At 72.9% G+C, this 46,797-nt stretch carries 41 protein-coding genes; 25 read left to right on the top strand and 16 right to left on the bottom strand.

Features of this window, described 5'->3' with window-relative positions; translation table 11 throughout:
* Window positions 1–1,034: chitinase (locus ACFO3J_RS17105; RefSeq protein WP_386430290.1), on the bottom strand; the 1,034-nt coding region annotated here is incomplete at its 3' end.
* A 227-nt stretch (window positions 1,035–1,261) separates the two neighbouring features.
* Window positions 1,262–2,038 carry an SDR family oxidoreductase gene (locus tag ACFO3J_RS17100; protein WP_386430320.1) on the bottom strand — a complete coding sequence of 259 codons (777 nt, stop codon included), beginning with the start codon at window positions 2,036–2,038 and terminating at the stop codon, window positions 1,262–1,264.
* Window positions 2,039–2,361: 323 nt separating this feature from the next.
* Here ACFO3J_RS17100 and ACFO3J_RS17095 point away from each other — a divergent pair, with 323 nt between their 5' ends.
* Genes ACFO3J_RS17095 through ACFO3J_RS17085 form a run of 3 tightly spaced genes read left to right on the top strand, consistent with a single transcriptional unit; the run spans window position 2,362 to window position 5,884 of the window.
* Window positions 2,362–4,044 carry an FAD-dependent oxidoreductase gene (locus ACFO3J_RS17095; RefSeq protein WP_386430289.1) on the top strand — a complete coding sequence of 561 codons (1,683 nt, stop codon included), beginning with the start codon at window positions 2,362–2,364 and terminating at the stop codon, window positions 4,042–4,044.
* Window positions 4,041–5,537, top strand: a complete 1,497-nt coding sequence (locus tag ACFO3J_RS17090; RefSeq protein ID WP_386430288.1) for an ATP-binding protein — start codon at window positions 4,041–4,043, stop codon at window positions 5,535–5,537. The genes ACFO3J_RS17095 and ACFO3J_RS17090 overlap by 4 nt, the downstream gene beginning before the upstream one ends.
* Entirely contained in the window at window positions 5,534–5,884 is a 351-nt protein-coding gene (locus ACFO3J_RS17085) for a UBP-type zinc finger domain-containing protein (RefSeq protein ID WP_386430287.1), read from the top strand. Before ACFO3J_RS17090 ends, ACFO3J_RS17085 begins: the two co-directional genes overlap by 4 nt.
* Window positions 5,885–6,031: 147 nt before the next feature.
* On the opposite strand, the gene ACFO3J_RS17080 is transcribed toward ACFO3J_RS17085, so the two are convergent.
* A complete protein-coding gene (locus tag ACFO3J_RS17080; RefSeq protein WP_386430286.1) occupies window positions 6,032–6,604 on the bottom strand; it encodes a hemerythrin domain-containing protein in 573 nt (190 codons plus the stop codon).
* A gap of 203 nt (window positions 6,605–6,807) precedes the next feature.
* On the opposite strand from ACFO3J_RS17080, the gene ACFO3J_RS17075 reads away from it, so the two are divergent.
* Window positions 6,808–8,178, top strand: a complete 1,371-nt coding sequence (locus tag ACFO3J_RS17075; RefSeq protein WP_386430285.1) for a condensation domain-containing protein — start codon at window positions 6,808–6,810, stop codon at window positions 8,176–8,178.
* A gap of 7 nt (window positions 8,179–8,185) precedes the next feature.
* Here the strand turns inward: ACFO3J_RS17075 and ACFO3J_RS17070 are convergent, their stop codons facing one another.
* The 4 genes from ACFO3J_RS17070 to ACFO3J_RS17055 form a co-directional block, all read right to left on the bottom strand.
* Entirely contained in the window at window positions 8,186–8,956 is a 771-nt protein-coding gene (locus ACFO3J_RS17070; protein ID WP_386430284.1) for a 4'-phosphopantetheinyl transferase family protein, read from the bottom strand.
* Complete coding sequence (locus tag ACFO3J_RS17065) at window positions 8,953–9,816, bottom strand: hypothetical protein (RefSeq protein ID WP_386430283.1); 864 nt, start codon at window positions 9,814–9,816, stop codon at window positions 8,953–8,955. The genes ACFO3J_RS17070 and ACFO3J_RS17065 overlap by 4 nt, the downstream gene beginning before the upstream one ends.
* 5 nt (window positions 9,817–9,821) lie before the next feature.
* Complete coding sequence (locus tag ACFO3J_RS17060; RefSeq protein WP_386430282.1) at window positions 9,822–10,157, bottom strand: acyl carrier protein; 336 nt, start codon at window positions 10,155–10,157, stop codon at window positions 9,822–9,824.
* A 79-nt stretch (window positions 10,158–10,236) separates the two neighbouring features.
* Entirely contained in the window at window positions 10,237–11,169 is a 933-nt protein-coding gene (locus tag ACFO3J_RS17055) for a 3-oxoacyl-[acyl-carrier-protein] synthase III C-terminal domain-containing protein (RefSeq protein ID WP_386430281.1), read from the bottom strand.
* 179 nt (window positions 11,170–11,348) lie between these two features.
* Here ACFO3J_RS17055 and ACFO3J_RS17050 point away from each other — a divergent pair, with 179 nt between their 5' ends.
* The 3 genes from ACFO3J_RS17050 (at window position 11,349) to ACFO3J_RS17040 (ending at window position 14,710) form a co-directional block, all read left to right on the top strand.
* Window positions 11,349–12,587 (top strand): glycosyltransferase, encoded by a 1,239-nt coding sequence (locus ACFO3J_RS17050; RefSeq protein WP_386430280.1) that lies wholly within the window; start codon window positions 11,349–11,351, stop codon window positions 12,585–12,587.
* Between the two features lie 295 nt (window positions 12,588–12,882).
* A complete protein-coding gene (locus tag ACFO3J_RS17045) occupies window positions 12,883–13,878 on the top strand; it encodes an ABC transporter ATP-binding protein (RefSeq protein ID WP_386430279.1) in 996 nt (331 codons plus the stop codon).
* A gap of 67 nt (window positions 13,879–13,945) precedes the next feature.
* Window positions 13,946–14,710: an ABC transporter permease gene (locus tag ACFO3J_RS17040; protein WP_386430278.1), complete on the top strand. Its 765-nt coding sequence runs from the start codon at window positions 13,946–13,948 to the stop codon at window positions 14,708–14,710.
* Between the two features lie 42 nt (window positions 14,711–14,752).
* Here the strand turns inward: ACFO3J_RS17040 and ACFO3J_RS17035 are convergent, their stop codons facing one another.
* From ACFO3J_RS17035 to ACFO3J_RS17020, 4 genes are all read right to left on the bottom strand, one after another.
* Complete coding sequence (locus ACFO3J_RS17035; RefSeq protein ID WP_386430277.1) at window positions 14,753–16,117, bottom strand: aminotransferase-like domain-containing protein; 1,365 nt, start codon at window positions 16,115–16,117, stop codon at window positions 14,753–14,755.
* Window positions 16,114–17,106, bottom strand: coding sequence for an alpha/beta hydrolase (locus tag ACFO3J_RS17030; protein ID WP_386430276.1), 993 nt, complete (start codon window positions 17,104–17,106; stop codon window positions 16,114–16,116). Before ACFO3J_RS17030 ends, ACFO3J_RS17035 begins: the two co-directional genes overlap by 4 nt.
* Window positions 17,106–18,020 carry a class I SAM-dependent methyltransferase gene (locus ACFO3J_RS17025; RefSeq protein ID WP_386430275.1) on the bottom strand — a complete coding sequence of 305 codons (915 nt, stop codon included), beginning with the start codon at window positions 18,018–18,020 and terminating at the stop codon, window positions 17,106–17,108. Before ACFO3J_RS17025 ends, ACFO3J_RS17030 begins: the two co-directional genes overlap by 1 nt.
* Window positions 18,021–18,129: 109 nt before the next feature.
* Window positions 18,130–19,221, bottom strand: a complete 1,092-nt coding sequence (locus tag ACFO3J_RS17020; RefSeq protein WP_386430274.1) for an alpha-hydroxy acid oxidase — start codon at window positions 19,219–19,221, stop codon at window positions 18,130–18,132.
* Between the two features lie 217 nt (window positions 19,222–19,438).
* On the opposite strand from ACFO3J_RS17020, the gene ACFO3J_RS17015 reads away from it, so the two are divergent.
* The 12 genes from ACFO3J_RS17015 to ACFO3J_RS16960 all read left to right on the top strand — a co-directional run bounded on the left by ACFO3J_RS17015 (window position 19,439) and on the right by ACFO3J_RS16960 (window position 31,217).
* Window positions 19,439–20,800: a class I adenylate-forming enzyme family protein gene (locus tag ACFO3J_RS17015; RefSeq protein WP_386430273.1), complete on the top strand. Its 1,362-nt coding sequence runs from the start codon at window positions 19,439–19,441 to the stop codon at window positions 20,798–20,800.
* Window positions 20,801–21,052: 252 nt separating this feature from the next.
* Complete coding sequence (locus ACFO3J_RS17010; RefSeq protein WP_386430272.1) at window positions 21,053–21,331, top strand: acyl carrier protein; 279 nt, start codon at window positions 21,053–21,055, stop codon at window positions 21,329–21,331.
* Window positions 21,328–21,564 (top strand): acyl carrier protein, encoded by a 237-nt coding sequence (locus ACFO3J_RS17005; protein ID WP_386430271.1) that lies wholly within the window; start codon window positions 21,328–21,330, stop codon window positions 21,562–21,564. Before ACFO3J_RS17010 ends, ACFO3J_RS17005 begins: the two co-directional genes overlap by 4 nt.
* Complete coding sequence (locus ACFO3J_RS17000; protein WP_386430270.1) at window positions 21,561–22,754, top strand: beta-ketoacyl synthase N-terminal-like domain-containing protein; 1,194 nt, start codon at window positions 21,561–21,563, stop codon at window positions 22,752–22,754. The genes ACFO3J_RS17005 and ACFO3J_RS17000 overlap by 4 nt, the downstream gene beginning before the upstream one ends.
* On the top strand, window positions 22,751–23,290 hold the full coding sequence (locus tag ACFO3J_RS16995; RefSeq protein ID WP_386430269.1) for a hypothetical protein: 540 nt from the start codon (window positions 22,751–22,753) through the stop codon (window positions 23,288–23,290). The genes ACFO3J_RS17000 and ACFO3J_RS16995 overlap by 4 nt, the downstream gene beginning before the upstream one ends.
* 121 nt (window positions 23,291–23,411) lie before the next feature.
* The gene (locus ACFO3J_RS16990; protein WP_386430268.1) at window positions 23,412–25,025 is read left to right on the top strand and encodes a class I adenylate-forming enzyme family protein; all 1,614 of its coding nucleotides are present in this window, start codon (window positions 23,412–23,414) and stop codon (window positions 25,023–25,025) included.
* The gene (locus ACFO3J_RS16985; RefSeq protein WP_386430267.1) at window positions 25,022–26,305 is read left to right on the top strand and encodes a beta-ketoacyl-[acyl-carrier-protein] synthase family protein; all 1,284 of its coding nucleotides are present in this window, start codon (window positions 25,022–25,024) and stop codon (window positions 26,303–26,305) included. The genes ACFO3J_RS16990 and ACFO3J_RS16985 overlap by 4 nt, the downstream gene beginning before the upstream one ends.
* Window positions 26,302–27,312: a 4-hydroxyphenylpyruvate dioxygenase gene (gene hppD, locus ACFO3J_RS16980; RefSeq protein WP_386430266.1), complete on the top strand. Its 1,011-nt coding sequence runs from the start codon at window positions 26,302–26,304 to the stop codon at window positions 27,310–27,312. The genes ACFO3J_RS16985 and hppD overlap by 4 nt, the downstream gene beginning before the upstream one ends.
* A 63-nt stretch (window positions 27,313–27,375) precedes the next feature.
* Complete coding sequence (locus tag ACFO3J_RS16975) at window positions 27,376–28,299, top strand: phytanoyl-CoA dioxygenase family protein (protein WP_386430265.1); 924 nt, start codon at window positions 27,376–27,378, stop codon at window positions 28,297–28,299.
* Complete coding sequence (locus ACFO3J_RS16970) at window positions 28,296–29,279, top strand: thiamine pyrophosphate-dependent dehydrogenase E1 component subunit alpha (RefSeq protein ID WP_386430264.1); 984 nt, start codon at window positions 28,296–28,298, stop codon at window positions 29,277–29,279. The genes ACFO3J_RS16975 and ACFO3J_RS16970 overlap by 4 nt, the downstream gene beginning before the upstream one ends.
* The gene (locus ACFO3J_RS16965; protein ID WP_386430263.1) at window positions 29,276–30,238 is read left to right on the top strand and encodes an alpha-ketoacid dehydrogenase subunit beta; all 963 of its coding nucleotides are present in this window, start codon (window positions 29,276–29,278) and stop codon (window positions 30,236–30,238) included. The genes ACFO3J_RS16970 and ACFO3J_RS16965 overlap by 4 nt, the downstream gene beginning before the upstream one ends.
* A gap of 178 nt (window positions 30,239–30,416) precedes the next feature.
* Window positions 30,417–31,217, top strand: a complete 801-nt coding sequence (locus tag ACFO3J_RS16960; protein ID WP_386430262.1) for a DeoR/GlpR family DNA-binding transcription regulator — start codon at window positions 30,417–30,419, stop codon at window positions 31,215–31,217.
* A gap of 94 nt (window positions 31,218–31,311) precedes the next feature.
* Here the strand turns inward: ACFO3J_RS16960 and ACFO3J_RS16955 are convergent, their stop codons facing one another.
* Window positions 31,312–32,499: a DUF5954 family protein gene (locus ACFO3J_RS16955; RefSeq protein ID WP_386430261.1), complete on the bottom strand. Its 1,188-nt coding sequence runs from the start codon at window positions 32,497–32,499 to the stop codon at window positions 31,312–31,314.
* 204 nt (window positions 32,500–32,703) lie between these two features.
* Between ACFO3J_RS16955 and ACFO3J_RS16950 the strand changes: the two genes are divergently transcribed.
* The 3 genes from ACFO3J_RS16950 to pntB all read left to right on the top strand — a co-directional run bounded on the left by ACFO3J_RS16950 (window position 32,704) and on the right by pntB (window position 38,286).
* Window positions 32,704–35,082, top strand: coding sequence for a phosphoketolase family protein (locus tag ACFO3J_RS16950; protein WP_386430260.1), 2,379 nt, complete (start codon window positions 32,704–32,706; stop codon window positions 35,080–35,082).
* Between the two features lie 174 nt (window positions 35,083–35,256).
* Window positions 35,257–36,801 (top strand): Re/Si-specific NAD(P)(+) transhydrogenase subunit alpha, encoded by a 1,545-nt coding sequence (locus ACFO3J_RS16945; RefSeq protein WP_386430259.1) that lies wholly within the window; start codon window positions 35,257–35,259, stop codon window positions 36,799–36,801.
* 9 nt (window positions 36,802–36,810) lie between these two features.
* Window positions 36,811–38,286, top strand: coding sequence for a Re/Si-specific NAD(P)(+) transhydrogenase subunit beta (gene pntB, locus ACFO3J_RS16940; protein WP_386430258.1), 1,476 nt, complete (start codon window positions 36,811–36,813; stop codon window positions 38,284–38,286).
* 52 nt (window positions 38,287–38,338) lie between these two features.
* On the opposite strand, the gene ACFO3J_RS16935 is transcribed toward pntB, so the two are convergent.
* The 3 genes from ACFO3J_RS16935 to ACFO3J_RS16925 form a co-directional block, all read right to left on the bottom strand.
* On the bottom strand, window positions 38,339–38,728 hold the full coding sequence (locus ACFO3J_RS16935; protein WP_386430257.1) for a winged helix-turn-helix transcriptional regulator: 390 nt from the start codon (window positions 38,726–38,728) through the stop codon (window positions 38,339–38,341).
* Window positions 38,729–38,747: 19 nt separating this feature from the next.
* Complete coding sequence (locus tag ACFO3J_RS16930) at window positions 38,748–39,338, bottom strand: NADPH-dependent FMN reductase (RefSeq protein WP_386430256.1); 591 nt, start codon at window positions 39,336–39,338, stop codon at window positions 38,748–38,750.
* A 66-nt stretch (window positions 39,339–39,404) separates the two neighbouring features.
* A complete protein-coding gene (locus tag ACFO3J_RS16925; protein WP_386430255.1) occupies window positions 39,405–39,809 on the bottom strand; it encodes a nuclear transport factor 2 family protein in 405 nt (134 codons plus the stop codon).
* Between the two features lie 238 nt (window positions 39,810–40,047).
* Between ACFO3J_RS16925 and ACFO3J_RS16920 the strand changes: the two genes are divergently transcribed.
* Window positions 40,048–43,095 carry an AfsR/SARP family transcriptional regulator gene (locus ACFO3J_RS16920; RefSeq protein WP_386430254.1) on the top strand — a complete coding sequence of 1,016 codons (3,048 nt, stop codon included), beginning with the start codon at window positions 40,048–40,050 and terminating at the stop codon, window positions 43,093–43,095.
* Window positions 43,096–43,249: 154 nt separating this feature from the next.
* Here ACFO3J_RS16920 and ACFO3J_RS16915 read toward each other — a convergent pair whose 3' ends face one another.
* Window positions 43,250–43,462: a hypothetical protein gene (locus ACFO3J_RS16915; protein WP_386430253.1), complete on the bottom strand. Its 213-nt coding sequence runs from the start codon at window positions 43,460–43,462 to the stop codon at window positions 43,250–43,252.
* Window positions 43,463–43,787: 325 nt separating this feature from the next.
* Here ACFO3J_RS16915 and ACFO3J_RS16910 point away from each other — a divergent pair, with 325 nt between their 5' ends.
* Both ACFO3J_RS16910 and ACFO3J_RS16905 read left to right on the top strand, forming a co-directional pair.
* On the top strand, window positions 43,788–45,254 hold the full coding sequence (locus tag ACFO3J_RS16910) for a helix-turn-helix domain-containing protein (protein WP_386430252.1): 1,467 nt from the start codon (window positions 43,788–43,790) through the stop codon (window positions 45,252–45,254).
* A 121-nt stretch (window positions 45,255–45,375) separates the two neighbouring features.
* On the top strand, window positions 45,376–46,797 hold a 1,422-nt coding region (locus tag ACFO3J_RS16905; RefSeq protein WP_386430251.1), incomplete at its 3' end, for a condensation domain-containing protein.

The following is a 46,797-nucleotide window of genomic DNA, read 5'->3' as shown; positions in this document are numbered from 1 at the left end:
ACGTTGGTGCCGAAGGTCCAGTTCTTCGAGCCGTCCCAGTTGAGCGACCAGGTCATCAGGCCCTTGAGCCCGTTGCTGTACGTCCGCCACGCCTGGGAGACCAGGTCGGTGGACATGTAGCCGCCGCCCGCGCCCGGCTGGGCCGGCAGGCCGGGGACCTGCTTGTCGTAGGGGACCTTGACGGTGGTGCCCTGGACGACCAGGCCCTTGTTGAGGCAGGTGGTCTGGGCGGTGAAGCCGGCCACCGTACCCGCCTGGTAGGAGTCGCCCGAGCAGCCGTACATGCTCCCGTTGTAGTACTGCATGTTGAGCCACCAGAGCCGGCCGTTGTCCGCGTACTTCTTCACGATCGGCAGGTAGGCGCCCCAGATGGAGCCGTAGACGATGCTGCCGCCGGTGACATAGGCGGTCTCGGGCGCCATCGTCAGGCCGAAGCCGACCGGCATCTGGGCGAGCACACCGTCGATGATGCGGATGAGGTTGGCCTGCGAGGTGGACAGGGTGTTGATGCTTCCGCTGCCGACCAGGCCGGTCTCGATGTCGATGTCGATGCCGTCGAAGTTGTACTTCTTCAGGATCGGCACCACGGTGGCCACGAAGCGGTCCGCGACGGCGCTGGAGCTGAGGTCGATACCGGCGGCTGCGCCGCCGATGGACATCAGGATCGTCGAGCCGGCCGCCTTGGCCTGGCACATCTCGGCGGGGGTCGCGACCTTCACGCCCGTGTCCATGCCGTCCTGCCATTCGACCGTGCCGTCGGAGAGGATGACGGGGAAGGCCGCGTTGATCACGTTGTAGCCGTGCGCCGCGATCCGGGAGTCGGTGATGGGGATCCAGCCCAGGCCCGGGTGGACGCCGTTGGCGGCGCCGTCCCAGTTCTCCCAGTAGCCCTGCAGGACCTTGCCCGCGGGTCTCGGCTTCGTGGCGCAGGTGTCGACGTTGGCCGCCGCGTGTGCCGCCGCGGCGACCGGGATCTGTGCGAGGAAGGCCATGGCCAGGCCGACGCCCAGCAGCCGTAACCTCCGACCGATCATGCTGTGCTCCCTTCCCGTCGTGGGCCCAGGGCCACGAGTTGGTAGAAGCCGCCGGACCGGAGCGTAGGAGTGGTCCCGACCGGCCGTCAATAGGTCTGGACCAAGTCGGCCGGTCCCCACCCACGCCGTCCCTTCACCGTAGGACAGCGCGCGGACGGCCCGCCGGCGGCTCCGCGGTCGGCCGGCGCCGGGCGCGCACCGGCCGTCCGCGGAAGGGGAGGAAGCGGTCAGGTGGTGGTGATGAAACCGCCGTCCACGGTGAAGTCGGCGCCGAGGACGTTGGCTGTGCGGTCGCTCGCGAGGAAGACCACGAACTCCGCGACCTCCTGCGGGCGGCTGAACCGGCCGCTGACGATGCCGCCGGCCGCCTGCGCGCGGACCTGGTCGGGGGTCAGGCCGGCCGCCGCGGCGGTGGCGTCGGCGATGCCGCCCGCACCCAGCCACAGGTCGGTCTCCACCGGTCCCGGGCTGATGCTGTTGACCCGCACCCCGCGGCCGCCGAACTCCTTCGACAGCGCCTTGGAGAAGTTGACCAGGGCGGCCTTGCCCGCGCTGTAGTCGATCACGGCCGGGTCGGGGAAGACCGCGTTGACCGAGCCGATGTTGATGACCGACCCGCCGGCTTCGAGCATGGCGGGCAGGATCGCCCTGGTCACCGAGACCGCGACCAGCAGATTGAGGTCCAGGCTCCGGCGCCACTGGTCGTCGGTGATGGACAGGAAGCCGCCGGTCCTGGCCACCGCCGAGCCGACGTTGTTCACCAGGATGTCCACCCGGCTGCCGGCCGCCTCGGCCAGCCTCGCCACGCCCTGCGGGTCGGACAGGTCGGCCGGCACCCACCGCGCGCCGGTCTCCTCGACCAGGGCCTCCAGCCCGGGCGAGCTGGTACGCGAGACGGCCACCACCCGGGCGCCCACCGCGGCCAGCGCCTCGGCCGCCGCCAGTCCGATGCCCTTGCTCGCTCCGGTCACCACGGCCACTCGGTCCTGCAACTCCTGCGCCACCTGGTCCACGTTCCCTTTCCACGGATTCCACGGATTCGCCACAGATCCGCCGGGGCCCGGTACGTCCACCGTGCCGCCCCCGGCATCGGGGGCCCACGGTACGGGGACGTCCCGCATCGTGGATACCCGCGGCGGCGTCCCGCGACTCGGGAGGCGGCGGACCGCGGCGGATCGGGGCGGGATCGGGGCGGGATCGGGGCGCTCACCCCCTCCCACCGGCCCGTCCGCGTCCCCCGGGACTGCGAGGCGGCACCGGCCGTGCCTACGATGGGAACTGCCGTGCCTCGGGCCGGCACCGACACAGCGCGCGAATGGGGGTACGCATGCCGGGGAAAGAACCCGGCGGCGCGACACGGACCGTGATCGTGACCGTTGACGACGACCCTGCCGTTTCCCGGGCAGTGGCCCGTGACCTGCGACGCAGGTACGGCGAGCGGCACCGGATCGTCCGGGCCGAGTCCGGCGAGTCCGCCCTCGGGGCGCTGCGGGAGATGCGGCTGCGCGGCGACCGCGTCGCCGTGATCATGGCCGATTTCCGGATGCCCTCGATGAACGGCATCGAGTTCCTGGAGCAGGCGATGGACGTGTATCCGGCCGCACGGCGGGTGCTGCTCACCGCGTACGCCGACACCACCGCCGCCATCGACGCCATCAACGTGGTCGATCTGGACCACTATCTGCTCAAACCCTGGGATCCGCCGGAGGAGAAGCTGTACCCGGTGGTCGACGACCTGCTGGACGCGTGGCTGGCCACCGATCACCGGCCGGTGTCGGAGACCAAGGTCGTCGGGCACCGCTGGTCGGCGCGCTCCTCGGAGGTGCGGGAGTTCCTGGCCCGCAACCAGGTGCCGTACCGCTGGTACGCCAGCGACGAACCGGAGGGGCAGGGCCTGCTCGCGGCGGCCGAGGAGGACGGGCTGCGCCTGCCGCTGGTGATCACCACCGACGGAAACGTGCTGGTGGAGCCGTCCGACCAGGATCTGGCCAGTGGCGCCGGGCTGGCCACCACCCCGTCGGCCCGGTTCTACGACCTGGTGGTGATCGGCGGCGGTCCGGCCGGTCTGGGCGCGGCCGTCTACGGCGCCTCCGAGGGGCTGCGCACGGTGCTCACCGAGCGTACGGCGACCGGCGGACAGGCCGGGCAGAGCTCGCGGATCGAGAACTACCTCGGCTTCCCCGACGGCGTGTCCGGGGTGCAGCTCACCGACCGCGCGCACCGGCAGGCGAACAAGTTCGGCGCCGAGATCCTGACCGCCTGCGAGGTCACCTCGCTGGAGGTGAGCGGGTCCTCGCGCACCGTGCGGTTCTCGGACGGCTCGGAGGTCTCCGCGCACACGGTGATCCTGGCCACCGGCGTGTCGTACCGGCAGCTCGCCGCGCCGGGCGTGACCGAGCTGACCGGGCGCGGCATCTACTACGGCTCGGCGCTGACCGAGGCGGCCGGCTGCAAGGGCGAGGACGTCTACATCGTCGGCGGCGCCAATTCCGCCGGGCAGGCCGCGGTGTATCTGGCCAGGGGCGCCAAGTCGGTGACGATCCTGGTCCGCGGTTCCTCGCTGACCGCGTCGATGTCGCACTACCTGATCCAGCAGATCGCGGCCACCCCGGGAGTCTCGGTGCGCACCGGTACCGAGGTGGTGTCCGCGCACGGCACCGACCACCTGGAGCAGATCACGCTGCGCGACACCTCGACCGGGGAGACGGAACTGGTCGACGCCCAGTATCTGTTCGTGTTCATCGGGGCCGCGCCGCGCACCGACTGGCTGGACGGGGTGGTGCGGCGCGACGAGCACGGTTTCGTCGTCACCGGGCCCGATCTGGCCGCGGCCGGGCAGCGCCCGGCGGGCTGGCCGCTCGACCGGCCCCCCTACCACCTGGAGAGCAGCGTCCCCGGCGTCTTCGTGGCCGGTGACGCGCGGGCCGAGTCCGCCAAGCGGGTCGCTTCGGCGGTCGGCGAGGGCGCGATGGCGGTCATGCTCGTCCACCGATACCTGGAGCGGCTGTGAGCGTGCAGAAGGGTTCGTGCAGCGCGGCCGAGCTCCGGTCGCTGTTCCTCTTCGAGAAGCTGACCGACGAGCAGCTGGACTGGCTGTGCCGCGAGGGCGGCGTCGAGGAGGTCGAGGCCGGTCCGGTGTACGCCGAGGGCGACCCGGCGACCTGCTTCTACGTGCTCCTGGAGGGCACGGTGGTGATGTCGCGCCGGGTCGGCGCGGACGACGTGGAGGTGACCCGGACATCCCAGAAGGGGGTGTACGCGGGGGCGTTCCAGGCGTATCTGGGCGAGCGGGTGCCGCAGGTTTACAGCCAGTCGCTGCGTACCACGGTCCCCTCGCGGTTCTTCGTGCTGTCGGCCGAGCTGTTCGCCGGGATGATGCAGGACTGGTTCCCGATGGCCGTGCACATGCTGGAGGGGCTGTTCCTCGGCGACCGGAGCACCCGGCAGGCGGTGGACCGGCGCGAGCGGCTGCTCGCCCTGGGCTCGCTGTCGGCCGGCCTGACCCATGAGCTGAACAATCCGGCGGCCGCCGCGCTGCGGGCGACCTCGACACTGCGTGAGCGGGTCGCCGGGATGCGGCACAAGCTGGGCGCGATCGCGGCCGACCCGCACCGGCGGGCCGCCATCGCCTCACTGGTCGAACTGCAGGAGCGCGCGGTGGAGCAGGCCGCCAAGGCCATCAACGCGCCGCCGCTCAGCCCGGTGGAGACCTCGGACCGCGAGGACGCCATCGCCGACTGGCTCGACGACCACGGCGTGGGGGGCGGCTGGGAGCTCGCGGCGACCTTCGTGCAGGCCGGGCTGGACGCCGACTGGCTCGACCAGGTGGCCGAGGCGACCGACGAGGCGACCCTGGACGGAGCGCTGCGGTGGCTCAACTACACCGTGGAGACCGAGCTGCTGATGAACGAGATCCAGGACTCCACCGCCCGGATCTCCTCGCTGGTGGGCGCGGCCCGCCAGTACTCGCAGCTGGACCGGGCGCCCTACCAGGTGGTGGACGTGCACGAACTCCTCGACAGCACCTTGCAGATGCTCGCCGGGAAGATGGGTCCCGGTGTGCACGTCGTCAAGGAGTACGACCGTACGCTGCCCAGCATCCCGGGCTATCCGGGCGAGCTGAACCAGGTCTGGACGAATCTCATCGACAACGCGGTGTCCGCGATGAACAAGGAGGGCACCCTCACGGTGCGCACCGCGGCGGACCGGGATCATCTGCTGGTCGAGTTCCGGGACACCGGCCCGGGTGTGCCCCCCGAGATCAGGGAGCGGGTCTTCGAGCCGTTCTTCACGACCAAGCCGGTCGGCGAGGGCACCGGTCTCGGGCTGGACATCTCCTGGCGCATCATCGTCAACAAGCATCACGGTGACATCCAGTTGGAGTCGGTGCCCGGCGACACCCGGTTCCGGGTACGTCTGCCGCTCACCGCCCCTTCCCGTGAGCAGGAGCCGGAATCCGCGGCATCGGAGACATCAGCACCAGAGGAGGAGGAGTCGGTATGACCACGACCCCAGGAATCGACCCGTCCGTCCCGCCGAGCGGGACCGGCTGCACCGAGTGCGAGGCCAGCGAGGGCTGGTGGCTGCATCTGCGCCGCTGCGCGGAGTGCGGGAACATCGGCTGCTGCGACAGTTCCCCCTCGCAGCACGCGAGCGCGCACGCCGAGAGCACCGGCCACCCGGTCGTCCAGAGCTTCGAACCGGGCGAGGAGTGGTTCTGGAACTACCGGACGGAGAACTACGTCGACGACGGGCCGCAGCTGAGCCCGCCGGTCAGCCACCCGGCCGACCAGACGGTCCCCGGGCCCCAGGCGCGTGTCCCGGCCGACTGGCAGCGGCGGCTGAACTGACCCCGGCGGACCGGACCAGGGGCCCGGGGTGACCGAGTCCGCTCGGTCACCCCGGGCCCCGGCATGAGGGGGCTGCCGCCGCGCTCCGGCGCGGGGTGGCCGCTCGAGCCGTCCGGCCCGGGCGGTCCTGCCCGCGGGGCCGCGCGGTCAGTGGCCGATGGCGTCGCGGGCCTTGTCCATCATCGCGGCGAACGGGCCGGTCAGCTTGAGCGCGGTGGGGTTGCCGGCCGCGATGGGGTGCGGGTGGGTCGGGGCGAGGTGCTCGGCCCTGCGCAGCCGGTCGCCCATGGTGCGCCGCTGCAGGACCGTGCACTGGGCCACGATCGCCGGGAACTCCTCCTGCTCCTCGTGCTCGGCGTGGGCGCTGACCGCCTGCTCGAACTCGGCCATGGTGCGCAGGAATTCGGCGCTGGTGACGTCCATGCCCTCCAGTTGCTTGAGGACCTTGGCCGCCTCCTTCTCCTCCGCGTTGCGGGCCTCGGCCTCGGCCTCGCCGGCCGTCTTCTGGGCCATCGGCCGGACGATCAGCTCCTCGGCCGCCTCGTGCACGGCCAGCAGCGCCCGCAGTTCGTCGAACGCCCGCTTCCTGCCGTCGGGGTCCGCGACGGCGATCTCCGCGAACAGGCCCCGGATCCGCGCGTGCTGCTCCAGCAGCAGCGCGACCACGTCGCCGCTCGGCAGCATCGCGGCGGCCTCACGCTCGGTTTCGGCTGAACTCATCGCTGGCTCCTTCGATCGTCTTGCGCGTCCGTCTCCCTGCGTCGCGTGACCCGGCTCGGCGAATGAAAACCGCCGGAGCGCGGAATTCCGGTTTCGCTAGTACGCGAAACCGGGCCTGCCGGCGCCCGCGGACCGGCATACTTCCGGTCACCGCCGTCGGCGGGCATGAGCGGGAACCGAGGCTTCCAGCTGAGGAGTTGTCGATGAGCGTGCCGGAGTCGGAAGAGCTGTGCCTGGACGTGTCTGGCGGGCGGTCCGGGCAGGGCCCGGCCACCTGGGGCCAGCAGGCGATCTGGGACGCGGTGTCGGTGCTCGGCGACGACGCTCCACGCTACAACGTGTCGGTCGGCTTCGAGCTGCCCGCCGGCCGGCCGCGCGCCGCCGTACTGGAAGCGCTCACCCGGGCCGCGCGGCTGCACGAGTCGCTGCGCACCCGGCTGCTGCCGGACGGGGCAGGCGGGCTGACCCAGGTGCTGGACGCCGCCGGCCGCTTCCCGGTGACCGTACGCGGCTGCGAGCGCGAGGACACCGAGCGGGCGGGCGGGCAACTGCTCGGTGAACTGGCCGCGCTCCCCTTCGACTGCGCCGGCCAGTGGCCGCTGCGGATCGGGCTGGTCGAGGCGGACGGGCTGGTACGGTACTACGCGATGGCCCTGTCGCACACCGCGGCCGACGGCGGTGGGCTGCGCCGGCTCGCCCGGGACGTGGTGATGCTGCTGGACGGTGTGTCGCCGGAGCGGCTGCGGGAGCTCTTCCCGGCGACCCAGCCGCTGGACCAGGCCGCCTACCAGCACTCCGAGCGGGGGCGGAAGCGGGACGCCGCCTCCCGCAAGTACTGGTGCGCCAAGCTCAGCGAGGGGCCGCGCGGCCTCTTCCCGCCGCGCGGCGAGCGGGTGCGCGACGCGCTCTTCCCCAACGCGGTGCTGCACTCCCCCGCGTTGCTGCGGGCGGTGGACCATGTGGCCGCGGTGCGCGGGGTGAGCGGATCGTCGGTGCTGCTGGCGGCGGCGGCCCGGCAGATCAGCCTGCTGGGCCGGGCGCCCGAACAGCTGCTCCAGGTGGTGGTCAACAACCGCTTCCTGCCCGGGATGTCGCAGACGATCACCACACTGGCCCAGGAGGGGCTGTTCCATCTGCGCACGGTGGACGAGGACTTCGGGGATCTGGTGCGACGGGTGCACATGAGCGCGCTGGGCGCCTATCGCTACGCCTCCTACGACAAGCGGCTGCTGGACCGGGACATCGAGGAGCTGCGCGGGCGGCTGCCGGATCTGGCCGACCACTCCTGCTTCTTCAACGACACCCGTGAGCCGGAGCTGTTCCGCCCGCCGGCCGGGGACACCGAGGTGCCGCCGCTGGAGCGGGCGGCTGAACTGACCACGCTGGCCTGGCCGGTGGAGTTCCCGCCGCGCAAGAACCTCAGCTTCGCGATGGATGTGGTGGACGCGCCGGGCGCGCTGGAGCTGGCGATGACCGCCGACAGCGCGCTGATCCCCCGGCAGGACATGGAGTCCTTCCTGCGCGGCATCGAGGACGCGGTGGTCGGCGACGCGCTCGCCACCGGCTGCGTCTGACCGGCCGTCAGCCCGCTGCGGCCGGTTCGTAGGCCCAGGTGCGCGGGCACGGGCGGGGCCGCGACTCCCCGGTGACGGCGACGGCCGCCCGGTAGTCCGGGGCCGGTCCGGGGACGGCGGCGACCCGGCACCGGCCGAGCGGGCCGTCCATCGTCCCGCTCGGGCCGGCCGGGACGGTCACGCCGAGTCCCTGCATCAACTGGCCGCCGAACACTTTGACGTACGCCTCCTTGTACGCCCACAGGCGGGTGTAGACCGCGCCCGGTGAGCTGTCCGCACGGGCGTCGGCGCCGGGTGACTCCACCTGGCGGGCCTCGGCGGCCGGGAAGTAGCGGCGGGCGAGCCCGAGGGCCGCTTCGGTCGGCACCAGGATCTGCACGTCGACGCCGACAGCGACCGGCGTGTCGGGCCGGGAGGGCGACACGCCCGGGCCGGGCGCGGTGGGAAGCAGCGCGAGCAGCGCCCAGTCGCCGCTGGCGCTCAGATTCCAGCCGAGGTCCGCGCCGGGCCCGGCGAGCCCGGGCTTGCCGTTCGGTCCCGCGGTACGGCGCAGTTCGGCGGCCGCGCAGCCGGCCCGTGCGGCCAGGATCCGGCGGACGGCGCCGTGCGCGACACCGTAGCGGGGGTTCCGGGCCGCCCGCCGCCGCTCCTCGGTGTCGAGGTCGTCGAGGAGGGCGGCGATGACCTCGGGCGGCTGGAGCAGCGGTATCGACCAGACCTCGACGTCGCGGATGCCGGTGGCAGCGGGCCCGGGGTGCTCCGTGAACGGCGCCGTCATGGGACGCGCAGGCGCGCGAGGTCGAGATAGCCCAGCAGCGGGTCGTACTCCGCGACGAGCACGCTCCGCCGCTCGGCCCGGACGCGCGGGAGGGTGTCGGCCAGCAGTGACCACAGTCCGGTGTACGGGTTCTCCCGGCGCGCCCGCAGTGTCTCGGCGCCGGGCGGCGCGGCGAAGTCGGCGAGCCCGGGGCCGAGCAGTAGAAGGGGTTCCCGGCGTGTCGCGGGTGTCTCCGCCAGCGCGGCCCCGATCCGCTCGTGGGCTTCCGGGGGGCGCAGGCGCGCGCTCTCGCCGGGCAGCGTCACGGTCAGGTCGGACGCGCGCTCCCACAGCAGGCCGACCGCGCGGGCGCGGTCGGCCACCGGGGTGCCGTCGGGCGGGACGTAGGGCAGGCCGGCCTGCTCCATGACCAGGACCAGGGCGCGTTCGAAGGCGCCGCCGGCCAGATAGGAGCGCACCAGGCGCAGCGCGCTGAAGGCGCCGGCGGTGCCCTGTTCGGTCAGCGCGAAGGCGAAGGGCTGCCCGGGGCAGTGCGAGCCGAGGTGGACCGAGGCGGCGCGGCCGGGCTGGATGTCGGGGGACGCGAAGACCTCGATCAGCAGGTCCACCGGGCGGTCCGGCGTGACCAGTTCGGCGATGACGGCCTCGCCCATCTCGGCGTAGGACTGGCCGCTCCCCGCGGTGATCCGCTCCTCGTCCAGGGGCAGGCCGTAGGGGCGGACGAGGTCGCCGACGAACACCCGCAGATCCGGGTCGAGCGCGGTCGGCGAGTCGGTGCTGAAGCCGAGGCCCACCGCGCCCGCCAGCTGGAGCGGCCCCGGCTCCGGCCGGGGGCCGGGCGCGGTGACGATACGCAGCAAGGGGGTCAGTCCTCGTCCACGACGTGGGTGGCGACGAAGGTGGCGAGAGTGGCGGCGCTGCGCAGGTCGTCGGGGGTGATGTCCTCGACGTCGATCTGGATGTCGAGGTGGTCCTCCAGTTCCAGGATCAGTTCCAGGGTCTTCCCCGAGGTCAGGCCGAGATCCTCCATCAGGGCGGCGTCCACCGGGAGGGGATCGGCGGTCTGCTGGTTGAGGACGCGCGGCAGCAGCAGCGTAATGCCCTGCTCGACCCGCCCGCGCAGGTCCGGCTGCGGGGACCCGTCGCCGCTCGTGGTCGGCGTGTCGTGGTCGGTGGCGACTTCGGTGAAGGCGTCGGTCATGGTCCGTTTCCCGTCTGGGGGACCCGCCGGGGCGCGAGGCCGCGGGCGGGTACGTGGTGAACAGTGATGGGCGGCTGGGTCAGTGCTGGAGCACCATCGCCGCGAAGGTGGCGCCGAGCCCGGCGGCGGCGACCAGATAGCGGTCGCCGGGGCGCAGCAGTCCGCGTGTGGTGGCGGTGTGGTGGTTGAGGAAGAAGTCCGCCGCGAAGCTGTGGCCCACGGACGGGACGTTCTCCAGCACCACCTTGTCCAGCGGGTAGCCGACGGTCCGGCAGATCCGCCGCCAGGAGATCCGGTTGACGTTGTGCGGCAGCAGCAGGGTCAGTGACTCCCAGCTCTCGCCGGCCTGTTCCAGCGCTGCTTCCAGCACGCCGATCAGGGCCTGCGGATAGGCGCGCTGGTAGCGGTCCAGGAGTTCCTGGTCCTCCGCGAGGCGTCCGTCGAACTCCCCGCGCAGGTCAACCGCGTAGGACAGCACCCGGTCCCTGTCACCTTCGGCGCTTACCAGGCAGGCCGCCGCCGCTTCGCCGAACACGGTGGTTTCCGGGACCAGTTGGGCATCTCGGGTGAACGTCTTCTCTCCCGCCAGGATCAGCGCCAGCGCCTCCGGGTCGGGATCTGCCGCCAGCAGCCGGCCGGCCACGTCGACGGCCAGCAGGGAGCCGGCGCAGGCGTGGTGGGTGACGGTGAACGCACGAGCGTGTTCGAGCCCCAGACGGCCGAGCAGTTCGTGCAGCGGGTTGACCGGGTAGGGCACCCCGACCGGCATGCCGCGTGCGTGCAGCACGTAGCGGACCAGGTGTTCGCGACCGCGCAGCTCGGTCAGTGCCTCCGCCGCGTTGGCCAGCAGCTCCGTCAGATCGCCGTCCGGTTCGAAGCGAACCTGGTCGAGGCCGTGGAACCGGCGCAGCAATGTCTTCTGACGGGCCGTCAGCCCCAGTCGCTCGCCGACCTTTTCGATCGGTTCGACAACCGGTGGCAGGTGGACTGCGACTGCCGTGAGTGCGGTCACGCGGGTTAGTATTCCGACACCCCGCGCTTCGCACAAGATTCCCCCCGGGGGCGTCCGCGCCCCCGACCGGTCCGGTGGAACAGCGGCCCCGTCCGGTGCATCCAGTCCCGGCCGTTCGGCCCGTACGGCGAGTCGTCCGCGCGGTCCGGCGGCCCCCGTACGCACCCATGGAGCTCACGGTGACCGTCCCGGTCCGCACCCGCCCGCTGCGCCTGATGTTCGTCCTGCCCCCGCTGACCGGCCATCTCCACCCGGCGCTCGCGCTGGCCGGTGAGCTGGCCCGGCGCGGTCACTCGGTGGCCTGGGCCGGTCCCGAACCGCTGCTGCGGCCGGTGCTCGGGCCGGACGCACTGGTGCTGCCCACGGGAACACGGCTGCTGCGCGAGCAGGCGACCGGCGGCACGGCGGCGATCCGCACGCTCTGGCGGGACTTCATCGTGCCCTACGCGCGGTTCACCTTCCCCGCCGTGCGGCGCGCCGTCGCCGACTGGGAGCCGGACCTGGTGCTGGTGGACCAGCACAGCCCGGCGGGAGCGCTGGCCGCGACCCGGCACGGCGTGCCCTGGGCCGGCTTCGCGCCGTCCTCGATGGAGCTGGGCAGGCCGCCACTGGATGATCCCGAACTGACCTGGTGGCAGGAGGAGTTGCTGCACGGTCTGTGGACCCGGGCCGGCCTGGACGAGGCAGCGTACGTGGACCCGCGGCTCTCGCCGCGGCTGATCCTGGCCTGTACGGCACCGGAACTGCTCGGGGCCCTCCCGGCGGACGCGGCGGGCCCGACACCGCCGGAGGGCGGCTTCGCGCCGATGGTCGCGGGCGAGCCGCTGCCGCCGCAATGCGTCGCCGTGGGGCCGCTGCTGACCGACCGGCCGGGGTCGGCGGACTTTCCGTGGGACCGGCTGCGGGACGACCGCCGCCGGGTCCTGGTGACCCTCGGCACGCTGTCCGCCTCGGTGGCCGAGGACTTCCTGCTGCGGGCCGCCGAGGCGCTGGACACCCTGTCGGACCGGGTGCAGGCGGTGGTGGCCGCGCCGGGACCGGTGCTGGAGAAGTTGCCGGAGGGCGTTGTCGGCCTGCCGGAGGTGCCGGTGCTGGAGCTGCTGCGCCGCGGCGCGGTGGACGCGGTGCTGTGCCACGGCGGCATGAACACGGTGTGCGAGGCGCTGACGTACGGGATCCCGCTGGTGCTGGCCCCGATCCGGCACGATCAGCCGATCACGGCGGCCCGGGTCGCCGCGCTGGGGGCCGGGACCTCGGTGGACTTCGCGACGGCCGGGCCGCGGGAGCTGCGGGAGGCGCTGCTGGCGGTGCTCGACGACCCCGGGCCGCGCGTGGCCGCCCGGGCGGTGGCGGACCGCTTGGCCTCGCTCGGCGGGGTGTCGCGGGCCGCCGATCTGCTGGAGGAGTGCGCCGGCTGATCCGGTGCGGCGGGCGCTGCGCGCAGGCCCGGCCGGCGGCGCCCGGCAAGCGGCAATTCGTGGTCCATACCATTGTCGCGGCGCTAACCGTCCCCTATGGTGTCGCTCGGCAAGCGGGCCGCTGTCCCGCGAAGCTGTGACACGGCGTCAATCATCCCCTTCTGTGCCCGTGTTCGGGGCGACCGGGGTGCGAACGGCCGGGGCCCGGCGATCCGGGTGATCCGCCGGTCGGACCGACGCGTCCACCACCCCACCCACTCGCTCCACCTCCACCCACCACGACCGGGAGACGCGGTTGATCGTCACCAACGGGCTGCGCAAGTCCTTTCCGTCCCGCGGCAAGCGCGGCGAGCCGGTGGACGCCGTCCGCGGCATCGACCTGTCGGTCGGACCGGGGGAGATATTCGGGCTCCTCGGCCCCAACGGCGCCGGCAAGACCACCACACTGCGCATGCTCGCCACACTGGTGCGCCCCGACGGCGGCGAGGCCACCGTCGCGGGCGCCGATCTGCGCTCCGAGGCCGCGGAGGTGCGCCGGCGCATCGGCTATGTGGCGCAGGGCGGCGGCACCACCGACGGCGTGAGCGCCCGGGAGGAACTCGTCCTGCAAGCCAGGATGTACGGCATCGGCAAGGCCGAGGCCACCGTCCGGGCCCAGGAGGGGGTGGACGCCTTCGACCTCGGCACCTTCGCCGACCGGCACTGCCGAACGTACTCCGGCGGCCAGCGCCGCCGGGTCGATCTGGCGCTGGGGGTCATCCACCGGCCCCGGCTGCTCTTCCTCGACGAACCGACGGTGGGACTCGACCCGCAGAGCCGCTCACAGGTCTGGGCGGAGGTGCGCAGGCTGCGCGAGCGGGGCATGACGGTCCTGCTCACCACGCACTACCTGGACGAGGCGGACAGCCTCTGCGACCGGATATGCATCGTGGACCACGGCGAGATCGTCGCCGAGGGCACTCCGGAGGAGCTGAAGAAGGAGATCGCGGGCGACGCGGTGCTGCTCTCCGTCCGGCCGGAGGACAGCGCGGCGGCGCGGCGGGCGCTCGACGCGCTGGAGTGGGTGAGCGGAGTGGAGACGGTGGGCGAGGAGGACACCCCGGGTGAGGCAGCCGGAGGCGGGACGGGTGGCGCGGCGGGCCTGCGGCTCTACGTCGACAGCGCCGCCGCGGCGCTCCCCCGCCTGATGCGGGTCCTCCAGGAGGCGGGTGTCGATCCGCTGCTCGTGCAGCTGCGCAGGCCCAGCCTGGACGACGTCTTCCTGGCCAGGACCGGCCGCCCGCTCGACTGAGCCCTGTCCGGGGCACACCCCGGGCCTTCGATCCCCGTTCGCCCACCGATTGACTGCGAGGCCGACTGTGAAGCTGCTGCGCGACACCTGGCTGGTCTTCCAGCGGCAGGTGCTGCTGATGTTCCGCACCCCGGTGTGGATCGTGGTGGGCATCCTGCAGCCCATCTGCTATCTGCTGCTCTTCGCGCCGCTGCTGAAGGCAGCTCTCGCGTCGTCCGGCGCCCACAGCTACGCCGACGCGTACCGCATCTACGTCCCCGGTCTGCTCAGCGCTCTCGCCCTGATGGGCGGCCTGTTCACCGGCTTCGCGCTGCTCGGCGAGCTGCGGGCGGGGATCGTGGAGCGCTCGCGGGTGACGCCGGTCAGCCGGGTCGCGCTGCTGCTGGGGCGGGCGCTGCGGGAGGTGGTGGCGCTGCTGATCCAGTCGCTGATCGTGACCCTGCTCGCGCTGCCCTTCGGTCTTTCGGTGCGCCCGCTCGACCTGCTGCTGGCCTTCCTGCTGCTGGGGCTGATCGCCCTGATGGCCTCCAGCGTCTCCTACGGCCTCGCGCTGCTGGTCGCCAGCGACGCGGCGCTGGGCCCCGTGGTCAACACCATCGCCCAGCCGCTGGCCCTGCTGTCCGGGACCCTGCTGCCCATCGCGCTCGCCCCGCACTGGCTGCGGGCGGCGGCCGACTGGAACCCGTGCTACTGGGCGGTGGAGGGGACGCGTTCGCTCTTCGCCGGTGACGTCGGCGCCCCGGCGGTCTGGCGCGCCCTGATCCTGATGGCGGCCCTGACCGCTCTCGCGGTGGCCTGGTCGGCCCGGCTGTTCGCCCGGCGCATCCGCTGAGCCCTCCGGTCCGGTCGGGCTCAGGTCTCAGGTCAGCTCAGGTCAGCTCGGGGCGGCCGTCTCCCGGCCGCGCTCGGCCGCGATGAAGGCCGCCAACCGCTCGATGCCGACACGGATCTGATTGGTCGTCAGATAGCTGCACGACAGGCGGAGCAGCCGCTGTCCGCCGCCGGCCGGATAGAAGCCGGCCATCGGGGTCCAGAGCACGCCGTGTTCGCGGGCGCAGCGTTCCATGGCCTGCTCGTCGGCCGTGAAGGGCACGCCGACGACCACGAAGAAGCCGCCCTCCGGGAGGTTCCAGGAGACGCCGTGGGCGTGCTTCCGGTCGGGCGGGAAGGCGCCCGCCAGCTCGGCGAGGACCGTACGGAGGTTGTCGGCGTAGAAGGCGGCCACCGCCTGGTTGGCCGCGCGCAGGCTCAGGTCGCAGCGCAGCAGCATGCCGCCGACCACGGCCTGCCCGAGCGCCGAGGTGTTCACGGTGGTCATGGACTTGAGCTTGGCCAGCTCGTCCGCGAGCAGCCCGGCGCCGGCCGGTCCGGCGACCGCCTGGTCGGCGATGACATAGCCGATGCGGGCGCCGGGGAAGCACGTCTTGGCGTACGAGCCGATGTGGATCACCCGCCCGCCGGTGTCCAGCGCCTTCAGGGTCGGACGCGCCCGGCCGTCGAGGGCGAAGAAACCGTACGGGTCGTCCTCGATGAGCAGCAGCCCGGTCTCGGCGGCGACGTCGAGCAGTCTGCGCCGGGCCGGTACGGAGAGGCTGGCGCCGGACGGGTTGGCGAAGTCGGGCACGAGATAGCAGGCACGGGGTCGGCGTCCGGCGGCCCGCTGGTCGCGTACCGCCTGCGCCAGGGCTTCCGGGTCGAGACCGCCGCCGGGCGCCTCCGGCACCGGGACGACGGCGATGTCGAGCAGCCTGGCGGCGCCGGTGATGCCCACGTAGCAGGGCGAGGCGACCAGCAGGACGTCGTCCGGCCCCGCGCACAGCGCCCGCAGCACCAGCAGCATCGCCTCCTGGGCGCCGGCGGTGACGACGATGGCCTCCGGGTCCACCGAGATGCCTTCGTCGCGCCGGAGCTGGCCGGCGATCAGGTCGTTGATGAAGCCCTTGGTGCGGCCGTACTGGAAGATCCGCTCGCGTACGGCCTCCGGGCCGAGTCCCAGCGTGTCGCCCAGATGGGCGAGGTAGGCGGCGAAGGCGGCCGGCACGTCGTCCGGGTCGAACAGCCCCTCGTAGGGGCGGCCGGGGGCGAAGGAGACGGCGTCCGGATAGCGCAGGGTGACCTCGTTGAGGAAGGTCATCTGGTCCAGCAGCGGGTCGGACAGCGAGCCGTGCAGCTCGTCACGGGACAGTACGGCCCGCGCCGGGGGCGCGGCCGGTCCGGCAGCGGTGGGTGTCGCCGTCAACGGATGTGGCCTTCCTGGGACGGGTGGGGGCCGGCGAAGGCCTCGCGCAGGCGGTCGGCGGCCAGGCTCTGGGCCGCGCGGGCGTCGTCGATGGTGCCGGTCATGGTGAAGAAGCCGTGGGCCATGCCGGGGAAGCGGCGCAGTTCCACCGGGACGCCGGCCTCCCGCAGCCGCTGGGCGTAGGCCTCGCCCTCGTCGCGCAGCGGGTCGTACTCGGCGGTGATCACCGTAGCGGGTGGCAGCCCGGTCAGGTCGTCCGCCCGCAGGGGTGAGGCCAGCGGATCGTCCCCGTCCTGCGGTACGGCCAGGTAGTGCGACCAGTACCAGGCGACGGAGTGGCGGTTGAACAGCAGCGGGTCCTCGGCGGCCGGCGCCGCCGATTCCTCCGGGTCCACCGGCTCCACCGGGTCCGGTCGGTGGTCGGTGTTGGGATAGACCAGCAACTGGTGCCGCAGCGGCGGCCGTTGTTCGGCGCGCCAGAGCAGGGTGACAGCCGCGGCCAGATTGCCGCCCGCGCTGTCGCCGCCCACCGCGAGGCGTTCCGGGTCGAGGTCCAGGGCCGGCGCGTGCTCGTGCAGCCAGCGCAGCGCCGCGTAGGAGTCGTGCACGGCCGCCGGGAAGGGGTGTTCGGGCGCGAGACGGTAGCCGACGGTGGCGACCACGCAGTCGGCGGTGTTGGCCAGGGTGCGGGCCACCGTGTCGGCGGTGTCCAGGCAGCCCAGCGCCCAGCCGCCGCCGTAGAGGTAGAGGAGTACGGGCAGGCCGGGGGCGAGCGAGGGGCGGTGCAGGCGGAGGGTCAGCGGCCCGGCCGGGCCGGGGATGGTGGTCTCGTCCACCCGGGCGACAGCGGCCGGGGCGCCGCCGGCCGCGCGGAGGGCGGCGAGGTCGTCGGCTCGGGCCCGCTCCAGCGAGAGGGTGTAGAGCGGTGGGGTCCCGGCCCGGGCCCGCTGCTCGCGCAGGCGCTGCCACTGGGGGTGGAGCGGCGGCATCAGCGGGCCTCCTGCGGGGGTGTGGCGGTGCGGCCGTCCCCGCCGGCGGGCCGGGGTGTCGGCTCCGGGCCGGGGTCGGCGCTGCTGTCTTCGCCGCCGGCCCCGGTGGCCGGTGCGGCGGCCGCCGCGGGAGCGACCGCTTCCAGGTAGAGGGTCTCGTCGCGCCGGAAGCTGGTGTCGAGGGCGGCCACGTCGGCGCGGGCGCCCTCGCGGTATTCGTGCCGGGTGATCCGCCAGCCGGTGAATCCCGCCGTGGCCAGGGCGTGCCGCAGTTCGGCCTCGTCGTAGATCCAGCGGTGGCCGAAGTGGTAGAAGATCTGGTTGATCATGAAGGCGCGGCGCTCGGGCATCGGCGGACCGACCCGCAGGGTGCGCAGCCGGCGGCGGTGCCTGGCGAAGAAGCCGCCCTGGCCGTCCAGATAGCCCTGGACGTAGCGCTCCAGATCCGGCGTGGTCAGCCGGAGCACACCGCCGGGGCGCAGCACGCGGCGGGCCTCGCGCAGCCAGCCGATCACCGTCCCGAGCGGCACGTGCTCGATGAGGTGCTCGGCGTAGATCCAGTCCACGGCGGCGTCGTCGAAGGGCAGTGGATCACCGATGTCGAGCTGGGTGAAGCGGTGGACGCCGTCGACCAGGTAGACCGGGCCGGGTTCGGTGGCGGCGTCGGGGGTGTGCAGCGCCAGCAGGTCGGTGCCGAGCCCCTCCGGGTGGGGGGTGCGGAAGGAGGCGAACTCGATTCCGGTGAGGCCGAGCTCGCGGAATTCGGCGTGGCTGCGCGGCACCTCTTGGCGCACGGTCTCCAGCGAACGGCAGGCCGCGAGGTTCTCGGTGAAGCGCGCCAGGGTCGCGTCGAGACCCTCGGGGTCCTCCCAGTCCCACCCGGGAAAGGCCGGGTCGGCGGACAGACTGGTCACCGGGTCCTCCTTGTTGAACGGGTACGAGTACGGCTGTACGAGTACGGCTGCGGGCGCGGGCCGGTACCCGCGTCCGCTGGGCGAAAGCGCGGCTGACCGGTTCGTCGGTTCACCGGTGAGCCGCGCGCCGGGTGACGGCTGAGGCGTCCAGCCGGTCCAGGGTCGGGCGGCCGGACAGGATCATGGTGTCGAGCAGTTCGGTGCGCAGCAGTTCCAGCACCCCGGCGGCGCCCTTCGCCCCGTCGCAGGCCAGCCCCCACAGCACCGGGCGGCCGACCAGCACGGCCCGGGCGCCGAGCGCGAGGGCCACCGCGATGTCGGTGCCGGAGCGTATCCCGCCGTCGATGAGCACCGGAAGGTCCGCCGGCACAGCCGCGACGATTTCCGGCAGCGCCTCCAACGCCGTCACCGCCCGGTCGAGTTGGCGCCCGCCGTGATTGGAGACGATCAGCGCGTCGATACCGTGCTCGACGGCGAGCGCCGCGTCCTCCCCGGTGAGGACTCCCTTGAGCACCAGCGGCAGCCGGGTCCTGGCCCGCAGCCAGGCCAGATCGCTCCAGGTGATCGAGGGGTCGAACTGCTCCCGCGCGTGCTCCTCGATCCCGGAGGTCCCGCCGGCCGCGCGGTGGCTGCGTTCGGTGAGGGCGGGGTCGAGGTTGGCCGCGGTGATATCGGCGGGCAGCGTGAAGGAGTTGCGGCGGTCCCGGGGACGCACCGCGACCTTGGGGGCGTCCACGGTGAGCACCAGCGCGCGGTAACCCGCCGCCTCGGCCCGCGCCACGAGCGCGGCCAGCGCTTCCCGCCGGCGCAGCCAGTACAACTGGAGCCACAGCGGGCCGCTCGCCGCCGCCGCGGTCTCCTCCAGGGTGCGGCTGGCGAAGATGCCGGTCACCAGCAACACACCGGCAATTCCGGCGGCCTCGGCGGTGGCCGTCTCGCCGTCGGGGTGAACCAGCTGGTGGTAGGCCATGGGTGCGACACCGACCGGCGAGGCCAGCAGGTCGCCGAGGATTTCCACCGAGCAGTCCGGCTGGGAAACGTCCACCAGCACCCGCGGCCGCAGTCGCAGTTCGGCGTAGGCGGCCTCGGCCTCGCGCAGGGTCCGTTCGGCTCCGCTGCCGCCCTCGATGAAGTCCCAGACGGCGGCAGAGAGCCGCTCCCGAGCGTGTTCGCGCAGGTCGGACATGGTGGGCAAGGGCATGGAAGCGCCGCTCCTCCACTTACTGACGAGTCGTCAACCGGGGTGAGACGGAGGGAGCTTAGAGGCTATGCGGCAAATGGTATAGACCTTGACTGTCTGACCGGCACTGTGCCAGTGTCTGCCGACGGGGATGGCATCACTTTCAGCCAATTCACTGTACCTGGTACGTCTTCAGCGCATATTTCCGCCTTCGTAGCCTCTGTCGCGTGGAGTCCCGTTGCCCCTCAACGAACAGCCCGACTGGGTGGACCGCGTACTTCTCCCGGCGACCGGTGCCCAGCCGTGTCTCGATCTGGGCCGGCCGGTGGACCGCGCGGCGCTGCTCGCGTCGGTGACGGCGCGTCAGCAAGCGTTAGGCCTGGCCGGAATGCGGCGGGGCGGGACCGCGGCGCTGCGGATGCCGCCCTCCTTCGACCTGATCACCACCCTGCTCGCGGTGTGGCGCGGCGGCGGCCAGGCCCTCCTGCTCGACCACCGCCTCACCGACGTCGAGGTCGCCTCGGCGCTGGCGGAGCTCCGCCCGCAGTTCCTGGTCACGGCCGGCGACGAGGGCGGACCGCGGGCGCTGCCCGGCGGCCTGCCTGCCTCGACCGACCATGTCGTGGTCCAGCTCAGCTCCGGTTCGACCGGGCGCTCCAAGGCGATCGGCCGCACCGCCGCCGATCTGGAGCGTGAACTCGACTGCTACGCACGGCTGCCGGAGTTTCCCGGGCGCGGGGAGCGGGTGGTGCTGCTGTCCTCGATGGTGCATGTGCTGGGCCTGGTCGGCGGTCTGCTCAACGCGCTCGGCGCGGGGGCGGAACTGGTGCTGCCCGACCGGATGACCCCGGCCGGCGTGCTCGACGCGGTGGGCCGCCGCGACGCCCCCACCACGGTGATCGGCGTGCCGTTCCACGCCGAACTGCTGGCGGGCCGCAAGGCACCGCCCCCTCTTCCCCAGCTCCGCCGCATGATCGTGGCCGGTGAGCTGGTCCGCCCGGGAGTCGCCGAGGCGTTCACCGAACGCTACGGGGTCCCGCTGGGCACCATGTACGGAATGACGGAGACCGGTGTGATCGCCACCGATCCGTCCGGGCGGGAACACCCCTGGCTGGAGCCCGTGCACGGTATGGAACTGTCCGTCTCCGACGGCGAATTGCACATCCGCATGCCCGAGTCGCCCTACCTCGGCCGGACCGATCCGACCCGCTGGTCGCAGGGACTGCTGCACACCCGGGACGCGGCTTCGCTGGACCCCGGCACCGGCCGGGTCGCCGTTCACGGGCGGCGCGACTCGCAGGTGTCGATCGGCGGGCTCAAGGTCGATCTGACCGAGGTCGAGCAGACCCTGTCGGCGCTTCCCGATGTCGACGAGGCGGTGGTCCTGTTCACCGACGGGGCCATCGAAGCCTATGTCTCGGGCCGCGACGCCGGTCCCGAGCGGCTGCGCGAGCTGCTCGCGCAGCGGCTGGCGGCTTACAAGCTGCCACGCCGGCTGGCGGTCCTGCCCGCTCTGCCGCGTACGGCCACCGGGAAACTGCTGCGCAGCGCCGCCACGCTGCGCGAGCACGCGGCCAGCCGGACGGCCGGCCACTCGTAACGACATCCCCACTCAGGTACCAGCGCGTCTCGCAGCGCTCCGACCCGGCTCCGGCGGCCGGGGCGGGACGCCGCGACGAACCTCCTTGCTCCACGGCTTCCCCCGGCGTGTGCCCGGCCGGTCCAGACACCGGTCGCGCCGCGCCCACGGGGTCGCCGATCCATCGCCACAGCCCTAGCCACTGCCGTCGCCGTAACCATCGCCTTCGCCGCCGCTGTCCCGCGCCACGCCCCCGTGCACCGAGGAGTACCCATGCAGGAGCAGATCCGCGCCTTCGTCCTGGCCGCTCTCACCGAGATGAACTACGACGTCTCGGAGGTGACCGGCGACACCGACCTCGGGCCGGCCGGTCTCGATCTCGAATCCCTCGCCCTGGCCGACCTGTCGGTGCAGGTCGAGGAGGAGTACGGGGTGCGGTTCGAGCTGGACGACATGGAGCACACCGCGCTCATGACGCTGGACGAGTTCACCGCCGAGGTGGCCCAGCGGCTGGCGGCCAAGGGCGGCGAGCCGGTCGCGAGCGCCTCGTGAGACCGCTGTCCCGCCAGGAGGTGGTAGCCCTGCTGGCCCGCCTCGGCAACCGTTCCCCCGAGCAGGTGGACGAGCATATCGGCTCCCTCGAACTCACCTGGCTGATGGCCGAGTTGGAGCAGGAGCACGAAGTCGAGATCGACTTGACCGAGCATCAGTTCGCCACCGTGCGGACCATCGACGACGCGGTGGTGGTGCTGTCGGCCGTACTCGAGGAGGCGGCCGCGCGATGACCACGGTCCTGGTCACCGGTCTCGCGGTGCGCAGCGCGGCCGGCTCCGGCCTGGACGGGCTCCACGCGGCCACCGCCGCGGGACGTCCGCTGTTCCGGCCGGTGGACCGGTTCCCCGGCGGGCCGGCGCCGGCGGCCACCCTGGACGGTTCGCCCGCCCTGGGACCGCTGCTGGCCGAGGTCGTCGCCGAGGCCCGCGCCGAGGCCGGATGCCCGGCGGACGGCCCGCTGCTGCTGGCCGCGCACGCCGACGAGCGGACGGCGGCGCTGGTCGAGGCGGTGGACCCGGCCGCACGCGTCTACACCGGCGCGTGCGTGGCCGCGTCCACGGCGGTCGCCGACGCGGCGGCCGCGATCCGCACCGGGCGGCTGGAGCGTGCGGTCGTCGCGGCCGGGTATCTGGTGGAACGCGATACGTACGCCCTCTTCGCGGCGGGCCGGGCGCTGGCCCGCGACGGGGCGGTGCGGCCCTTCAGCCGGGACCGGACCGGCATCCTGCTCGGTGACGCGGTGGTGGCCGTCGTCCTGGAGTCCGCCGGCGCGGCGGCCCGGCGCGGCGCCCGGGCCCTGGTCCGGGTGGCCGGCTGGGGCCGCGCGGGAGACGCGCACCACGTCTGCCGCCCGGCTCCCGACGGCGCCGGCCTGGCCCGCGCCGCCCGTTCCGCGCTGGCCCGTGCGGCGCTGTCGCCCGGCCAGCTCGACTACGTCAACGCCAATGGCGCCGGCTCCGCCCTGGGCGACCGCTCCGAGTCCGCGGCGCTGCGTCTGGTCTTCGGCGAGGCAGGCCCCCGCCCGCCGGTCGGGGCCACCAAATCCGTCCACGGGCACGCCCTGGAAGCGTCGGCCCTCCTCGAACTCGCGGTCACCATCGCGTGCTTGCGGGCGGCCCGGGACGCGGCGGGGAAGGCGCCGGGGGTCCTGGTGGACGCCTTACCCGTGGGCGGCGCACAGGGGTCGTCGCCCACGGGCGCGAGCGGCCCGGACGGCGGGGCGCGGCCTGAGCGGCCCGCCTCCGCGCCGCCCGGCGGGGCCCTGCCCGCGACGGCCGGCTGGCTCGGCCCCGACCCGGAGTGCGGCATCCGCCCGCACCTCCCCACCGATCCCGCGCCCGACCGCGCCCCGGCCTACGCCCTCACGCTGAACGCGGCCTTCGGCGGCGCGAACACCGCGCTCGTCCTGGCGGCGGCATGACCGGCACCCGGCCGGTGGCGACCCCGCGGCCGTCCCCGGCTCCGCCGGACCCGGCTGGCCTCCCGCCGCACCCCCGGCTGCTGGCCGAGGGCCGGTGGGACGCCGCGGCGGGTCCGCCGCCCGCTGTCGCGGGCTTCGTCGTGTCCGAGTTCAGCCCGGCCGTCGCGATCGCCGCCGACCGGTGCCTGAGCGGGTACTACGGGCAGCCGCCCGCGCCCGGCCCGGACACGGTGGCCGTCGTGCTGGTCAGCGTGGAGGGCGACACGGGTACGGCCCGCGCCGTCGCCGGGGCGCTGGACGCCGGGCGGCGGGTGCCGCCGCTGCTGTTCTTCCAGTCGAATCCGAACGCCGTGCTGGGACACATCAGCGCCCGCTGGAATCTGACCGGTCCCGTCGTGGCGCTGGGAGCCGGCCACGGCGATCCGGAGGAGGTGGCCGCGCTGCTGATGGAGGACGGGGACGCCGACGCCGTCCTCCTCCTCACGGCCCGTCCGGACTCAGTGACCGCCGCGCTGTACGCGGCGCACAGCCCCTGACGGCGCCGAGTCGCCCACGGGAGGCAGTCCCCGCGCACGGAGCCCTCGCGGGGTCCAGCACGTCCACACCATGTCCGGTATGCCCAGAACCGCCGTGTACAGCCAAGGAGATCGGCAACCCATGACCATCCGCACCCTGCGCGCAGAACTGGCCGGTGATCCGGCGGTGGGCGCCGCCAATGTGCTGACCACGCGGATCGAGCGCGACCTCGACCCGGACCGGCCGGCCCTCACCTTCGACACCGCGGTCGACGGCCACCCCGCCGGGCAGTCGCTGACGCCGCGTCAACTCGACCGCGCGGTACGGGCCCGGGCCGCCGCACTGCACGCGGCCGGCGTACGCCGCCGCGACCCCGTCGCCGTCCAGGCGTCGAGCGCCGCCGACAACGTACTGACGTTCTTCGCGCTGGCCCGGCTGGGCGCGATCCCGGCGCTGATCAACCCGCTGCTCGACGGCGAGCGGACCTCGCGCTATCTGACCGAGCGGCTCGGCGACGTCCCGATCGTCGCCGACCGGGAGCATCTCGACGCGCTCGACGGCCGGCCGCACACCGTACTCGGCCCGATCGGCGCGCTGGCCGACGGCGACCCGCGGGCCGCGCCGGACCCGTACCGGCACTGGGGCGGCGACCCGGTGGCGATCACCCACTCCTCGGGCACCACCGGGCTGCCCAAGGCGGTGACCCACTCGCACGACAGCCTTTACGCGGCGATCCGCTACCGCCTGGGCCTGCCGCGCCCGCAGGGCTCGCACCGGATGCTGAGCGCGCTGCCGTCACCGCACGCGGCCACCTTGATCGCGGTGAATCTGGCGCTCAGCTTCGGCTCGGAGCTGATGCTGCTGTCCCGGCAGACGGGTCCGCAGGTGCTGGACGCGATCGAGGCCTGGCGGCCGGGCAGCGTCTACGGGTTCGCCACCACCTGGACGGACCTGGCGCGGCACGATCTGGCGGCGCGCGACCTGGACTCGGTGGCGCTGTGGTGGAACACCGGGGACTGCGCGCACGAGGCGCACATCCGCCGGCTGGTCGCGGTGGGTTCCCGCGAGCAGGCCGCGCGGGGCGGCCGGGTGCGTACGCCGGGCTCGGTGTTCGTGGACGGCCTGGGGTCGACCGAGATGGGCCACTCGCACTTCTTCATCAGCCACTCCACCGACTCCGCCCGCTACGGCCGGTGCGTCGGCCGCCCGCACGCCTTCGTCGACTGCGCCGTACTCGGCCCGGACGGGACGGAGCTGCCGGCCGGCGAGGTCGGCGAGCTGGGCACCCGCTCCCCCACCCTCGCGCTGGGCTACTGGAACGACTCGGAGACGACCTACCGCACCCGGGTGCGCGGCTACTTCCTCACCGGGGACCTGATGTACCGGGACGAGGAGGGCTACTACTACCACCTGGACCGGCTGGTGGACTCGGTGGACCTCGGCGGGGGGCTGCGGCTGCACACCGCGCTGTCCGAGGAGCAGGTGCTGGCGGCCTGCCCGGAGGTACTGGACTGCACGGTGGTCGCGGCGCGGCGCGGCGACAAGGTCGTGACCGATGTGCTGCTCCAGCTCGCGGCCGGCGCCGATCCGGCGGCCGACCGGGCCGCCGAGGTGCTGGCCGCGCTGCCCGCGCATGTCGCGGCGACGGTGCGGGACGTACTGGTGGTCGCGGACGAGGACATCCCGTTCGGGCCGACCGGCAAGGTCCGCAAGGTGCTGCTGCGCGAGCGGCACCTGGCCCGGGCGGAAGGATGACGGCCGGCACCGCGGCGCTGCCCGCGGCGACGGTCACCGGGATCGGCCTGTTCACTCCGCTGGGGCGCAAGCCCGCCGAGGTGTTCGCCGCGCTCACCGCGGGGCTCGGCGGGATCGCGGTCCCGCCCGAGGGCCATCCGGCGCACGGCTGGCTGGAGGTCGCCGGGATCGCTCCGGCGCTGGCGGCCACCGAGGTGCTGCCGCCGACCGAGACCCGGTGCGTGGACCGCTTCGTGCTGCTGGCACTCGCCGCGGCGGACGACGCGCTCGCGGACGCCGGGATCCAGGTGGGGCGCGATGTGGATGCCGACCGCTGCGCGGTGGTGGTGGGCACCGGTGGCGGCGGGCTGGAGACCTTCGAGCAGCAGTCGCACCGCAGGCTGCAGCGGGGCAGGCCGGCGGTCAGCCCCTATCTGCTGCCGGGCATGCTCTTCAACATGGCCGCCGCCCGGGTGGCCATCGCGCACGGCATCCGCGGTCACAGCTCCGCGCCGGTCACCGCGTGCGCGGCCGGCGCCCAGGCGATCGCGGAGGGGCTGCGGCTGATCCGCGGCGGCGAGGCCGACGTGGTGGTCTGCGGCGGCAGCGAGACACCGCTGCATCCGACGATCGCCGCGGCCTTCACCAACGCCCGTGCACTGGCCTCCGGTTGGCAGGACCCCGGGCTCGCGTCCCGGCCGTTCGACGGGCGCCGCAACGGCTTCGTGCTCGGTGAGGGCTGCGGCATCCTCGTCCTGGAGCGGGCCGAGCACGCCCGGGCCCGGGGGGTGGCGGGCTACGCGGACGTGATCGGCTGGGGCGGGTCGACCGACGCCCACCACCCGACGACGCCGCGCCCCGACGGCGAGGGCGCGGCCGACGCGATGCGGGGCGCGCTGCGCTCCGCCGGCATCGGGCCGCAGGACGTCGACTACGTCAACGCGCACGGCACCGGCACGAAGCTGGGCGACACCGCCGAGGCGACCGCCCTGCGTTCGGTGTTCGGCGCGGACGGGCCGCCGGTCAGCTCGACGAAGGGGGCGACCGGTCATCTGCTCGGCGCCTCCGGCGCGGTGGAGGCGGCCTTCTGCGTACTCGCCCTGGCCGGCGGGGTGTCGCCGCCGACCCTCAACCTCGACCAGCCCGATCCGGCGCACGGTCTCGACCATGTGCGCGGCGCGGCCCGCAGCGGCCCGCTGCGGGCGGTGCTCTCCAACTCCTTCGCCTTCGGCGGACACAACCTCAGCCTGGTGTTCGGGCCGCCGAGCACCGGTACCACCTCTCCGGGGAGTGACGTATGACCGTCCACGGCATCGGCTACGTGGAGTTCCACTGCGAGGACGCGCACAAGTACGCGGCCACGCTGCGTGACGACTTCGGATTCACCGTCACACCGGCCGACGAGGGCGGCGAACCGCCCCGGCCCGGCCTGTCCCGGCTGGTCGCCCGCCAGGGCGGCATCACGCTGCTGCTCAACTCGGCCTCGGCGCCGGACGATCCAGTGAGCGCCTTCGTGCGCCGGCACGGCGACGGAGTGGCGACGCTGGCGCTGGCCTGCGACGACGCCGAGGACGCGCTGGCCAGGACCGAGGAGGCGGTGCGCCGCGGCGCGGTGCGGATCGACGGCACCACGGTGGTGGGCTTCGGCGACCTCTCGTTGCGCTTCGTCGGCCGCGACGATCCGCTGCTGGCCGGTTCCGAGGGCGAAACGGAGGCGCTGCTGCGGGAGTTGGACCATGTCGCGGTGTGTGTGCCGTCCGGTGAGCTGGCGCCCGCGGTGCGCTACAGCCAGGAAGCGCTGGGCTTTTCGGTGATCTTCAGCGAATACCTGGAGATCGGCGCCCAGGCGATGAACTCCGAGGTGGTCCAGAGCGCGGACGGCGGGGTGACGCTGACGCTGCTGGAGCCTGACCCGACGCGTGAGCCGGGCCAGATCAACGGCTTCCTCGACGCCCACGGCGGCAGCGGCGTCCAGCACCTGGCCTTCGGCACCGAGGACATCGCCGGTGCGGTGCGCACCCTGAGCGGACGCGGTGTCACCTTCCTGACCACGCCCGGTTCGTACTACGAGGCGCTGCCCGCGCGGCTGGGCGAGACCGGCATCCCGGCCGACGTACTGCGCGAGTTGAACCTGCTGGTGGACCAGGACCACGGCGGCCAGCTCTTCCAGATCTTCACCCGCTCGACCCACCCGCGCAACACCCTCTTCCTGGAGCTGATCGAGCGCCGGGGCGCGGGCACCTTCGGCTCGGCGAACATCAAGGCGCTGTACGAGGCGGTGGAGCGGGAACGTGCCGACACCGCCTGACACCCGCCCGCCGCAGCAGCCCGCCCGCCCCGCCCCGCTCAGCCGCCCTCCGGGAGAAGCCCTATGACCGTCACCACCACCGCCGCCGACTTCGCCCTGACCGCCGAGGAGAGCGCCCTGCTGCCCACGGCCGAGGAGGCGCTCGACTACGCCGAACACGGCTGGTACCTGTCCGGGCGGATCTTCTCCGATGCCGAGCTGGACGCGCTGCAGGAGGCCACCGAGCGCTACTACGCCGGACACCGCGACCGGGAACTGCCCTCCAGACCGCCCACGTTGGCGTCCTGGCGGCCCTCGGACGGGCAGGTCCAGCGGCACAACGACTATGTGCACTACGAGAGCGCGGCGATCGGCGCGGTCCTGCGCAAGCCGCTGCTCGGCGCGGTCGCCGCCCGGCTGGCCCGGGCCGAGGAGATCCGGATCTTCCAGAGCACGCTGATCCTCAAGCCGCCGATCGCCGACGAGCCCAGCAATCTGGTGCCCTGGCACTTCGACAAGCACTACTGGCAGACCTCCACCTCGCAGCGGATGCTCACCGCGTTCCTCCCGTTCCACGACTGCACCGTCGAGATGGGCACCATCACCATGGTCGACGGCAGCCACCGCTGGCAGGAACTGCCCGGCGGCGACGATTCGACCCGGCACTTCGCCGACCGCGACAACAGCGAACTGGAGCAACTGCTGGCGGACAACGCCGACTTCAACGGCGTCACGATCCGCAAGGTGCCGGTGGAGATCCCGCGCGGGCACGTCAGCTTCCACCACTGCCGCACCTACCACGGCAGCGGGCCCAACCTCTCGGACCGGCCCCGCCGAGCGGTGTCGCTGCACCTCCAGGACGGCGGCAACCGCTACCGCCGCTTCCTGCGCGCCGACGGCGAGCCGGTCGTCTACAACCACGATGTGATGGTCCGCCGCACCGCCGAGGGCCAACCGGACTACGCGGACCCCGAGTTCTGCCCGGTGCTGTGGCGCGGGGCGCTGTGACCACGCCGGCCGCGTCGCTGGGCACGCCGGCCGGCCGCTACCGGATGATGCGGCTGATCCGGGAGTTCGACACGCTGGCGCTGGAGTGGGTGCGGGCCGGCGAGATCCCCGGCGGTATCCACCCGTATCTCGGTCAGGAGGCGGTGGCCGTCGGGGTGTGCGCGGCGCTGGCACCGGGCGATCAGCTGACCAGCACCCACCGCGGTCACGGTCATGTGCTGGCCAAGGGCGCCGACCCCGCCCGGCTGCTGGCCGAACTCGCGGGCCGGGAGGCAGGGTTGAACCGCGGCCGCGGCGGTTCCATGCACGCCGCCGATGTGTCGCTCGGCATCCTCGGCGCCAATGGCATGGTGGGCGCCGGCGCGGCCATCGCCGTCGGCGCCGCGTGGGCGGCTCGGCACCTGGGCCGCGGCACGGTCGTCGCCTGCTTCTTCGGCGACGGCGCCCTCAATCAGGGAGTGCTGCTGGAGGCGCTGAATCTGGCGTCGATCCGCCGCGCGCCGGTCGTCTTCGTCTGCGAGAACAACGGGTACGCGACCACCCTCCCGGCCGCCGCGGCGGTCGGCGGCAGCGCGCTGGGCCGGGCCGCCGCCTTCGGGGTGCCGGCGGTGGAGGTGGACGGCATGGACGTCGACGCGGTCCAGGAGGCGGCGGCCGAAGCGGTGGCCCGGGCCAGGGACGGCGGCGGGCCGGGCTTCCTGGAGTGCCGCACCTACCGGTTCGAGGGCCACCACAGCATGGAGCGGCGGCTGCGGCTGAACTACCGCTCGGCCCAGGAGGTGGCCGTCTGGCGGGCCCGCGACCCGCTGGACCGGTCGCGGCCCGCGATCGCCGACGCCGACCGGATCGACGCCGAGGTGGCCGAGGAGCTGCGGACCGCCGCGGCGTGGGCGCTGGCCGCTTCCCGCCCCGATCCGGCCGGGGCCGACGACTTCCTCTACGCGGGCGGCCCGCCACCGCGGCCGGGGGTGTCGCCGTGACCTGGCTGTCGTACACCAAGGCGCTGAACCGGGCGCTGACCGACAGCATGGCGGCCGATGCGGCCGTGTGCGTGCTCGGTGAGGACGTGGGCGCCGGGCTGGCCGGCCCGACGCTGGGGCTGCAGAAGCGGTTCGGACCCGAGCGGGTGCTGGACATGCCGCTGTCGGAGCAGGCGTTCACCTCCTTCGCGATCGGCGCGTCCCTGGCCGGGATGCGGCCGGTGGTGGAGTTCCAGATCCCCTCGCTGCTGTTCCTGGTCTTCGAGCAGATCGTCAACCAGGCCCATAAGTTCCGGCTCATGACGGGGGGTCAGGTCAGGGTGCCGGTCACCTTCGTCGTCCCCGGGTCGGGGTCGCGGGACGGCTGGGCCGGGCAGCACTCGGACCATCCGTACAGCCTGTTCGTGCACGCGGGGGTGAAGACGGTCGTCCCGTCCGGCCCCACGGACGCGTACGGGCTGCTGCGGGCGGCGATCGCGGACGACGATCCGGTGGTGCTGTTCGCGCCGGCCGGGGCGATGGGTGTCCGCGAGGACGTCACCGGGCCGCTGTCGCCGGTCCCTCTGGGCTCGGCGCGGGTGCACCGCCCGGGGACGGATGTGACGGTGGTGGCCGTCGGCCATCTGATCGCCGACGCGCTCCAGGTGGCGCGCGACCTCGCCGACGAGGTGTCCGTCGAGGTGCTCGACCCGCGCACGCTGCACCCCTTCGACTGGGAGGCGCTGCGCGCCTCGCTGCGCCGCACCCGGCGGCTGGTGGTCTACGACGACGCCAACCGCGGCTGCGGCTTCGCGGCCGAACTGCTCGCCGCCGCCGCCGAGGAGGGACTGCTGCTCTCGCCGCCCCGGCGGGTGACCCGCCCGGACGGCGCGGTCCTGCCGTTCGCCCTGGAGCTGGACCGGGCGCTGCAACCGCGTCCGGAGCAGTTGCGGGACGCGATCCGCGCGGCGGTGAAGTGAGGTGGGCTCCCCGCACCGCCCGCACCGGCCGGTGCGGGCGGCGGTGTGCGTACTGCCTAGGATCGGGAGCGTCCGGCGGCCCTGCGCGATGAAGTACGCTCCGGCGGCGGCGCGCCGACGGTCCGACGACGGTGTGCTGACGGTCCGGAGATCCCGGGGAGACGAGGAGGCGGCGCTGGTGTCCCGCGATGCCCGGTGGTCCGCGCTGCTCGATCTGCTGGCCGAGCACGGCCGGCTGGAGGTGGACGAGGCGGCCGCGGCGCTGAAGGTGTCCGCCGCCACCATCCGCCGCGACCTGGACCGGCTCGCCGAGCAGCGGGTGCTCAGCAGGACGCGGGGCGGAGCGGTGGCCAACGGCGTGTCCTACGAGCTGCCGCTGCGCTACAAGACCGCCCGGCACGCTTCGCGGAAGCAGCGGATCGGGCAGGCGGTGGCCGGCCTTGTCGCGGTGGGCGACGTGGTGGGGCTGACCGGGGGCACGACCACCACCGAGGTGGCCCGGGCGCTGGCGCTGCGCGCCGACATCGCCGCCGACGGGGCCGGCGGCGCGGCCCGGCAGCCGGCCCTCACGGTGGTGACCAACGCGCTGAACATCGCCAACGAGCTGGTGATCAGACCGCAGATCAAGATCGTGGTGACCGGCGGTGTGGCCCGGCCCCAGTCGTACGAACTCACCGGACCGCTGGCGCGTACGGTGCTCCAGCAGGTCACCTTGGACATCGCGGTGCTCGGCGTCGGTGCCATCGACCCGGCGCGGGGTGCCTTCGCGCACGACGAGGACGAGGCGAGCATCAACCGGCTGCTGGCCGAGCGGGCGACCCGGGTGGTCGTCGCGGCCGACTCCTCCAAGATCGGGCGCCGCGCTTTCGCCACGGTGTGCGATATCGGCGCGATCGACACGCTCGTCACCGATCAGGACATCTCCGCGCAGGCGCGGGCCCGTTTCGAGCAGGAGGGCGTGACCGTGACCGCGGTCTGACCCCGGCGGCCCGGCCGCGCGCCCCGACTCGGCCGCCGGGCCCGGCCCCTTCCGCGCGGCCGGGCCCATGTCCCACCATGGCGGGCCCCCGGACTCACTCCGGCCCGGCCGGTCCCTCCGGCGGGATCAACCCCTTGGCCCGCTGCTCCCTGACGAGCCTTCTGGCCTCCTTGGCGGCCTGGTGGCGTTGCTCCTCGCGCTCGGCCATCTCCCGCAGCCGCAGCGCCCCCTCGTCCAGCTCCCCGGACGCCACCGGCCCCTCGTCGTCCTCTTCCTCCCACAGGCCCTGGGCCTTGAGCTGTGCGACCTGGATCTCGATCGGGGCCTCGGGGTCGGGGTCGGACGGCCGCGGGCCCTCGGGACCGTTCGGACCGATGCGGACGAGGCGTTCGACCCGGGTGATCCGGAAGCGGTGGCCGCCGACCGCCGCGACATTGCTCCGCCTGTCGTCCAGCCGGTCGGCGGCCCGGGCGTACTCCCGCACCTCGGCGTCGGTCAGTTCGCCGGAGAAGGGCGCCATCACCCGCAGCCAGACGGCGAGCGAGTCGCGGGCGCCCTGCGGGGTCCCGTGCGACTCCCCGGGGCTGTGGAGCTGCCAGTCCCCGTCCTGCCGGTCGGAGACGACGAAGACCGCGGGCAGCAGCACGCCGCCGGGGTAGTCGCGGGCGGCGCGCAGCGCGTCCTGGTGCATCGCTTCCTGACCGCCGCCGAGGCCGACCCCCGTCCAGTGGATCAGGTCGAGTTTCAAGATCCCCTCGGACAGCCCGGTCCCGGTGTAGGGGTCGACCACGAAATCCTTGGTGCGCGACGGCAGCCGGTTCGCCTCGCCGACCTCGCCGGGGTCGGGATCGGACGGGCGGGGCGGCTCGGGACCGCTGCCGCCCCTCCTGATGAAGTGCGAGGCCCGCACGATACGGAAGCGCTGTCCCATCACCCGCAGGTCGTCCACGACTTCGCGATCGGTGCGGTGGGCCCCCGCCATCCAGCCGCGGGCGGCCTTCTCCTCGCCCGCCCGCTCGGCGAGCTGGGCCTGCAGGCGGAAGTGGGAACCCAGCGAGTCCCTGGCCTGCTGGGGCCAACTGCCGCCGTGCTCGCACAGCTTCCAGCCGCCGGAATCCTCTTCGCTCGCCCAGAAGAACTCGCCCAGGCCCACCCGCGCCAGGTCGGGATAGCGCTCCCTGGCCTGCCAGGCCTCCTGCTCGGCGAAGGCCGCGATGGGGCTGTCCTGCGCGGTCACCCGGATCGTCAGATAAGCGGGTACTTCGTCTTCGTAACTACCCATGCACTGAAAGTGCCCGACACACAGCCGCCCTGTCCGGCGAATACCGGAACCGACCCAGAAGGAACGATTCGGCCCGGCCGGAACCCCGCGCCGGGGACGGCACCGCGCTCGGTCACCACCCGAATGGCCCGCCCGGTGGGCGGCCGGATCGGTTCGAGGGGAACGGAAAGTGGGGAGAACACCCCGAATCCGACGGAGGATCACATGTCCGACACCCGAGCGCCCGCTGCTCCCGGCAAGGAAGAACTGCGGAGCCTGGACGCGCACTGGCGGGCCGCGAACTATCTCGCGGTGGGCCAGATCTATCTGATGGGCAATCCGCTGCTGGCCGAGCCGCTGCGCCGGGAGCACATCAAGCCACGGCTGCTCGGCCACTGGGGCACCTCACCGGGCCTGAATCTGGTCCACACCCACCTCAACCGGGTGATCAAGGCGCGGGACCTCGACGCGATCTGCGTCTGGGGTCCCGGGCACGGCGGTCCCGCGGTGGTCGCCAACTCCTGGCTGGACGGCAGTTACACCCGCACCTATCCGGACGTCACCCGGGACGCCGCCGGGATGGCCCGGCTGTTCAGGCAGTTCTCCTTCCCCGGCGGGATTCCCAGCCATGTCGCCCCCGAGACACCCGGCTCCATCCATGAGGGCGGCGAGCTGGGCTACTCCCTCGCGCACGCGTACGGCGCCGCGTTCGACAATCCGGACCTGGTCGTGGCCTGCGTGATCGGCGACGGCGAGGCCGAGACCGGCCCGCTGGCCGCCTCCTGGCACGGCAACAAGTTCCTCGACCCGGTGCACGACGGCGCCGTCCTGCCGATCCTGCACCTGAACGGCTACAAGATCGCCAATCCGGCGGTGCTCGCCCGGCTCGGCGAGGACGAACTGGACCAGCTGCTGCGCGGCTACGGCCACGAGCCGATCCATGTCACCGGCGACGAGCCGCTGACGGTGCACGGGGCGATGGCCGTCGCGATGGACACCGCGCTGGACCGGATCGCCGCCTTCCAGCGCGCCGCCCGCGCGCGGGAGACCGATGAGCGCCCCCGCTGGCCGGTGATCGTCCTGCGGACCCCGAAGGGCTGGACCGGTCCGGTCAAGGTGGACGGCCTGCCGGTGGAGGGCACCTGGCGCGCGCACCAGGTGCCGCTGGCGGGCGTACGCGACAACCCGGAGCATCTGCGCCAGCTGGAGGACTGGCTGCGCTCGTACCGCCCCGAAGAGCTCTTCGACGCGGAGGGCGGGCCCGTCCCCCAGGTGCTGGCACACGTGCCGGCCGGCGACCGCAGGCTCGGCGCGAACCCGCATGCCAACGGCGGGCTGCTGCTGCGCGAACTGCCGGTGCCGGACCTGGACCGCTTCGCGGTCCCCGTCGAGTCCCCCGGCGCCACCCTGCACGAACCGACCCGGGTGCTGGGCGCGCTGCTCGCCCAGCTGATGGAGGACACCACCGAGCGGCGGGACTTCCGTCTGGTCGGGCCCGACGAGACGGCCTCCAACCGGCTCGAAGCCGTCTACGCCGCCTCCGGCAAGGCCTGGCAGGCCGGCACCCTGGAGGTGGACGAGGATCTCGACCCGCACGGCCGGGTGATGGAGATCCTGTCCGAACACACCTGCCAGGGCTGGCTGGAGGGCTATCTGCTCACCGGACGGCACGGGATGTTCTCCTGCTACGAGGCGTTCGTGCACATCGTCGACTCGATGGTGAACCAGCACATCAAATGGCTGCGCACCACCCGGGCGCTGCCCTGGCGCCGCTCCGTCGCGTCCCTCAACTACCTGCTGAGCTCCCATGTCTGGCGGCAGGACCACAACGGCTTCTCGCACCAGGACCCCGGCTTCATCGACCATGTGCTCAGCAAGTCGCCGGAGGTCGTACGGGTCTATCTGCCACCGGACGCCAACACCCTGCTGTCGGTGGCCGAGCACGTCCTGCGCTCCAAGGACTATGTGAACGTGGTGGTGGCGGGCAAGCAGCCCTGCTTCGACTGGCTCGGCATGGACGCGGCCCGGTCGCACTGCGCCCGCGGCGCCGGCATCTGGGAGTGGGCGAGCACCGGGCACGGCTCGCGCGAACCCGATGTCGTGCTGGCCTGCGCGGGTGACGTGCCCACCCAAGAGGTGCTGGCGGCGGCCCAGCTGCTCCGGCACCATCTGCCGCAGCTGGCGGTGCGGGTGGTCAATGTGGTGGACCTGGCCCGGCTGCTGCCCCCCGGCGAGCACCCGCACGGCATGTCGGGGGCCGACTACGACGCGCTGTTCACCCCCGACAAGCCGGTGATCTTCGCTTACCACGGCTACCCGTGGCTGATCCACCGGCTGGCGTACCGGCACGACGGCCGCAACAACCTCCATGTGCGCGGCTACAAGGAGATCGGCACCACGACCACGCCCTTCGACATGGTGCTGCGCAACGACCTGGACCGATACCGCCTGGTGATGGACGTGATCGACCGCGTTCCGGGGCTGGCCGTGCGCGCGGCCCCGGTACGCCAGTTGATGGAGGACGTCCGGCTGCGGCACCACTCCTGGGTCCGCGAGCACGGCACGGATCTGCCGGAGGTGACCAACTGGAGCTGGGAAAGCTGAGCGGAGGCGGGGACCTCGCTATTCTGCGAGGCGATCCCGGTGGCCGTGGGCCCCTGATCGGCCGCAGGGCGGGCTTGTGCGGCGGGTCGGGGTCCTTCACTGTTTCTGGGTGTTGCGCGCACGCTGTTCGCCATCCCCGTTCCGTCTGCCCATTGTCAGGTGAGAGGGATAACGATGTCTGATTCAGCTCCACAGCAGATCGGTGTCGTCGCCGAATCTGCCACCGGAGAGACCCGCGTAGCGGCGACTCCGGCGACCGTCCGCCAGATCCAGGCGCTCGGCTACGACGTGGTGGTGGAATCGGGGGCCGGTACGGCCTCGGGTTTCGCCGACGACGCCTACGCCGAGGCCGGTGCGCTGATCGGCGAGGCCTGGCGGGCCGATGTCGTACTGAAGGTGAACGCGCCCTCGCACGAGGAGATCGGACGGCTGCGGGAGGGGGCGACGCTGGTCGGCCTGATCAGTCCCGGGCTCTCCCCCGACCTCCTCGACGATCTGGCGCGGCGGCCGATCACGGTGCTGGCCATGGACGCGGTGCCGCGGATCTCGCGGGCCCAGTCGCTGGACGTGCTGAGCTCGATGGCCAATATCGCCGGCTACCGCGCGGTGATCGAGGCCGCGCATGTCTTCGGCCGGTTCTTCACCGGGCAGGTCACCGCGGCGGGCAAGGTCCCGCCCGCCAAGGTGCTGGTGGCCGGGGCCGGCGTGGCCGGTCTCGCGGCGATCGGCGCGGCGAACAGCCTGGGCGCGGTGGTGCGGGCCACCGATCCGCGGCCGGAGGTCGCCGACCAGGTGCGCTCACTGGGCGGCGAGTTCCTCGCCGTGGAGGTGGCGCAGGAATCGGCCGGGGACGGTTACGCCCGGGCCACCTCGGAGGCGTACGACCGCCGCGCCGCGGAGATCTACCGCGAGCAGGCCGCCGATGTGGATGTCGTCATCACCACGGCGCTGATCCCCGGCCGGCCGGCGCCCCGGCTGCTGACCGAGCAGGACGTGGCGAGCATGCGTCCCGGCAGCGTCATCGTGGACATGGCCGCGGCGCAGGGCGGCAATGTGGCGGGCACGGTCGCCGGGAAGGCGGTCGTCACCGACAACGGGGTGACGATCATCGGCTACACCGACCTCGCCGGGCGGCTGCCCGCCCAGGCGTCCCAGCTCTACGGCACCAATCTCGTCAACCTGCTCAAGCTGCTCACACCGGAGCGGGACGGTCGGGTCCGGCTGGACTTCGACGACGTGGTGCAGCGGTCGGTCACCGTGGTCCGGGACGGGGCGAAGACCTGGCCGCCGCCACCGGTGCAGGTCTCGGTCGCCGGACCCCAGGCGCCCGCGGCCCCGGCCGCGGTCGCCCGGCCGGAGCCGAAAGCCCGCCTGACCGCGGCCGGCCGCCTGAGTCTGATCGGCCTCGGCATGATCGCGCTCTTCCTGGTCATCGCCTACTCCCCCGCCCAACTGGCCGAGAACTTCACGGTGTTCACCCTCGCCGTGGTGATCGGCTACTACGTCATCGGCAAGGTGCACCACGCGCTGCACACACCGCTGATGTCGGTGACCAACGCCATCTCGGGGATCGTGGTCATCGGAGCCCTGCTGCAGATCGGTCACCACCCGGTGACCGTGACCGTGCTGTCGTTCGTGGCGATCCTGCTGACCAGTATCAATATCTTCGGAGGCTTCGCCGTCACCCGCCGCATGCTCAGCATGTTCTCGAAGGACTGAGGCCGACTCATGAACGCAAGTACAGCAACCCAGTCCGCGGACGTCGTCGCCGCGCTGCTGTTCATCCTCAGCCTGGCCGGGCTCTCCCAGCACCGCACCTCCCGCAACGGAGTGGTGTTCGGGGTCTGCGGCATGGCCCTGGCGCTGGTCGCCACCATCGTCTTCGCCTCTCGGCACATCTCCGGCGCCGCCGTGGGACTGATCGTGGTCGCCATGGCGATCGGCGCGGTGCTCGGCCTGTGGCGGGCCCGCGTGGTGGAGATGACCGGGATGCCGGAGCTGATCGCGGTCCTGCACAGTTTCGTCGGTCTGGCCGCGGTGCTCGTCGGCTGGAACAGCTACTACGAGGTCGAGGCGCGGGGGTCGGCGCAGACCGCGGTGGCCGCGGACCTGCTGCGTATCCACCACGCCGAGGTGTTCATCGGCATCTTCATCGGCGCGGTCACCTTCACCGGTTCGCTGATCGCCTTCCTGAAGCTGTCGGCGCGGATGAAGTCCCGGCCGCTGATGCTGCCGGGCAAGAACCTGCTCAACCTCGGCGCGCTGGCGGTGTTCGTGGCGCTGACGATCTGGTTCGCGGCGAGCCCGAGCCTGGGTCTGATGATCGGCATCACCGCGCTGGCGCTGCTGCTGGGCCTGCATCTGGTCGCCTCGATCGGCGGCGGCGACATGCCGGTGGTGGTCTCCATGCTCAACAGCTATTCGGGCTGGGCGGCGGCCGCCGCGGGCTTCCTGCTGAACAACAACCTGCTCATCGTCACCGGCGCGCTGGTCGGCTCCTCCGGTGCCTATCTGTCGTACATCATGTGCAAGGCGATGAACCGGTCCTTCATCTCCGTCATCGCCGGCGGCTTCGGCATCGAGGCGCCGGCCGCCGCCGACGGCGAGCAGGGCGAGCACCGGGAGACCACCGCAGCCGAGACCGCCGCGCTGCTGGAGAGCGCCGACTCGGTGATCATCACCCCCGGCTACGGCATGGCGGTCGCGCAGGCCCAGCACCCGGTGGCCGAACTCACCCGGGCGCTGCGCGAGCGCGGTGTCGAGGTCCGCTTCGGGGTGCACCCGGTGGCCGGACGGCTGCCCGGGCACATGAACGTCCTGCTGGCCGAGGCGAAGGTGCCGTACGACATCGTCCTCGAAATGGACGAGATCAACGACGACTTCGCCCGGACCTCGGTCGTGCTGGTCATCGGCGCCAACGACACCGTGAACCCGGCGGCGATGGAGGACCCGGGCAGCCCGATCGCCGGTATGCCGGTGCTGCGGGTGTGGGAGGCCGGAGAGGTCATCGTCTTCAAGCGCTCGATGGCCTCCGGCTACGCCGGGGTGCAGAATCCGCTGTTCTTCCGGGAGAACAGCCGGATGCTCTTCGGTGACGCCAAGCAGAGCGTGGAGGGCATCCTGCGCGCGCTGACCCCGCGGACCCCCCGGGCGCCGCAGCCCGACTCCCCGGCCCGGACAGCGCAGGCGGCCTCGGCGGGCTGAACCGCGCCGCCCACCGGGCCCCGCCTCGACGGCGCGGCGGGCCCGGTGTGCGTCAGGGACGCGCGGACTGCTCCGGCAGCGGGATCCAGCGGTGGGACCAGGCGATCACCGCGTCGAGCACCGGACCCAGCTCCTGGCCCTTCGCGGTGAGGTGGTACTCGATCTGCGCCGTGCCGGACACGCCGGACGAACCGGCTGTGCCGGACCCGCCGGCCGCCGCGACCCGGCGTTCGAGGAGGCCGTGCGCCTCCAGGGTCCGCAGCCGCTGCGCGAGCATGGTGTCGCTGAGCCCGGGCACGGCCGACCTGATGTGGGCGAACCGGTGCTGACCGGTGAAGACCGCGCGCAGGATGGCGCCGGTCCAGCGCCCGCCGATCAGCTCGATGGCGGCGTGGAACCGCTCGCAGACCTGGTGTATCTCCGCCGCGGAACGCTCGGACACCGTCCCCCTCCCGTCCTCACTACGCGCCGTGCGGCGCTTCCACCGACAGCCGCAGCGGCCGCAGTGTCTCCTCGACCCGTACCAGTTCGTCCAGCATCGACTTGGCGGCGGCCGTCATCACCTCATTGGCGACCAGGCCGTCCTCCTCGTCCACGAACTGGTGGACGAAGGGGATGCTGACGGCCTCGAAGACCGGGGTCATCTTCAGGGTCGTGACGACCTGCTTGATCATCTGGACGGCACGGGTGCCGGCCGAGACCCCGCCGTAGCTGACGAAGCCGACCGGCTTGTACTTCCACTCGTTGTGCAGGTAGTCGATCGCGTTCTTCAGTTCCGCGTTGAAGCCGTAGTTGTACTCCGGCATGACGAAGACGAAGGCGTCGACGCCGCCGACCAGGGCGCTCCAGTCGATGGTGTGCTGGTGGGTGTAGCGGCCCAGCCGGGGGTGGTTCGGCTCATTCATGAACGGCAGGGCCACGTCGGCCAGGTCGATCAGCTCGATCTCCGCGAAACCCGCGTGGGCGCGGGCCTCCGCGTCGAACCACTGGGCCACCGGCAGCCCGACCCTGCCGGGCCTGGTGCTCGCCACAATGATCCCCAACTTCGACATCGCGTGCTCCTTACGAGAAAACGGCTTCGCGCTAAGGATAGCTTAGTGCGTTCCCGGAGCCGCGCGTCAGGCCGGCGGCGCGAAGTAGTAGCGGCAGCAGCCCCGCAGCATCCCGACGTCCGACAGCGTGAAGACGTCCACGAAACCGATCCGCTCCAGCCGCCGGCTTCTCGGGCCGGGGTCCTGCCAGAGGCAGCCGGTCACCACGACCCGGTCGCCCTCGGCGATGATCCGCTCGATGGCGTGCCGCGCCCGGGGCACCACCCGTTCCAGATGCATCCTGAGCACCTCGGCGCGACCTCGTCCGGGCGGGGCGTCGGGGCGGTCCAGGGCGACGTCCTCGTCGAGCAGCGAGCCGTATCCGTCGAGATCGTCGCTGTCGAGATAGTCGTACGCCAGCCGTACATGGTCCACCCCGGTCGCGGTCACCGCCGGACTGGGGGGAAGCCTCCTGGCTTGGTGATTCGTCACGGGATGTCCTTTCGTCCGCGGCCATCGCACCACACGGACCACATGCGTTCCGGCGCCGACGGCGAAACCCATCGGCTGAGCACAGCCTGCCCCCGTCGCGCAACCCGTCACTATCACGCCACTATCACCGACCGCCCAAAGCGACGCTATGGACAGGAACGCGCACTTTCCGTAAGACTTGCGGGCGCGCTTGCTCCATTTGTGGTTGGCCCGCACTCGTGCCCGAGCTGGGAGACGCATGTCTGATACATCCGGCGAGGGTGCCGCCGACCACCTGGTGTTCAGGATCCTGGGGCCGCTGCAGCTGATCGGGCGCGGCGGCATGATCCGCATTCCGCCGGGGCGCCAGGAAGTGATCCTGGCCGCGCTGCTGCTGGAGGCGAACCGGGTGGTGAGCACCGACTACCTGGTGGATCTGATCTGGAACGACGACCCGCCGGACACCGCCCGCACCCAGGTGCAGATCTGTGTCTCCCGGCTGCGGAAGATCTTCGCCGGGGCCGGGATCGACGCCGCCATCACGACCCGGCCGCCGGGTTATGTCCTCAAGGCCGACGGCGAGACGGTGGACGCGGCCGTGTTCGCACGGCAGTTGGCCGAAGCCCGACTGCTCGGCAAGCAGGGGCGGGCCGCCGAGGCAGCGGATCTGCTGAAGGCCGCGGGCCGGCTCTGGCTGGGCGACTGCCTCAGCGGTATCTCCAGCGACACCCTGCGCAGCAAGGCGCGGCAGCTGGACGAGGAACGGCTGACCGCGGTCGAGACCCGGCTCCAGTTCGAACTCGACCTCGGCCGCCACCACGAACTGGTCGGCGAGATCCAACGCCTCGTCCACGACAATCCGTTGCGCGAGCGGCTGCGCGGACTGCTGATGCTGGCGCTCTACCGCTCGGGCCGGCAGGCGGAGGCGCTGGAGACCTACCGGGTGGGCCGGGAGCTGCTGATCGACGAGCTGGGTCTCGATCCGGGCGAGGAACTGCGCCAGTTGGAGGCGTCCATCCTGTCCGCCGACCCCGCGCTGCACACCGCGGCGCCGTCGCGGCAGCACTCGCCGGCCCCCGCCGCCCCCGATCCGGCGCCGGCCCCTGCGGACGCTCCTCCGCCGCCCTCGTACCGCGATGAGATCCCCCGCCAACTCCCGGCCGACACCGCCGACTTCGTGGAGGACGAGGAGCAGATCGCCAGTATCGAGCGGGCGCTGACCGGCGACGGCACCCGGCGCGCGGTGGGTCTCGCGGTGATCGTCGGCAAGCCCGGCACCGGCAAGTCGACGCTGGCCACCCATATCGGGCACCGGCTCAGCGAGAACGGCTTTCCCGACGGCCAGCTCTACTGCGATCTGCGCGGCACCGGCACCCCCGCCACCTCTGCCGAGGTGCTCGGGCGCTTCCTGCGCGCGCTGGGCATTCCGGGCCCGGTGATCCCGGAGGCGCTGGACGAGCGGGCCGAGATGTACCGGACGCTGCTGGCGTCGCGCCGCACGCTGGTGGTGCTGGACGACGCCGCCTCGGAGAGCCAGGTGCTGCCGCTGCTGCCCGGCAGCAGCGCCTGCGCGGTGCTGGTGACCAGCAGGGTACGGCTGACCGCGCTGCCGGGCTCGTACCGCGTCGAGCTCGATGTGCTGGACACCGAAAGGGCGTTGGCGCTGCTGGAACGGGTCGTCGGCACCGGCCGGGTGATGCGCGAGCCGGCCGCGGCCGAGGCGCTGATCCGTACCGTGGGCGGACTGCCGCTGGCGCTGCGCATCGTGGCCGCCAGGCTCGCCGCGCGCCCGCACTGGACCCTGGCGTCGATGGTCCAGCGGCTGGCCAACGAGCGCAACCGGCTGGACGAACTCACCCACGGTGAGATGACGATGCGGGCCAGCCTGTCCCTCACCCACGACGGGCTCGCCGCCGGCGACCGCAAGCTGCTGCGGCTGCTCAGCATGGCGCAGGGCACCACGCTGCCGGGCTGGCTGGCCGGGGCCCTGCTGGACGACGACCGGCCCTTCCCCTCCGACCTGCTGGAACCGCTGGTCGATGTGCAGATGCTCGACGTGGTCGGGGTCGAGGCCACCGGCGGCTTCCGCTATCGCTTCCACGAGATCATCCGGGTCTTCGCCCGCGAGCAGCTGGCGGCGCACGACGACTCCGCGGTGCGGGGCGCGGCCCTGGAACGGATGATGGGCGGCTGGCTGTCGCTGGCCGAGCAGGCCCACCGGCGCATCTACGGCGGGGACTTCACCGTGCTGCACGGCAGCGCGCCGCGCTGGGAGCTGCCGGAGTCCTGCGTGGACGAGCTGCTGGTCGACCCGATGGAGTGGCTGGACGGCGAGCAGGCCAACTTGTGCCAGGCGGTGGAGCACGCGGCCCGCGAGCGGATGGACGAGCTGAGCTGGGACCTGGCCACGACGCTCGTCACCCTGTTCGAGGTGCGCGGCTATCTCGACCAGTGGGAGCAGACGCACCAGCAGGCGCTGGTCGCGGTAAAGGCGGCGGGCAACAAGCGGGGCACGGCGGCGCTGCTCAGCTCGCTGGGTTCGCTGTATCTCAGCCGCAGCCAGCACGACGAGTCCCGCACGTCGCTCGGGGCCGCGCTCGACCTGTTCTCGGAACTGGACGACGCGCACGGTCTCGCGCTGTGCCGGCGCGACCTGGCACTGCTGGAACGCATGCACGGCAACGACGAGTTGGCGCTGGCGCTGTACGCCGAGGCGCTGCGCGACTTCGACCGGGCGGGCGACGTGGTGGGGCGCGCGATCGTGCTGACGCAGCGCGCGCACATCTGGATGCGGCAGGGGCTGGACGACACCGCGCAGTCCCAGCTGGACGAGGCGCTCGACATCTACCGCTCGGTCGGCTATTCCGGGGGTCTGGCCCGTACGCTGCGGCGGGTCGGCCAGGTGCTGCTGCAGCGCGGTGAGCACGGCCAGGCGGTGAGCACCCTCACCGAGGTGCTGGAGCTGTGCCGGGAGTCCGGCGACGTGATAGGTGAGGGGCATCTGCTGCGCGACCTGGGGCAGGCGCTGTCGATCATGGGCCGGGACGAGCAGGCGAAGCGCTTCTACGACAGTTCGCTCACGGTCCGCGAGCAGATCATGGACCAGGGGGGCGCCGCCATGGTCCGGCTGGACCTGGCGCGGCTGCTGGAGCGTACCGGGGAACGGTCCCGGTCCCGGGAGATGCTGGAGACGGCGGCCCGTGCGTTCCGCGACCGGAAGATGTCCCGCGAACTGCGGGAGGCCGAGCGGCTGTTGGGCGTGGCGCCGGATGCGGGGGCCGTGTTCCGTACCGAACCGGCGGGCTGAGGGGCGTCGGGCTGAGCCGTAGCGGCGGGTGGCGCTGATCCTGAGCGGGGTCCCGGTCGGGGCTGTTCTCCGCCGGGGCTTGCCGGCCGGGGCTGTTGCTGTTCCGTTTTCTGTGCCCTGTTCCGGGCTGCGTGCTGCGGGCCCGCGGTGACCGTCAGTCCCAGGGGTTGTTGCCGGCCGGGCTGCTGACCGGAGCCGGGGTCGGCGTCGTGGTCGGGGTGGCGCCGTCGGCCAGCGTGACGGTGTGGGTGCGAGCGGTCTGCGGGGCGGCCGGGGCACCGGTGTGGGCGACCTGGGTGCCCAGCAGCGCGGCGGCGGCGATCGCGACGGTCGCAAGGGCGGTGCGGAGGGTCTTGGTGCTGGTCATCGGGGGTTTCCCTTCGTCTGCGGTGCGCTTCGTTCTTCGTGAGCACCACGTTAGGAAGGGCCGGAATCCCCGGATTATCCCCGCCGCTATCCCTGCGCTATCACGGCGGGCGGCCGGCCCGGGCGGTGATAGCGGGCGGCGCCGCTGACAGCCCGGCCCGCCGGCCCGTGATAGGGCGGCCACCCGCCTCATTGCCCGCGTGATGCCGCTCCGATAGCCGCCTGCGGAGGATGGGAGTCCGGAACCGGGTCCGTGGCGGGCCCACCGGGGAGTGCGCCGGAAGGCGGGCGCCCGCGGGTTCCCACGACGACTGGCGGGAGAGCACATGACCAGGCCCCAACCGGTGACCGCCACCGGTGAGCACGGCGCCCCCGTATCCGAGGATGCCACCCGGTTCGGCGAGCTCATCCGCGGCCACCGGCTGCGGATCGGCCTCACCCAGCGCGAGCTGGCGGATCTGTCCACCATCAGCATGCGGGCGATCCGCAATCTGGAGCAGGGCAGAGCGCGCCGCCCGCGGCAGGACACCGTCAGACTCATCGCCGACGCCCTCAGACTCGGCGACCGGGCCCGCGGCGTGCTCACATCGGCGGCCCAGCAGCGGCACTTCACCGACCCCGCGGTGGCCGACCTGTCCGCGGAACCGCCCGCACCGCCGACCGCGCTGCACCCCGCGGTGGGCCGGGAGGCCGAGACCGAGGTGCTGGTGCGGGAGTTGGCCGGCGGCGAGGAGCGCCTGGTGAATGTGGTGGGGCTGAGCGGCGTCGGCAAGACCCGGCTGGCCCTTGAGGTCGCGGACCGGCTGCACGGCTCCGGCCTGCCGGTGCTGTGGTTCGCCTTCCCGGGCACGGCGCCGGACTACCTCAGCTCGATGGAGAGCGCCCTCAGCTCCGTCGTCGACGCCTGTGTCGCGGACCTCTACGGCCACCGGTCCGACGCCGGCGCCCGTCCGGCGTCGAGCGAGGATCTCGCCGAACTCGTCGGCGACCGGCGGGCTTTGCTGGTACTGGACGGCGTGCCGGCCGAGGCTCCGAGATCGGACCGGCTGTCCCGGCTGCTGCGGGACTGCCCGGGCCTGCGGCTGCTGGTCACCGGGGAGCAGCCCTGGAACGTACCGGCCGAACGGATCTTCCTGCTGAAGCCGCTGGAGGTGCCGGCGTCCACCGGCGGCTCCACCGGGTACGCCGATGTGCCGGCTGTACGGGTCTTCCTGTCCCATGTACGGCGCGTGCGGCCCGAGTTCAGCGCGGCCCCGGCCGAGCTGGCGCACGTGGCCGACATCTGCCGGCAGTTGGACGGCCATCCGATGGCGCTGGCCGCGGCGGCGTCCTGGCTGATGGTCTACGACCTGCCCGCCCTCGCCGCGTGCGCGGGCTCCGACCCCGCCCCGCTGCTCGACCACCTGGCCGGCGGTGACAGCGGGCGGCTGTTCCGCCAGGCACTGGACCGTACGGTGCACCGGCTGCCCGGCGACCACCGGTCGCTGCTGGCCGTGCTGTGCGCCGCGCCGGACGGGGAGTTCGGCCTCGAAGACGTCGTACGCCTGACCGGACGGCCCCCGGCCGACAGCGGCCGTATGGTGCGGGACCTGCTCATCCACGGCGTCATACGTCCCAGCCACGAGCCAGGCCGCTCGCTGTTCCGGGTGCTGCGTCTGGTCCGCGCCCTGTACCCGGCCATCGCGCCGGCGGCCGCCGGCTCGCCGGCCGCCGCCCGTCCCGCCGCCGCGCCGACCGTCTTCCGCGCTGCCGACGGCAGTACCCCGGTCCGGCTCGCTGCCGCCGCCGGCTGAGCTGCTCCCCGAGTGCCGTCGCAACTGCCGCCCGGCCCCCGCCGCCATGGATTCAATGAGTCGTCGTGAGCGATCCAGCCCCGGCCAGCACGATCCGCAACGATCGAGAGGAGCCCCTCCCATGGCATCTGACCAGCACCCCGCCGACCGGCCGGCCGCTGTTCGGCTGCCGTTGTCGGCCGCCCAGCGCGACATCTGGCTGGCCCACGATGCGGACCGAACCGGCCGCCGCTACACCATCGGCGACTCACGGGAGATCCTCGGCCCGATCGACGCCGATGTGCTGGCCGACTCCTGGTACCAGCTGGCCCGCGAGGCCGATGTGCTGCGCATCCGGGGCACCGAGCAGGACGACGACGGCATCTGGCAGCTGATCGACCCCGAGCCCGGCGACCGCCGGCTGGTCCGGGTCGACGTGAGCGAGGCGGACGACCCCCTTGCCGCGGCCCGCGCCTGGATGGCGGCCGACATCGCCGTCCCGGTCGACCTCGCCGGCGGCCGTCTCAGCAGCCACGCGCTGCTCAAACTCGCCGACGACCGTTTCGTGTACTACCAGAGCTATCACCACCTGCTCGTCGACGGCATGGGCGCGGCTCTGCTCGACTCCCGGCTCATCGAGCTCTACGAGCAGGCCATGGCGGGCGAGCCGTGGGGGCCGAGCCCCTTCGGAGCGCTGGCGGACGTGCTCGCCGAGGACTCCGGCTATCGCGCGTCCCCGAGCGCGGCCGACGACCGGGCGTACTGGTCCGAGCGGCTGGCCGACCTGCCCGAGACCCCGCGGATCGGCGAGGGCCGTACAGCCGGTCATGAGCAGACCGCCACCCCCTTCGTCCGCCGAACCGTGTTCGTGGACTCCGCCGACACCGAGCTGATCAAGACCTTCGCCCGCGGTCGCCGGGCGCCCTGGACGATGCTGGTCGTCGCGCTCGTCGCCGCCTATGTCCACCGGGCCGGCGGCGGCCACGACGAGCTGGTCCTCGGCCTGCCGATCACCGGCCGCACCACCGAACTCGGCCGGCGGACCCCCAGCATGTCCTCCAATGTGCTGCCGGTCCGGGTGCGCGTCGGCCGGGGCGAGTCGTTCGCCGACCTCGTCGCCGCGGTCGTCCGCGAGGTCCGGGCGGGTCTGAAGCACCAGCGGACCCGCTACGAGGACATGTGCCGCGACCTCGGCATCGACAAGTCCGAGCGCCGGATCACCGCCCCGCTCGTCAACATCATGGCTTTCGTGCCGGGCATCACCTTCGGCGGCCACCCCACGATCCAGCACAACCTCAGCAACGGCCCGGTCGAGGACCTGGCCATCGCCGTCTACGACCTCGGGCCCGAACTCGGTCTGCGGATCGACTTCGACGCCGCTCCCGAGGTGTGCGACCTCGATGCGATCGCCGCCCACCAGGACCGCTTCCGCCGCTTCATCGACACCGCGCTCGCCGCGCCCGAATCGCCGCTGGGCGCACTGCCAGTGCTGGACGCCGAGGAGCGTCGGTCGGTGCTGTCGGTGTGGAACGGCGCGGCGGCCGATGTGGAGGACGCCTCGCTG

The organism is Streptomyces polygonati (assembly GCF_042650325.1).
Classification (GTDB): domain Bacteria; phylum Actinomycetota; class Actinomycetes; order Streptomycetales; family Streptomycetaceae; genus Actinacidiphila; species Actinacidiphila polygonati.
Note: the sequence above shows the minus strand (reverse complement) of the source record. Positions and strands in the feature narration are given on the sequence as shown.

What these genes read in the sequence shown, in the direction of transcription:
- ACFO3J_RS17060 (WP_386430282.1), bottom strand. Translation starts at nt 10,157, where the DNA reads ATGACCGACGCCTTCACCGAAGTCGCCACCGACCACGACACGCCGACC.
- ACFO3J_RS16950 (WP_386430260.1), top strand. Translation starts at nt 32,704, where the DNA reads ATGTCCGACACCCGAGCGCCCGCTGCTCCCGGCAAGGAAGAACTGCGG.
- hppD (WP_386430266.1), top strand. Translation starts at nt 26,302, where the DNA reads ATGACCGTCCACGGCATCGGCTACGTGGAGTTCCACTGCGAGGACGCG.
- ACFO3J_RS17075 (WP_386430285.1), top strand. Translation starts at nt 6,808, where the DNA reads ATGAGCGTGCCGGAGTCGGAAGAGCTGTGCCTGGACGTGTCTGGCGGG.
- ACFO3J_RS17010 (WP_386430272.1), top strand. Translation starts at nt 21,053, where the DNA reads ATGCAGGAGCAGATCCGCGCCTTCGTCCTGGCCGCTCTCACCGAGATG.
- ACFO3J_RS17020 (WP_386430274.1), bottom strand. Translation starts at nt 19,221, where the DNA reads ATGCCCTTGCCCACCATGTCCGACCTGCGCGAACACGCTCGGGAGCGG.
- ACFO3J_RS16955 (WP_386430261.1), bottom strand. Translation starts at nt 32,499, where the DNA reads ATGGGTAGTTACGAAGACGAAGTACCCGCTTATCTGACGATCCGGGTG.
- ACFO3J_RS17000 (WP_386430270.1), top strand. Translation starts at nt 21,561, where the DNA reads ATGACCACGGTCCTGGTCACCGGTCTCGCGGTGCGCAGCGCGGCCGGC.
- ACFO3J_RS17095 (WP_386430289.1), top strand. Translation starts at nt 2,362, where the DNA reads ATGCCGGGGAAAGAACCCGGCGGCGCGACACGGACCGTGATCGTGACC.
- ACFO3J_RS16990 (WP_386430268.1), top strand. Translation starts at nt 23,412, where the DNA reads ATGACCATCCGCACCCTGCGCGCAGAACTGGCCGGTGATCCGGCGGTG.
- ACFO3J_RS17070 (WP_386430284.1), bottom strand. Translation starts at nt 8,956, where the DNA reads ATGACGGCGCCGTTCACGGAGCACCCCGGGCCCGCTGCCACCGGCATC.
- ACFO3J_RS16975 (WP_386430265.1), top strand. Translation starts at nt 27,376, where the DNA reads ATGACCGTCACCACCACCGCCGCCGACTTCGCCCTGACCGCCGAGGAG.
- ACFO3J_RS16995 (WP_386430269.1), top strand. Translation starts at nt 22,751, where the DNA reads ATGACCGGCACCCGGCCGGTGGCGACCCCGCGGCCGTCCCCGGCTCCG.
- ACFO3J_RS16930 (WP_386430256.1), bottom strand. Translation starts at nt 39,338, where the DNA reads ATGTCGAAGTTGGGGATCATTGTGGCGAGCACCAGGCCCGGCAGGGTC.
- ACFO3J_RS17030 (WP_386430276.1), bottom strand. Translation starts at nt 17,106, where the DNA reads ATGCCGCCGCTCCACCCCCAGTGGCAGCGCCTGCGCGAGCAGCGGGCC.
- ACFO3J_RS16985 (WP_386430267.1), top strand. Translation starts at nt 25,022, where the DNA reads ATGACGGCCGGCACCGCGGCGCTGCCCGCGGCGACGGTCACCGGGATC.
- ACFO3J_RS16920 (WP_386430254.1), top strand. Translation starts at nt 40,048, where the DNA reads ATGTCTGATACATCCGGCGAGGGTGCCGCCGACCACCTGGTGTTCAGG.
- pntB (WP_386430258.1), top strand. Translation starts at nt 36,811, where the DNA reads ATGAACGCAAGTACAGCAACCCAGTCCGCGGACGTCGTCGCCGCGCTG.
- ACFO3J_RS17085 (WP_386430287.1), top strand. Translation starts at nt 5,534, where the DNA reads ATGACCACGACCCCAGGAATCGACCCGTCCGTCCCGCCGAGCGGGACC.
- ACFO3J_RS16945 (WP_386430259.1), top strand. Translation starts at nt 35,257, where the DNA reads ATGTCTGATTCAGCTCCACAGCAGATCGGTGTCGTCGCCGAATCTGCC.
- ACFO3J_RS16910 (WP_386430252.1), top strand. Translation starts at nt 43,788, where the DNA reads ATGACCAGGCCCCAACCGGTGACCGCCACCGGTGAGCACGGCGCCCCC.
- ACFO3J_RS17080 (WP_386430286.1), bottom strand. Translation starts at nt 6,604, where the DNA reads ATGAGTTCAGCCGAAACCGAGCGTGAGGCCGCCGCGATGCTGCCGAGC.
- ACFO3J_RS16915 (WP_386430253.1), bottom strand. Translation starts at nt 43,462, where the DNA reads ATGACCAGCACCAAGACCCTCCGCACCGCCCTTGCGACCGTCGCGATC.